General features: G+C 64.7%; 56 protein-coding genes and 2 tRNA genes (2 of these 58 running past the window's edge). 29 read left to right on the top strand and 29 right to left on the bottom strand.

Annotated features, from left to right (window positions below):
- Positions 1-1,587 carry the 3' portion of a bifunctional proline dehydrogenase/L-glutamate gamma-semialdehyde dehydrogenase PutA gene (gene putA, locus HMP06_RS08010; protein ID WP_176496620.1) on the top strand. Its footprint begins 1,422 nt before the window's first position, so only the last 1,587 of its 3,009 coding nucleotides appear in the window; the start codon falls outside the window, past its left edge; its stop codon occupies positions 1,585-1,587.
- A 38-nt stretch (positions 1,588-1,625) separates the two neighbouring features.
- Entirely contained in the window at positions 1,626-2,276 is a 651-nt protein-coding gene (locus HMP06_RS08005) for a hypothetical protein (RefSeq protein WP_176496619.1), read from the top strand.
- A 61-nt stretch (positions 2,277-2,337) separates the two neighbouring features.
- Here the strand turns inward: HMP06_RS08005 and HMP06_RS08000 are convergent, their stop codons facing one another.
- Positions 2,338-3,582, bottom strand: coding sequence for a mechanosensitive ion channel family protein (locus tag HMP06_RS08000; protein ID WP_176496618.1), 1,245 nt, complete (start codon positions 3,580-3,582; stop codon positions 2,338-2,340).
- A gap of 10 nt (positions 3,583-3,592) precedes the next feature.
- A complete protein-coding gene (locus tag HMP06_RS07995; protein WP_232089917.1) occupies positions 3,593-4,597 on the bottom strand; it encodes a DNA topoisomerase IB in 1,005 nt (334 codons plus the stop codon).
- A gap of 108 nt (positions 4,598-4,705) precedes the next feature.
- Between HMP06_RS07995 and HMP06_RS07990 the strand changes: the two genes are divergently transcribed.
- On the top strand, positions 4,706-5,257 hold the full coding sequence (locus tag HMP06_RS07990) for a type 1 glutamine amidotransferase domain-containing protein (RefSeq protein ID WP_176496617.1): 552 nt from the start codon (positions 4,706-4,708) through the stop codon (positions 5,255-5,257).
- Here the strand turns inward: HMP06_RS07990 and HMP06_RS07985 are convergent.
- From HMP06_RS07985 to HMP06_RS07975, 3 genes are read right to left on the bottom strand one after another with little or no spacing between them, the layout of a single operon-like run.
- A complete protein-coding gene (locus HMP06_RS07985; protein WP_232089916.1) occupies positions 5,233-6,330 on the bottom strand; it encodes an acyltransferase family protein in 1,098 nt (365 codons plus the stop codon). The two genes, HMP06_RS07990 and HMP06_RS07985, sit on opposite strands and share 25 nt — an antisense overlap.
- A complete protein-coding gene (locus HMP06_RS07980; protein ID WP_176496616.1) occupies positions 6,327-7,694 on the bottom strand; it encodes a putative O-glycosylation ligase, exosortase A system-associated in 1,368 nt (455 codons plus the stop codon). Before HMP06_RS07980 ends, HMP06_RS07985 begins: the two co-directional genes overlap by 4 nt.
- Positions 7,687-7,830, bottom strand: a complete 144-nt coding sequence (locus HMP06_RS07975; protein WP_176496615.1) for a hypothetical protein — start codon at positions 7,828-7,830, stop codon at positions 7,687-7,689. Before HMP06_RS07975 ends, HMP06_RS07980 begins: the two co-directional genes overlap by 8 nt.
- A gap of 83 nt (positions 7,831-7,913) precedes the next feature.
- Between HMP06_RS07975 and HMP06_RS07970 the strand changes: the two genes are divergently transcribed.
- The 3 genes from HMP06_RS07970 to HMP06_RS07960 all read left to right on the top strand — a co-directional run bounded on the left by HMP06_RS07970 (position 7,914) and on the right by HMP06_RS07960 (position 11,598).
- Positions 7,914-9,155: a TIGR04063 family PEP-CTERM/XrtA system glycosyltransferase gene (locus tag HMP06_RS07970; RefSeq protein WP_176496614.1), complete on the top strand. Its 1,242-nt coding sequence runs from the start codon at positions 7,914-7,916 to the stop codon at positions 9,153-9,155.
- The gene (locus tag HMP06_RS07965) at positions 9,125-10,003 is read left to right on the top strand and encodes a hypothetical protein (RefSeq protein ID WP_176496613.1); all 879 of its coding nucleotides are present in this window, start codon (positions 9,125-9,127) and stop codon (positions 10,001-10,003) included. The genes HMP06_RS07970 and HMP06_RS07965 overlap by 31 nt, the downstream gene beginning before the upstream one ends.
- Positions 10,004-10,092: 89 nt before the next feature.
- Positions 10,093-11,598: a replicative DNA helicase gene (locus HMP06_RS07960; RefSeq protein WP_176496612.1), complete on the top strand. Its 1,506-nt coding sequence runs from the start codon at positions 10,093-10,095 to the stop codon at positions 11,596-11,598.
- Between the two features lie 159 nt (positions 11,599-11,757).
- On the opposite strand, the gene HMP06_RS07955 is transcribed toward HMP06_RS07960, so the two are convergent.
- The 3 genes from HMP06_RS07955 to rplU all read right to left on the bottom strand — a co-directional run bounded on the left by HMP06_RS07955 (position 11,758) and on the right by rplU (position 13,122).
- On the bottom strand, positions 11,758-12,300 hold the full coding sequence (locus HMP06_RS07955; RefSeq protein ID WP_176496611.1) for a GNAT family N-acetyltransferase: 543 nt from the start codon (positions 12,298-12,300) through the stop codon (positions 11,758-11,760).
- 167 nt (positions 12,301-12,467) lie between these two features.
- Positions 12,468-12,740, bottom strand: coding sequence for a 50S ribosomal protein L27 (gene rpmA, locus HMP06_RS07950; RefSeq protein ID WP_176496610.1), 273 nt, complete (start codon positions 12,738-12,740; stop codon positions 12,468-12,470).
- A gap of 13 nt (positions 12,741-12,753) precedes the next feature.
- Positions 12,754-13,122 (bottom strand): 50S ribosomal protein L21, encoded by a 369-nt coding sequence (gene rplU, locus HMP06_RS07945; RefSeq protein ID WP_176496609.1) that lies wholly within the window; start codon positions 13,120-13,122, stop codon positions 12,754-12,756.
- Positions 13,123-13,673: 551 nt separating this feature from the next.
- Between rplU and HMP06_RS07940 the strand changes: the two genes are divergently transcribed.
- Positions 13,674-16,460, top strand: coding sequence for a TonB-dependent receptor plug domain-containing protein (locus tag HMP06_RS07940; RefSeq protein ID WP_232089915.1), 2,787 nt, complete (start codon positions 13,674-13,676; stop codon positions 16,458-16,460).
- A gap of 119 nt (positions 16,461-16,579) precedes the next feature.
- Here the strand turns inward: HMP06_RS07940 and hspQ are convergent, their stop codons facing one another.
- On the bottom strand, positions 16,580-16,960 hold the full coding sequence (hspQ, locus tag HMP06_RS07935) for a heat shock protein HspQ (RefSeq protein ID WP_176496608.1): 381 nt from the start codon (positions 16,958-16,960) through the stop codon (positions 16,580-16,582).
- A 175-nt stretch (positions 16,961-17,135) separates the two neighbouring features.
- On the bottom strand, positions 17,136-18,488 hold the full coding sequence (locus tag HMP06_RS07930) for an IS1380 family transposase (protein ID WP_176495742.1): 1,353 nt from the start codon (positions 18,486-18,488) through the stop codon (positions 17,136-17,138).
- 260 nt (positions 18,489-18,748) lie between these two features.
- Between HMP06_RS07930 and HMP06_RS07925 the strand changes: the two genes are divergently transcribed.
- Positions 18,749-18,838, top strand: a tRNA-Ser gene (locus HMP06_RS07925).
- A 36-nt stretch (positions 18,839-18,874) separates the two neighbouring features.
- Entirely contained in the window at positions 18,875-19,207 is a 333-nt protein-coding gene (locus tag HMP06_RS07920; RefSeq protein ID WP_176496607.1) for a DUF6481 family protein, read from the top strand.
- A gap of 99 nt (positions 19,208-19,306) precedes the next feature.
- Here the strand turns inward: HMP06_RS07920 and HMP06_RS07915 are convergent, their stop codons facing one another.
- A complete protein-coding gene (locus HMP06_RS07915; RefSeq protein ID WP_176496606.1) occupies positions 19,307-21,358 on the bottom strand; it encodes an NAD(+) synthase in 2,052 nt (683 codons plus the stop codon).
- A 66-nt stretch (positions 21,359-21,424) separates the two neighbouring features.
- Here HMP06_RS07915 and HMP06_RS07910 point away from each other — a divergent pair, with 66 nt between their 5' ends.
- Positions 21,425-21,820 (top strand): winged helix-turn-helix domain-containing protein, encoded by a 396-nt coding sequence (locus HMP06_RS07910; protein ID WP_176496605.1) that lies wholly within the window; start codon positions 21,425-21,427, stop codon positions 21,818-21,820.
- Positions 21,821-21,943: 123 nt separating this feature from the next.
- Here HMP06_RS07910 and HMP06_RS07905 read toward each other — a convergent pair whose 3' ends face one another.
- The 5 genes from HMP06_RS07905 to hpnI are packed head-to-tail and all read right to left on the bottom strand — an operon-like array spanning position 21,944 to position 26,545.
- On the bottom strand, positions 21,944-22,918 hold the full coding sequence (locus HMP06_RS07905) for a lysylphosphatidylglycerol synthase domain-containing protein (protein ID WP_176496604.1): 975 nt from the start codon (positions 22,916-22,918) through the stop codon (positions 21,944-21,946).
- Positions 22,915-23,733, bottom strand: coding sequence for a hopanoid biosynthesis-associated protein HpnK (gene hpnK / locus HMP06_RS07900; RefSeq protein WP_176496603.1), 819 nt, complete (start codon positions 23,731-23,733; stop codon positions 22,915-22,917). Before hpnK ends, HMP06_RS07905 begins: the two co-directional genes overlap by 4 nt.
- Positions 23,730-23,927: a hypothetical protein gene (locus tag HMP06_RS07895; RefSeq protein WP_176496602.1), complete on the bottom strand. Its 198-nt coding sequence runs from the start codon at positions 23,925-23,927 to the stop codon at positions 23,730-23,732. Before HMP06_RS07895 ends, hpnK begins: the two co-directional genes overlap by 4 nt.
- 12 nt (positions 23,928-23,939) lie before the next feature.
- Positions 23,940-25,385 (bottom strand): hopanoid biosynthesis associated radical SAM protein HpnJ, encoded by a 1,446-nt coding sequence (gene hpnJ / locus HMP06_RS07890; RefSeq protein ID WP_176496601.1) that lies wholly within the window; start codon positions 25,383-25,385, stop codon positions 23,940-23,942.
- Entirely contained in the window at positions 25,382-26,545 is a 1,164-nt protein-coding gene (hpnI, locus tag HMP06_RS07885) for a bacteriohopanetetrol glucosamine biosynthesis glycosyltransferase HpnI (protein ID WP_176496600.1), read from the bottom strand. The genes hpnJ and hpnI overlap by 4 nt, the downstream gene beginning before the upstream one ends.
- A gap of 46 nt (positions 26,546-26,591) precedes the next feature.
- Between hpnI and hpnA the strand changes: the two genes are divergently transcribed.
- From hpnA to HMP06_RS07850, 7 genes are read left to right on the top strand one after another with little or no spacing between them, the layout of a single operon-like run.
- Positions 26,592-27,599, top strand: a complete 1,008-nt coding sequence (hpnA, locus tag HMP06_RS07880; RefSeq protein WP_176496599.1) for a hopanoid-associated sugar epimerase — start codon at positions 26,592-26,594, stop codon at positions 27,597-27,599.
- Positions 27,569-28,750: a glycosyltransferase gene (locus HMP06_RS07875; RefSeq protein ID WP_176496598.1), complete on the top strand. Its 1,182-nt coding sequence runs from the start codon at positions 27,569-27,571 to the stop codon at positions 28,748-28,750. Before hpnA ends, HMP06_RS07875 begins: the two co-directional genes overlap by 31 nt.
- Positions 28,747-29,589, top strand: coding sequence for a squalene synthase HpnC (gene hpnC / locus HMP06_RS07870; protein ID WP_176496597.1), 843 nt, complete (start codon positions 28,747-28,749; stop codon positions 29,587-29,589). The genes HMP06_RS07875 and hpnC overlap by 4 nt, the downstream gene beginning before the upstream one ends.
- Entirely contained in the window at positions 29,586-30,425 is an 840-nt protein-coding gene (hpnD, locus tag HMP06_RS07865; RefSeq protein ID WP_176496596.1) for a presqualene diphosphate synthase HpnD, read from the top strand. The genes hpnC and hpnD overlap by 4 nt, the downstream gene beginning before the upstream one ends.
- Positions 30,422-31,675 (top strand): hydroxysqualene dehydroxylase HpnE, encoded by a 1,254-nt coding sequence (gene hpnE / locus HMP06_RS07860; RefSeq protein WP_269473410.1) that lies wholly within the window; start codon positions 30,422-30,424, stop codon positions 31,673-31,675. Before hpnD ends, hpnE begins: the two co-directional genes overlap by 4 nt.
- 9 nt (positions 31,676-31,684) lie before the next feature.
- The gene (shc, locus tag HMP06_RS07855; protein WP_176496595.1) at positions 31,685-33,634 is read left to right on the top strand and encodes a squalene--hopene cyclase; all 1,950 of its coding nucleotides are present in this window, start codon (positions 31,685-31,687) and stop codon (positions 33,632-33,634) included.
- Positions 33,631-34,365, top strand: coding sequence for a phosphorylase family protein (locus HMP06_RS07850; RefSeq protein ID WP_176496594.1), 735 nt, complete (start codon positions 33,631-33,633; stop codon positions 34,363-34,365). Before shc ends, HMP06_RS07850 begins: the two co-directional genes overlap by 4 nt.
- 42 nt (positions 34,366-34,407) lie before the next feature.
- Here the strand turns inward: HMP06_RS07850 and hpnH are convergent, their stop codons facing one another.
- Positions 34,408-35,553, bottom strand: coding sequence for an adenosyl-hopene transferase HpnH (hpnH, locus tag HMP06_RS07845; protein ID WP_176496593.1), 1,146 nt, complete (start codon positions 35,551-35,553; stop codon positions 34,408-34,410).
- Between the two features lie 8 nt (positions 35,554-35,561).
- Positions 35,562-36,530, bottom strand: coding sequence for a 4-hydroxy-3-methylbut-2-enyl diphosphate reductase (ispH, locus tag HMP06_RS07840; protein ID WP_176496592.1), 969 nt, complete (start codon positions 36,528-36,530; stop codon positions 35,562-35,564).
- Positions 36,531-36,815: 285 nt separating this feature from the next.
- On the opposite strand from ispH, the gene HMP06_RS07835 reads away from it, so the two are divergent.
- Both HMP06_RS07835 and HMP06_RS07830 read left to right on the top strand, forming a co-directional pair.
- Positions 36,816-37,430: an ABC transporter substrate-binding protein gene (locus tag HMP06_RS07835; RefSeq protein WP_176496591.1), complete on the top strand. Its 615-nt coding sequence runs from the start codon at positions 36,816-36,818 to the stop codon at positions 37,428-37,430.
- 5 nt (positions 37,431-37,435) lie between these two features.
- The gene (locus tag HMP06_RS07830; protein WP_176496590.1) at positions 37,436-38,368 is read left to right on the top strand and encodes an MlaA family lipoprotein; all 933 of its coding nucleotides are present in this window, start codon (positions 37,436-37,438) and stop codon (positions 38,366-38,368) included.
- On the opposite strand, the gene HMP06_RS07825 is transcribed toward HMP06_RS07830, so the two are convergent.
- The 3 genes from HMP06_RS07825 to HMP06_RS07815 all read right to left on the bottom strand — a co-directional run bounded on the left by HMP06_RS07825 (position 38,365) and on the right by HMP06_RS07815 (position 42,343).
- Positions 38,365-40,959 carry an MMPL family transporter gene (locus HMP06_RS07825; RefSeq protein ID WP_176496589.1) on the bottom strand — a complete coding sequence of 865 codons (2,595 nt, stop codon included), beginning with the start codon at positions 40,957-40,959 and terminating at the stop codon, positions 38,365-38,367. The genes HMP06_RS07830 and HMP06_RS07825 overlap by 4 nt on opposite strands.
- Positions 40,956-41,444: a DUF2141 domain-containing protein gene (locus HMP06_RS07820; RefSeq protein ID WP_176496588.1), complete on the bottom strand. Its 489-nt coding sequence runs from the start codon at positions 41,442-41,444 to the stop codon at positions 40,956-40,958. Before HMP06_RS07820 ends, HMP06_RS07825 begins: the two co-directional genes overlap by 4 nt.
- A 101-nt stretch (positions 41,445-41,545) precedes the next feature.
- Positions 41,546-42,343, bottom strand: a complete 798-nt coding sequence (locus tag HMP06_RS07815) for a hypothetical protein (RefSeq protein ID WP_176496587.1) — start codon at positions 42,341-42,343, stop codon at positions 41,546-41,548.
- 135 nt (positions 42,344-42,478) lie between these two features.
- On the opposite strand from HMP06_RS07815, the gene HMP06_RS07810 reads away from it, so the two are divergent.
- The 8 genes from HMP06_RS07810 to HMP06_RS07775 are packed head-to-tail and all read left to right on the top strand — an operon-like array spanning position 42,479 to position 49,272.
- The gene (locus tag HMP06_RS07810) at positions 42,479-43,186 is read left to right on the top strand and encodes a DUF4129 domain-containing protein (RefSeq protein ID WP_176496586.1); all 708 of its coding nucleotides are present in this window, start codon (positions 42,479-42,481) and stop codon (positions 43,184-43,186) included.
- A complete protein-coding gene (locus HMP06_RS07805; protein WP_232089914.1) occupies positions 43,183-44,424 on the top strand; it encodes a DUF4350 domain-containing protein in 1,242 nt (413 codons plus the stop codon). Before HMP06_RS07810 ends, HMP06_RS07805 begins: the two co-directional genes overlap by 4 nt.
- Entirely contained in the window at positions 44,421-45,377 is a 957-nt protein-coding gene (locus tag HMP06_RS07800; protein ID WP_176496585.1) for an AAA family ATPase, read from the top strand. The genes HMP06_RS07805 and HMP06_RS07800 overlap by 4 nt, the downstream gene beginning before the upstream one ends.
- Before the next feature lie 10 nt (positions 45,378-45,387).
- The gene (locus HMP06_RS07795) at positions 45,388-46,698 is read left to right on the top strand and encodes a DUF58 domain-containing protein (RefSeq protein WP_176496584.1); all 1,311 of its coding nucleotides are present in this window, start codon (positions 45,388-45,390) and stop codon (positions 46,696-46,698) included.
- Positions 46,698-47,747, top strand: a complete 1,050-nt coding sequence (locus tag HMP06_RS07790; RefSeq protein WP_176496583.1) for a stage II sporulation protein M — start codon at positions 46,698-46,700, stop codon at positions 47,745-47,747. Before HMP06_RS07795 ends, HMP06_RS07790 begins: the two co-directional genes overlap by 1 nt.
- Complete coding sequence (locus HMP06_RS07785) at positions 47,728-48,597, top strand: RDD family protein (protein ID WP_176496582.1); 870 nt, start codon at positions 47,728-47,730, stop codon at positions 48,595-48,597. Before HMP06_RS07790 ends, HMP06_RS07785 begins: the two co-directional genes overlap by 20 nt.
- A 31-nt stretch (positions 48,598-48,628) precedes the next feature.
- Complete coding sequence (locus HMP06_RS07780; protein ID WP_176496581.1) at positions 48,629-48,979, top strand: ArsC family reductase; 351 nt, start codon at positions 48,629-48,631, stop codon at positions 48,977-48,979.
- Positions 48,980-48,990: 11 nt separating this feature from the next.
- On the top strand, positions 48,991-49,272 hold the full coding sequence (locus HMP06_RS07775; protein ID WP_176496580.1) for a DUF427 domain-containing protein: 282 nt from the start codon (positions 48,991-48,993) through the stop codon (positions 49,270-49,272).
- 21 nt (positions 49,273-49,293) lie between these two features.
- On the opposite strand, the gene HMP06_RS07770 is transcribed toward HMP06_RS07775, so the two are convergent.
- A tRNA-Arg gene (locus HMP06_RS07770) sits at positions 49,294-49,370 on the bottom strand.
- Between the two features lie 82 nt (positions 49,371-49,452).
- Here HMP06_RS07770 and HMP06_RS07765 point away from each other — a divergent pair.
- Positions 49,453-50,217, top strand: a complete 765-nt coding sequence (locus HMP06_RS07765) for a queuosine precursor transporter (protein WP_176496579.1) — start codon at positions 49,453-49,455, stop codon at positions 50,215-50,217.
- Here HMP06_RS07765 and purQ read toward each other — a convergent pair.
- Together purQ and purS are read right to left on the bottom strand one after the other, a co-directional pair.
- Positions 50,214-50,885, bottom strand: coding sequence for a phosphoribosylformylglycinamidine synthase subunit PurQ (gene purQ / locus HMP06_RS07760; RefSeq protein WP_176496578.1), 672 nt, complete (start codon positions 50,883-50,885; stop codon positions 50,214-50,216). The genes HMP06_RS07765 and purQ overlap by 4 nt on opposite strands.
- Positions 50,882-51,112 (bottom strand): phosphoribosylformylglycinamidine synthase subunit PurS, encoded by a 231-nt coding sequence (gene purS, locus HMP06_RS07755; protein ID WP_176496577.1) that lies wholly within the window; start codon positions 51,110-51,112, stop codon positions 50,882-50,884. Before purS ends, purQ begins: the two co-directional genes overlap by 4 nt.
- Before the next feature lie 143 nt (positions 51,113-51,255).
- Between purS and HMP06_RS07750 the strand changes: the two genes are divergently transcribed.
- Complete coding sequence (locus HMP06_RS07750; protein WP_176496576.1) at positions 51,256-51,405, top strand: hypothetical protein; 150 nt, start codon at positions 51,256-51,258, stop codon at positions 51,403-51,405.
- Between the two features lie 43 nt (positions 51,406-51,448).
- On the opposite strand, the gene purC is transcribed toward HMP06_RS07750, so the two are convergent.
- The 5 genes from purC to HMP06_RS07725 all read right to left on the bottom strand — a co-directional run.
- Entirely contained in the window at positions 51,449-52,228 is a 780-nt protein-coding gene (purC, locus tag HMP06_RS07745; protein WP_176496575.1) for a phosphoribosylaminoimidazolesuccinocarboxamide synthase, read from the bottom strand.
- 103 nt (positions 52,229-52,331) lie between these two features.
- Complete coding sequence (locus HMP06_RS07740; RefSeq protein ID WP_176496574.1) at positions 52,332-53,228, bottom strand: DUF4349 domain-containing protein; 897 nt, start codon at positions 53,226-53,228, stop codon at positions 52,332-52,334.
- Between the two features lie 61 nt (positions 53,229-53,289).
- Positions 53,290-54,504: a kynureninase gene (kynU, locus tag HMP06_RS07735; RefSeq protein WP_176496573.1), complete on the bottom strand. Its 1,215-nt coding sequence runs from the start codon at positions 54,502-54,504 to the stop codon at positions 53,290-53,292.
- A 118-nt stretch (positions 54,505-54,622) separates the two neighbouring features.
- The gene (locus tag HMP06_RS07730) at positions 54,623-55,549 is read right to left on the bottom strand and encodes an alpha/beta hydrolase (protein WP_332103027.1); all 927 of its coding nucleotides are present in this window, start codon (positions 55,547-55,549) and stop codon (positions 54,623-54,625) included.
- 69 nt (positions 55,550-55,618) lie between these two features.
- A protein-coding gene (locus tag HMP06_RS07725; RefSeq protein WP_176496572.1) for a UrcA family protein crosses the window boundary here: on the bottom strand, positions 55,619-55,697 show its 3' portion. 275 nt of this gene lie beyond the right edge of the window; 79 of the gene's 354 nt are visible here — the last part of the coding sequence; its start codon lies off the right edge, out of view — the gene reads right to left on this strand; it ends in the stop codon at positions 55,619-55,621.

Below are 55,697 nucleotides of genomic sequence, written 5' to 3'. Positions count from 1 at the left end.
GCGGACCCGGTGGCGAAGATCGCTGCGGTGGGTGGCGCGCGGCATCCGAGCATTCCGTTGCCGGTGGATTTGTTTGGGGCGGAGCGGCGGAATTCGGCTGGGCTGGATTTGGCGGATCGGGCGGTGCTGGAGGCGACGGTAAAGTCCGTCTCGTTCTCCGGCGAAGGCCGGAGCCCAGGGCCTCAAGCGATGTCTCCTGCAACCCTGCTCCCCGGCCTTCGCCGGGGAGCAGAAGAGGCGATCGGTAGAGCAGCGCTAGCCTTCCCCGCCTGGTCCGCCACCCCGGTCGAACACCGCGCCGCGTGTCTTGATCGCCTCGCCGATCTGCTGGAGGCGCATCGCGACGAACTGATGGCGATCTGCGTGCAGGAAGCGTTCAAGACCATTCCCGATGCGCTCGGCGAAGTGCGCGAGGCGGTCGATTTTTGTCGGTATTACGCCCAGCAAGCGCGCGACGGGTTGCAGCCGGTCGAACTCCCCGGGCCCACCGGCGAGCGCAACGTGCTGCGCTTCGACGGGCGCGGGGTTTGGGCGACGATCGCGCCGTGGAACTTCCCGCTGGCGATCTTCCTCGGCCAGACCGTCGCGGCCCTCGTCGCGGGTAATGCGGTGCTTGCCAAGCCAGCGCCGCAGACGCCGATGATTGCGGCGCGCGCGGTTGAACTGGCGCACGAAGCGGGCGTGCCGCGCGATGCATTGGTTCTGCTTCCCGGCGGCCCGGAGGTTGGCGCGGCGCTGACCGCTGATCCGCGCATTGCGGGGGTCGCCTTTACCGGATCGACCGCCACCGCGCGGAAGATCGCGCGCTCGCTGCTGGAGGACGACAGCCGCCCGATCGTCCCGCTGATCGCCGAGACCGGCGGGATCAACGCGATGATCGTCGATTCGACCGCGCTGCCCGAGCAAGTCGTCGCCGACGTCATCACCTCGGCGTTCCGTTCGGCCGGGCAGCGCTGTTCGGCGTTGCGGTTGCTGCTGTTGCAGGAGGAGATCGCCGAGGCGACGATCGAGATGCTGAAGGGCGCGATGGATACGCTGCGGCTTGGCGATCCGGCTGATCCGGCGACCGATGTCGGGCCGGTGATCGATCAGGCGGCGTATGATCGGCTGATGGCGTACCGTGCGGGCGCAAAGATCGAAAAGACGCTCGATGCTCCGGCGGATGGCCTGTTCGTGCCGCCGACGCTGATCCGGATCGACCGGATCGATGCGCTTACGCAGGAATGGTTCGGGCCGATCCTCCACGTCGCGACCTGGCCTGCGGGCAAACTCGCCGACACGATCCGCGCGGTGAATGCCAAGGGCTACGGCCTGACGATGGGCCTGCACAGCCGCATCGCGCGCGCCGCCGAGGAGACCGAGGCGCTCGCTGCCGTCGGCAATCTCTACGTCAACCGGTCGATGATCGGCGCGGTGGTGGGGTCGCAGCCGTTCGGCGGCGAGGGGCTATCGGGCACCGGGCCGAAGGCGGGCGGACCGCATTATCTGCACCGCTTCGTGGTCGAGCGCGCGGTTTCTGTGGATACGACCAGTGCGGGCGGGAATGCGACGTTGTTGAGTTTGGACGAGGGATTGACAACAATATAGCATCGTGATTTACCCCTATAAAACGCAGGAGAACAACCATGTTTCGTTATGTGTTTTGTATTCTTTTGTCCCTTTTATTTGCGATATCCTCATCTTCTTCTCAAATTCCAGAAAAAGCGCATGGAAAGTTATACTATGTGACCCTTAATCTCTATGAAGGCGATCGGATAATCGGCAAGCCAAAATTTGTAATCGAAGATGGAAGTGCGGCAACGATTATGCGAGCGACTCAAGATGGGTACTCGTTAAAAACGCAAATAAGGATGGCCGGTACTGAACAGCGAAAGACTGTCACTCTATCTAACTTACTTTACCTAGCAAAATCTGATGCTTGGCTTAAGGCGGCGGAGCCAGTTTTAACTTTATCTCTGGAGAATATGGTATCCACGACCTTTCCTGGAATCGGCCGTGGTCAAATCCGAATTGAAGCGACCGTAAGTGATAACTTTACAGGTAAATTTGCATCAACTCAAAGTTTCGGTAAAAACAAATGCACAGCCAAAAAATTGGCGTCTTGGAGTCGCGCTACAACGATGCCGGTCAACGCTAGCATGATAAAAGTGCAAAGCGATACAACGGAAACTGGCGGTTGCTGCTCGCCCTGCTCCGGTATGACCTGCTGCTCAAGCGGTCCGATGTGCTGTTCAGATTCCCATGTTTGTCCTAGAGGCGGGAGCTGCTGCAATTAGTCGATATAGAAGCAAGGTAAAAAAGATACCGCGCAGCAACTAATCGTTACTCTACTTCCGTTCACCCCTCCGGCTCGCTCGCGCTGCCGAGCGTCGATTGGTCGGGCGTCAAGCGCGCCGTGTCGGACGACGACGTCACCGCCCGCACGGGCGCCTCGGGATAGGGCAGGATCAGCCCGCCATCGGGCGCAGCGGTGAAGGCGGTTTGCGTCGGATAGGCGAGGCTGATCTCCTCGATATTCATCCGCTCGATGATCGCGACGCCGACCGCGTGGCGGGCGTCGAAGAATTCCTTGAAACCGGAATGCTCGGAATCGAATTCGAGGTCGAAATCGTAGCTGCTGTCGCCGAATTTAATGAAGCCGGCGCGGACGAATTTCAGGTCGCAGCTCTCGACCACCTCCTTGAGCATCGCCGGAAAGCGCTTGATCGTTTCGATTGGCGTCCATTGCACCAGGCCGAGCGTGAACACGATGCGGCGGTAATCGCGCTGCGTGATGTTCTGGATCTCTTTCTCCAGCAATTGCTTGTTGGCGATGATCCGCTCTTCGCCGGTTGCCGCCCGGACGCGGGTCGATTTCAGGCCGATGCTTTCGACCGTCCCGGTGGTCGTGTCGTAGGAGATGGTATCGCCGCGCCGGAACGGGCGATCGAAGATGATCGCCAGCGCCGCGAACAGATCGGCGAAGATGCCTTGCGCCGCCAGACCGATCGCGATGCCGCCGACGCCGAGACCCGCCACCAGACCGGTGACGTTGACGCCGAGATTGTCGAGGATGACGATTCCGGCAATCGCGAACACCGCGAAGCCGACGAGCAGGCGGATGATGCCCATCGCGCTGCCGATCGCCTCCCCGGCATAATGTTCGCCAGCGGTGCGATGTTCGATCGTCCCGATGATGATTTCACGCGCCCAGACTGCCGCCTGATAGCCGGCGGCGAGAATCCACAGGAAATCGATCGTGCCGCGCACCTCGACCGGGGTGCCGGCGAAATTTGCGGCGGAGACGATCTTGGCCGCGGCGACGACCATGAAGACGTTGCCGGTCTGCACCACCGCACGTGCGGCCACCGACCCCCAGCGCACGCGACCGCCGGTCTGCCGTGCGCAATATCCCCGCGCAAAGCGACGGATCGCATGGAGCGCGATCACGATCACGCTCGCCACGCCGATCGCGATGAGGATTTGAAGCCAGTGCGTGCCGACCCATTGATAGGTCACGCCGACGAGGCCGCGCAATTGCTGATCGACATCCTGGACCTTGATCGGCGGCAGGATGGCAGTGCTGGTGTTACTGGTCGTCATGTCATAACTTTCAGGCGACGTGGCGTACCGCCGCTGGCGCGCCGGGTTCGAGGAACGCGATAAGCCCGCGTTCGGCGCGCGATAGATAGTGGGTGCTGCGCGGCAAGCGCAATTGGGCACGGAATTCCGCTTGGCCCGTCTTCACCAGCGCTAACAAGGCGGGGTGAACGTAGGATTTACGCGCGATGGCGGGCGTATTGCCGAGCGCCTCGGACACCGGCAGCAACAGGGTTTTCAGGCCGATATCGGCTTTCGCGCTCGCCAGCGTTTCGAACGCCATCACGCTTGCTGCCCAGGTGCGGAAATGTTTCGCGGTGAAATCGCCGCCGGTCGCCTCCCGGATATATTCGTTGACGTCGGAGGAGGACACCGGGTGCGGCTCGCCTTCGCTGTCGAGCCATTGGAAGAGGTGCTGGCCGGGCAGATCCTGACATTTCTTTACAAAGCGACTGAGCGTCTTGTCGGTGATCGTCATCACCCGCTCTTTGCCCGATTTTGCGCGGAATTTGAGTTTCAACGCATTGCCCGCGACCTTGACGTGGCGGTTGCGCAGCGTGGTGGCGCCGAAACTGTTGTTGGCCTTGGCATAGCCTTCGTTCCCGACGCGGATATGCCCGAGATCGAGCAAGCGAACGACCGCCGCGACCGCCTTCTCGCGGCTGACGCCGGGGAGCGCCATGTCGGCATCGATCCGCGCGCGCAATTTGGGCAGGCTTTGGCCGAAGCTCGCACAGCCCTCATATTTTGCGGCTTCCTGTGTTTCGCGAAAACCGGTGTGATAGCGATATTGCTTGCGGCCTTTCGCATCCCAGCCGACCGCCTGAATATGGCCATGCGGTTTGGGGCAGAACCATGCGTCACGATAGGCGGGGGGCAGGCCGATCGCGTTCAGCCGGTCGATCTCGTCACGGTCTGCGATACGCGCGCCGCTCGCATCGAAATAACCCCAGCCGTGGCGCATCTTCTTGCGCGTGATGCCGGGTGCGCTGTCATCGTGATACGTGATCTTGGCCATGGCCGATGAGAATGCACGGGCCGTCGCATCGTTCCGGAACGACCGGGGCGGCTCATCGGTTGAGCGGCGTGAACCCCAACCGCTTTACCCCAAGCCGGAGACCCCCCAATGGCCGATCTTTCCAATGCGCACGTCCTGATCCTCGCGACCGATGGTTTCGAGCAGGACGAACTGTTCAAGCCGCGTCAGGCGCTGCTCGATGCCGGTGTCAAGGTGACGCTCGCCTCGATCAAGACCGACCCGATCCAGGGGATGCAGCATGACGTGAAGGGCGACACGATCACGCCCGACATGGTGCTCGATGACGTCGACACCGAGGATTACACCGCGCTGCTGCTGCCGGGCGGCGTCGCCAATCCCGATACGCTGCGAATGGAAGACCGGGCGATCGAGATCATCGAGGAATTCGCCGATGACGAAAAGCTGATTGCCGCCATTTGCCATGCACCGTGGTTGTTGATCGAGGCCGATGTGGTGGACGGAAAGCGCATGACGAGTTGGCCGTCGCTGCGGACCGATCTCGCGAATGCCGGGGCAGATGTGGTGGACGAGGAAGTCGTGCGCGACGGCCAGTTCATCACCAGCCGCAAGCCGGACGACATTCCGGCATTCAACGCGGCGATCCTTGCAGCACTTCAGGAAGAGCTGGCGGACGCCTGAGCTTTCGGACCGGCTCTCCGCAATATTGCGGGGAGCCGGTTCATCCAATCCTGCGCTGGCCGCTCGACAAGGTGGTAGAGCGCGACCGAGCTGCCCAGCACGAGCGTGAGATACAGCGCGATCAGGATCGGTGGAATTGCGTGCGCGTCGTCGACGAAGGCGAGCTTGAACAGCACGAACAGCAGGAAATGGCCGAGATAGGTCGCGTAGCTGATCTCGCCGAGATAATGGATCGCCTGGAATTCGAGCGGGTTGCCGCGTCGTCCCGAGATGAGCGCCAGGATCAGCAGCAGCGCGGCGAAGGCGGCAGGGATGGTGAGTGTCTCGGGTGCCCCGGCGGTTCGCGCGGACAGCATTGACACTGCGACCGCCAACATCGCCAAGGAAGGTAGGGTGGGCGCGTCGCGCCACCGGAGCCACAGCGCGCAGAGCGCCGAGCCGACCGTGAATTCGATCAGGCAGCGGCGCAGTCCGAAGATTGCAATGTCGGTGCCGAGCGTTGGCGCGTCGGCCATCAGTGCGTGGAGCAGCACCAACGATGCAGCGATCGCGGCTATCACCGCCCAGCTCGGCACGCGCCGCCAATCCATGCCGAACGCCAGCAGCGGGAACAGCAGATACGCCGCCCATTCGGTGCTGATCGACCAGCTCGGATCGTTCCAGGCGAGGTGATCGGTAAAGCCCCAATTCTGCAGCAACAGAAGGTGCAGCGGCAGTTCGGCGAAGGGGTAGACCGCAGGATCGTGCCGCCCGACGCTTGCGAGCAACAGCGCGAGCGCGACGGCGCAGCCGAGCATGAACAAGTGGAGCGGCCAGATTCGCGCGATCCGGCGCCACAGGAACCCCGAGACGGCGGACAAACCCCCGCTCCGCAGTCGGTCACCCCAGCTCAGCCAGATGACGAAGCCCGAGAGCAAGAAGAAGAAATCGACCGCCAGATAGCCCTTGGCGAAGATGTCGAGCAGGAAGGGCGGCAGGCCGGCGATCGACAGGCGGATATGGTACAGCACAACGAACCACGCCGCGATCCCGCGCATGCCCGTCAGCGCGCGCAATTCGTGGCGCTGCATCACGCCGCTGCCTCGACCGGTAGCGCCGCGCGCGGCTTGCGCATAGGCCGCCACGCCGCCTGGCTCCGCTTGCGCGCGAGATAGGTGTCGAGGCCAATCTGCGCACCGATCAGCATGTAGACGAACGGCTGAAACGCGATCGCGATGAACGCCGCGCCGAGCAGATAGACGATGTGCGCGGATTGCAGCGCGCCGGCCAGCGGCGCGACCCACGCCTGATCGGGCGGGGCTTTGCGATAGCGTTGCCGCAGCACCTCCATCCGAACGATGCCGATCAGGTTGATCAACAACCATATGACGAGGCCGGGAAAGCCCTGTTCGCCGATCATTTCGAAATAGGCGCTGTGGAAGGCGCGCGCCTTGTCCACAGTCAGTTTCTTGTCGATCGTCGCATTCTGCGCGTTGCCCTCGACCTTTTCGGTGTCGTAGCGAATCTGATTCTGGCGGTACATTTCGAAGCCGCCGCCCATCGGGTTGTCCTTCGCGTACTGCCAAGTCCAGCCCCACACGGCGAGCCGGGTCGAGGCCGATTCGTCGGCCTTATAGGTCTTGATCGTGCTCATCCGGTCCGTGAACGAAGACGGCAGGAACGGCACCGCCATAAGCCCTGCGGCACCCAGCAGGCAAAGATACAGGACCTTGCGCTTGGTATCGCGCAGCATCAGCACCGCGACGAGGCCGATGCACAGCAGCCCGGTACGCGTCGAGGTGCCGACCGGGATCAGCAGGCAGGCGAAGACCAACGCGTAGCAAAACACCTTCACCTTCCAATCTGGCGGGAAGATCGTGCCGAATTTGGTGAACCACAGGATCAGCGGGATGATCGCGACCGCGACGGTCGAAATGGTCGACCCTTCGTATAGCCCCGAATTGTTCGACACCATCAGGTTGAGCGTGCCGTATCCACCGCCGCCGCTGGCGATCGTCTTGATCCCGCCGATGATGATGATCGACGCGGCGGACGCGATCATCACGAGCAGCAGCGCTTCGATCCGCAATTTCGTGCGCAGCGTCAGCGGCAGGAAGGCGGCGAAGGCCAGGCACTTCCACACCCAATCCCATTTGCCGAGCGCATCGATCGGGAAATCCGCAGTGCGCGTGGTGATGCCGCAATAAATAAGCAGCAGGACGATCAGCGCCTGACGCTGAGCGACGCGGGTGTCGGTCTTGTCGTCCGCCAGCATCCATCCGCCGACCGTCAGCGCCACGGCCATTAGCGAGATCGGGATTGCGTTGAGCAGAATGTAGGTCAGCCGCTGCGGGCTGACGATGTCGATATAGACGTACGCCAGCACAAAAATGAACGGCTTGCGAAAGCCGGCCGCGAAGAAGGCCCCAAGAAAGGCGACAAAGACGAGATCACGCACGCGGGCGGCCTTTCGGCTTGCGTTCGGTCTGCTCGGGCGGCGCATCCTCCCGGTCGAGATCGGGACGGCGCAGCAGCACCCACACCGTCAGCGCGATCAACCCGTGGCTGATCGCAAGTGCGAGATTGTCGATCATGGCTGCGGCACGCCTTGCATGACCCCGCCCTACGCGCGGGCGGGTTGAGGCTCCGTTAAGCAGTCGCGGATTAGGGAAGTGCCATGCGCATTCTCCACATATTGGACCACGGGCTGCCCTTGCAGAGCGGCTACACCTTCCGCACGCGCGCGATCCTGAAGAGCCAGCAGCGGCGTGGATGGGAGGTCGCGGCAGTGACCGGCCCGCGCAACGGCGCGCGCGATCTGGCGCAGGAGAGCGTCGACGGGATCGATTTCTACCGGACCGAACCGGTCCCGGAAACGATCAGCCCGTTCGGTGAGTTGCGCGAAATCCGCGCCTTCGCGCGACGGATCGATCAGGTGGTGGCTGAGTTCAAGCCCGACGTGCTGCACGCGCATTCGCCCGTGCTCGATGCGCTGGCGGGATTGCGCGTCGCGAAGCGGCGCAAGCTGCCGATCGTCTACGAAATCCGCGCATTCTGGGAGGATGCAGCGGTCGGCAATGGCACGGGGACCGAAGGATCGCTGCGCTATCGCGCGACGCGTGCGCTGGAAACCTGGGCAGTGAAGCGCGTGGATGCGGTCGCGGTGATTTGTGACGGGCTGCGGCGCGATCTGTTGGCGCGCGGGGTCGATCCGGCGAAGCTGATCGTCTCCCCCAATGGCGTCGACATGTCGGTGTTCGGGGCACCCTTGCCCTTTGATCAGGCGCTGGCCGACTCGCTTGGGTTGAAGGGCGCCGAAGTGATCGGCTTCATCGGCAGCTTCTATGATTATGAGGGGCTCGACGATCTGATCGCGGCGATGCCGTTGCTGGTAGCGGCGCGCCCGCAGGCGCGGCTCGTGCTCGTCGGCGGCGGGCCGATGGAAGCCGCGCTTCGTGCGCAAGCGGCGGCCTCCCCGGTGGCGGCGCATATCCATTTCATCGGGCGCGTGCCGCATACCGAGGTCGAGCGCTATTACAGCATCGTCGATGTGCTCGCTTACCCGCGCAAGCACATGCGGCTGACCGACCTCGTCACGCCGCTCAAACCGCTGGAGGCGATGGCGCAGCGCCGCCTGGTCGCCGCATCCGATGTGGGGGGGCATCGCGAGCTGATTCGCGACGGTGACACCGGGACGCTGTTCCCGCCCGACGATCCTGCCGGAATGGCGCGCGCGTTGGCGGCATTGCTGGCGGATCGGGATAGCTGGGCGGGTCGGCGCGCGCGCGGTCGCGCGTTTGTGGAGGCGGAGCGCAACTGGGCGACCAACATTGAGCGTTACGCGCCCGTTTACCAGAAACTTACCGGTGCTATGCCATCCCCTACATCATGGCCGAGTCCCCCCGTTCCAAACCTCTGATCCTGCCGATCGCACCGCTTGCCGCGGGCGTGATCGGCGTGCTGACCGCCGCGATGTTCGCGCTGATCCCGACCGATCTGCTCGAATCGATGGTGGTCGACAGCGGGATCGCCGCGGTCCTCTCCGCCGCCGAACCGCCGCTTGGGCTGACCGCGCGGCTGGTGCTGGTGCTGCTGTGCGGCGGCGGCGTCGGGTTGATCGCGTGGTTCGGCATGTTTTTGATGTTTGGGACGCGGACCATCGTCGTGCAGCGCCCGGGTCGCGGGTCCGAGCAGGGTTCGGTGTCCGCACCCGTGCTGCGTCGCGCCGATTCGCACCCCGATGCCCCGGCGCGTCGGCCGTTGTTCGCCAATACCGATCTCGGCACGCCCTTCCTCGAAGTGCGCGCCAAGCCGGTGCATGTCGATGCGTCGGAAGTGACGCCGGTGGTGATCGAGATGGCGCCGCCAGCGCCGATCGAACAACCGTTGCCGACCGACCTCGATCAACCGCTCGCCGCGTTCGACCCAGCCGCAGTGCCCGAAGCGCCCCTCGAATGGTTTCCGGCACCGGTCGAAGCGACGCCTGAGCGCCCGCAGACGTTCGAGCCAAGCGAACGCTTCGAAACCTTCCCGCTGACCCCGATGGTGCGACCAGCACCAGCGAAGGCCGATCCTTCGGAGACCGTGCAAGCGTTGCTCGATCGCCTGGAACGGGTGGCCGCCGCGCGACGGCCGGTGCAGCCTGCGATTGACCCGACGGTAGCAGGAGCGCCCGCAGCCGGAGAACCCCCGCAGATGCCGCCGCCCCCGCCGCGCGAAACGATCCAGGACACCTTGTCCGCGCTGCGCCAGATGGCGACGCGCTAAACGCCGGGTCGGTCGAACCCCCGAGACTTATCCCCGTTATTTTTGCCGCGCGCGTTTGACCCGAATCGGGGCGTCTGTGAGAAGGCGCGATGGCCACAGCATTCGCATCTCCACCCGTCTCCGCAACCGTGCCCGAGGCTGTCTCGTTGCCGCAAAATGTCGAGGCCGAGGCCGCGATGCTCGGCGCGATGATGATCGACAATCGCCTCGCCGACGATCTGATCGACGCGCTCGATCCCGACCATTTTTTCGAGCCGTTGCACGGCCGCATCTTCGCCGCGATCCGCACCCTGCGGGGCAACGACATGCTGGCGAGCCCGGTCACGCTGCGCCCGATGTTCGAGGCCGATGTCGGGATGCGCGAACTCGGCGGGCCGGCGTACCTCGCGCAATTGACCGGATCGGGCGCGGGCCTGCTCGGCGCGCGCGAATTTGCCAAGCAGATTTACGATCTGGCGATGTTGCGTACGCTGGTGACGGTAGGCCGTGGTCTCGTTGAGCGGGCGATGGATACCTCCGAAGAGGTCAATCCGCGCGCGCAGATCGAGGCGGCGGAGGAGGAACTTTACAAGGTCGCGGCGGACGGTGGCAGCGATTCGCAGATCAAGACCTTCGTCCAGGCATCGACGATGACGATCAAGATGGCCGAGATCGCGCTCAATTCGGGCGGGCATATCTCGGGCATTACCACGGGCCTGGACAGTCTGAACGCGAAGATCGGCGGCATGCACCGATCCGATCTTATGATCCTCGCCGGGCGTCCGGGCATGGGCAAGACGTCGCTCGCCACCAACATTGCGTACAACGCCGCGCAACGTTGGATGCGCGATATGGCCGACGGGATCGAGCCGGATCGCTCGCTGGGGGCGAAGGTCGCGTTTTTCAGCCTCGAAATGTCGGCCGATCAGCTCGCCGGGCGTATTCTGGCCGAGCAATCGGGGATCAATTCCGAAGTGCTGCGATCGGGCAAGATCAGCCATCAGGAATTCCACAAGCTCGCCGCCGCGGCCGCTAGCCTGGAGAGCCTGCCGCTGTTCATCGATGATAGCGCAGGGTTGTCGATCGGCGCGCTGCACACCCGCGCGCGGCGGTTGCAGCGCAAGCTCAACAACCAGCTTGGGCTGATCGTGGTCGATTACCTTCAATTGCTGTCGGGCAGCGCCAAGAGTTCGGGTGATGGGCGCGTGCAGGAGATTTCCGAAATCAGCCGCGGTCTCAAGAACATCGCGAAGGATTTGAACGTGCCGGTGATGGCGCTGTCGCAGCTCAGCCGCGCGGTCGAAAGCCGCGAGGACAAACGGCCGCTTCTGTCGGATCTGCGCGAATCGGGGTCGATCGAGCAGGACGCCGACATGGTGATGTTCGTGTATCGCGAGGATTATTACCTCAATATGAGCCAGCCCGAGATCCCGAATTCGAGCAGCCCGGCCGATGTGCAGGACAAGCATGCGAAATGGTCCGAACATCTCTCGCGCGTCGATGGCTTGGCCGAGCTGATCGTCGCCAAGCAACGCCACGGCTCGACCGGCAAGGTGACGCTGAAGTTCGAACCGAGCATCACGAAATTCTCGGACTTTGTGGGGCCGTCGTATTGAGGGGGGGCTTCCACCCCGGCGGAAGCCGGGGCCCAGTTGCGCGCGTTGTGTTGGCGAACGCTGTGCCCGTTACATCGGCAACCGCGACTGGGCCCCGGCCTTCGCCGGGGTGGTGTGATCGATTAACGTCCGCAGCCCGAACGCGAACGCTACGCGCGCTCAGGCCGCCAGTCTAAAATCCGTGGCTGCGCCATCGGCCAAGTCGAGCGCCATCGTAATGCACCGTGTTGCATGGCCGCGTGCGACACTCTCGCGCATTTCCTCGCCTGTTTCGTAAAAGCCAAGCTTGCGCAGCACGTTACCCGATCCGGGATTGTCCGCGAAATAGCCCGAGGCGACCTGTTTCAGCCCCAGGGCGTGACGCGCCATGCCAAGCATCGCTTTCCCGGCCTCTGTGGCATAGCCACGCCCCCATGCGGCGGGCGTCAGCCAATAGCCAAGCTCCGGCGCGCCCTCCCGCATTTCGATGCTGATGCAGCCGATCAACTGCGGATAATCATGGTCGTGGCTGAGAATGAGGCACGTTGCGTCGGTCGCGCCGCGTGGAAGTGAAAGCCACTCTTGCGCATGTGCCTCGGCATAGGGCCATGGCAGGCGGGCAAGCTTCATCGCCACAGCCTCATGCCCGATCGCGGCGGCGAGGGCAGGGGCGTCCTCCGGCCAGCCGGGCCGCAGCGTCAATCTCCGGGTACGAGCGAACATTCTACTCTCCTCGTCGCTGCCGCATGCCCGTGTCTCGTGACGGGAAAGCGACAATGGGTGGGGAGGGAGCAAGAAAAAAGGGAGACCGGGGTGACCCGATCTCCCTGTTCGATGGTCGGTTAAGACCTCGGGTCGCCCTGGTGGGCAACCCGTCCGGTTACCCGATGTTATTCAGCCGCAATCGCGATCGGCATCTCGACCGAACAGAATTTGCGGCCAAGCTTACCTTGATGGAACGCGACTCGACCCTCGGTCAGCGCGAACAAGGTGTGGTCCTTGCCGATGCCGACATTGGTGCCGGGATAGAATTTGGTGCCGCGCTGACGCACGAGGATGTTGCCCGGGATGACGGCTTCGCCACCGAACTTCTTGACGCCAAGGCGACGACCGGCCGAATCACGACCGTTGCGCGAGGAACCGCCTGCTTTCTTATGTGCCATCTCGAATTACTCCTTACGCCTGAGCGGCCGGGGCTTCGGCTTCCGCCGGAGCTGCAGTTTTGGCCTTCACGGCCTTCTTCTCTTCGCCACCGATCGCGGTGATGCGCAGGATCGTGTGCTGCTGGCGATGACCGTTCTTGCGGCGATAGTTGTGACGACGACGCTTCTTGAAGACGATGATCTTGTCGGCCTTCGCCTGCGCGATGATCTCAGCCGAGACGGTGAGGCCCTCGACTGAATGCAGCTCCGAGCCTTCGCCCGCCAGCAGGATATCGCCGAGCGTGATCGACGCCCCAGCTTCGCCTTCGAGCTTCTCGACGACGATCTTGTCTCCGGCGGCAACGCGGTACTGCTTGCCGCCCGTGCGCACGATTGCGAACATGGGCCTAAGTCACTTTCAAAAAATGCCGTGCCCCGGTGGGGCAAAATACCTGTACCCCACGCACGGCAAGCCGAGCGCGGGAAAGAAGCGCCAGCTATGCGAGGAGCGCGCCGCTGTCAACCGTCACAACGCGATACAGCACCGGGCCAGCTCCACGAAAGCGTTGCCGAAACGCCATAGTTAGGGCCGAAAATGCCCTAATTCGGACGACTCCACCCAAATCGATGAACTTTATGTTGCAATGGATATGCCGATATGGCGTCATCCGTAACGGGACAGACGAGGCGATCAGAATTGGAGCAACAAAGTTGCTTTCGGTAAGATTAGCCCCGCGTAAAATCCCCAATCAAAGTCCGGTTGCACCGATTTTATCTGGATGGTGCAGCGGGATACAAGAAGTTCGCAGGTCTACCGGCTGTCGCCTTTGCGGCAGGGGAACGTGTGTTTGCTGATGTCGACTAAGTTGGTCGGCACGGAGCGTGTCTTCGTGCCGTCTGAGCAAAATTGTGTCGATCGACTGCAACGTGATTTCATCTTTGGGGGATTTGACCGTGATCTACAGAAACGCGATTTCACTGCTCGCGCTGGCGGTTGCCAGCGCCGCCACGCCTGCGCTGGCCGAGGAGCGCCGTGAGGCCGAGGCTGCTACAGCCGGGCTGCAATCGAGCGAACCGGCGGCACAAGCGCCCGCCGACGGGGATATCGTCGTCATCGGCACCCGCCGCACCGATCGGTCGGTCACCGATTCGGCATCCCCGATCGATGTGATCAGCTCGGCCGAACTGGCTTCGCAGCCGGCCGTGAACATGCTCGATGCGATCAGGAACCTCGTTCCGTCGTTTTTCGTTCCGCAGAACACCATCTCCGACGCATCGACCTTCGTGCGCGCGCCATCGCTGCGCGGTCTGGGTGCGGACCAGATCCTGGTCATGATCAACGGCAAGCGGTACAATCGTTCGGCGCTCGTCAACGTCTACACCGGCGCTGACACGGCGCTGTCGTTCGGGTCGCAGGGCGCCGACATCGGCAACATCCCCGCGATTGCGATCGGCAATTTGCAGGTGCTGCGGGACGGCGCGACCGCGCAATATGGCGCCGACGCTTTGGCGGGCGTGCTCAACTATTCGATCCGCCGCGACGTCGGCATCGAGGCGCAGGCCCTTTACGGAAAGACCTATCGCGGTGACGGCATCAGCAAGATCTTTTCGGGATATGGCGGGCTGAAGATCGGCGACCGCGGCTTCGTCAGCCTTGCGGGTGAATATTACGACCAGGGGCAGACCAGCCGCGGCGTGACGCGCGCCAGCGCGATCACGATCCAGGCGAACAACCCCTCGGTCGCCGTGCCGAACCCGGCGCAGATCTGGGGAACGTCGCCCGGCCATGGCTACAAGCTGTTCCTCAATGCGGCGCTCGACATAGGCGCACAGAGCCAAGTCTATTTTACGGGAAACCTGGCGCACAGCGAAACCAACCAGAGTTTCAACTATCGTCCGTCGCAGACGAATGGTGGGTTCGTCCGCAGCGACGGCACGACCAACACAACGGTGACATTGGGCCGCAACGGATCATTCAACCCCATTTTCACGACCGCATGCCCGGCAGGTAATGCGACGTGTTCGCCGGTGAACGGAGCACCTGGCTTCGTAAGCGCCCCCAGTGCTCTGTTCCCACTGAACAACGGCACCACGGTCAGCTTTACGAGCATCTATCCCGGTGGCTTCACGCCGCGCTTCATCGGTAAGGTCGATCAGATCTATGGGACGCTGGGCTTCAAGGGCAAAGCCGGCAGCGGCTTTACATACGACCTGTCGGGGACGTTGAGCCGCAACTCGCTCGACTTGTCGATGACCAACTCGCTGTCGGCGTCCTACGGCCCGCAGCAGAGCCAGACGAGCTTCCAGTTCGGCAAGCTGATCCAGAGCGAAATCACGCTGAACGCCGATTTCACCTATCCGGTCGAAGTCGGCTTCGACAGCCCGATCGTGCTGTCGGCAGGCTCGGAGTATCGCCGTGAGCGTTACGAGAAGACGACCGGTGATTTGCAATCCTATGGAGCAGGGCCGTTCGCCTCGCAGCCGCTCTATGACCAGATCGCGCCGGGCGTGTATCAGCGCACCATCGTGCGCGACGCGGCAGGCGCGCCAATCCTGCTCAACGGCGCCGTACAGCCTGTCACTGCGACCCAGTCGCCGGCCGCGAGCGGCTATGGCGGCACCAGCCCGAACTTTGCGGGCGTGTCGACCCAGAAAAGCTACGCCATCTACGTCGGTGCCGAAACCGACATCACCAAAGCGCTGACGGTGGGGCTCGCCGGACGGTACGAGAACTACAACACCTTTGGCGGGGTCTTCGTGGGCAAGGCGAACGCGCTGTTCCGCGTGACAGACGCGGTCTCGCTGCGCGCAACGGTCGGCACCGGCTTCCACGCCCCGTCGCCAGGCCAGAACAACACGCAGGTCGTGACGACGAACTTCCTTGGCGGCAATCAGGTCCAGACCGGCACCTATCCGACGTCGAGCGCGATCGCGCAATTCTATGGCGCCGGGTTGCTCAACCCCGAGCGGTCGACGAACTATGGTGCGGGTATCGTTCTGAAACCGACCAGCGCGCTATCGCTGACGGTCGATGGCTACATCATCCAGATCAAGAACCGTATCGGCATTTCGCAGAACTTCACGGTGTCCGCGGCGAACATCGCGGCGCTGCCGTCGCTCGCGTCGGTGGGTCTCGGCGGCGTGGTGAACTATTTCACCAACGGCTTCGATGTCTCGTCAAAGGGTGTCGAGGCGGTGGCGAACTATCGCACCGAGTTGCTGGGCGGGCCGCTCAACTTTACGCTGGCCTATAGCTACAACAATCTGAAGGCGAAGAACATTAAGCTGACGACCGCCGGACAACCGCTGGTCAGCCTGCAGCAGCAATATAATATCGCCAACCTTGCCCCGCGAAACCGCATTACCGCCTCGGCGGGGTGGCAGGTCGACAACTTCACGATCAACGCCCGCGCTAACTATTTCGGCGAATGGTCGAACGCGCTCGAGTACAACCTCGTCGCACCGGTCGCCGGCGCGACATCGGCACCGCCGTCACAGATCTTCAGCGGAAAGACTTTGTTCGACCTCGACGTCAGCTTCACCGTTGCCAAGCATTACACGTTGACCTTGGGCGCGAACAATTTGTTCAACACCTTCCCCGACAAGGTCCAGGCATCGCCGGTCAACCCGATCTACGCGCTGTCGGGCGGCCTGAACGACGGGCAGGTCTACCCGCGCTCGGGCGGGCCGTTCGGCATGAACGGCGGGTTCTACTACGCCCGCCTTCGCGTCAAATATTGAGGATCGCATGGTCCGGGGGCAGGAATGCTCCCGGACGCTTGGGTTCCGATACGACGGACGAAAAGGGGCGGTGGATCAGATGATCCGCCGCCCCTTTTCAAATCCTGCGTCGCGCGCGATCAGTGCCGGTGTTCGCGCCGCAGCGGGTATTTGCCGTCTTCATATTCGCCGAACATGCCCGCGATGGCGGGATGGTCGACCGGTTCGTCGGTATCGTCGGGAACCAGATTCTGCTGGCTGACATAAGCGACGTAGCTCGACTCCATATTCTCGGCGAGCAGATGGTAGAACGGCTGGTCCTTTGCCGGACGCATATTCTCCGGGATCGCATCATACCATTCGTCGCTATTGGCGAAGATCGGATCGACGTCGAAAATCACCCCGCGGAAATCGAACATGCGGTGACGCACGACGTCACCAATTGCAAAGCGCGCATGGCTGACGGGCGGCAGGGGAATGTCGGCAGAGAAGGGCGGTGTTGTAATCGGGGAACGGTGCATGGCCTCAATCTAGCCTGATCTATTCACCGGCAGCGTTTCTCAGCCGATGGGTCAGCGCAGGCGTCGTGTAGCCGCAGGCAGGGCGCATGGGTCCCAAGCGCCTGTCTCATCGCGGGTTCACAGTTTGGGGCGGAGTTGATGGGCGGGGTTCGTTTGGCGGCCACTGCCGCATCGATCATGGTCCCGTGGTGCGCAAGTTGAGCGCGATGGATCGGAACAGCGCGGCATCGGGACAGGCGCTTGCGAAGGCGATGCGGATGCGGCTGGTGGTTTCGACGACGCGCGCGGCGACCTTGAGCAGCCGCAGGCGGATGGTCGCGAACTCGGCGGTGCGGAGCGTGGCGGTTGCGGGCATAGCGTGCCGCACGGCCCACATCAGCCAGTAGGCGGCGGTGTGAAGGATGAGCCGCATCTGATTGGCGTTGGCCGAGCAGCAGGAGGTTCGGTCGCTCTTCAGCTGCGTTTTATGCAGCTTGATCAAGTTTTCCGCCTGGCCGCGGGCGCAGTAAAGCGTGTCATAGATCCGTTCAGCGCTGCCCTCGGCAAGCGAGGTGACAACGAGGCGGATGTCGAGGCCGAGGCTGCTCGCCTCGATGCGAGCAACGACGCGACGTTCGGTATTCCCCCAGGTTTTCGCAGCGTAGCGCGTCTCTGCGTAACGCCTTAGTTCGACCAGTCCCTGCAATGCCCGGTCGGTCGCGCAGGCATCGCCTTCCCGAACGATGACGGGATCGGCGTGGAGCGTGCGGTTGCCGGGCAGCCCGAAGATGTAGTCGATTCCGTTCGCCTCGCACCAGGCCATCGGCTCTGGCCGACCGTAATGACCATCGCCGCGCAGCGTGATCCGGGTATCGGGCCAGTGGCGACGGATACGTCGCACGAGCCGGCGAACATGGCCGGCGACTTCCTTGCCCGACGGCGTTTTGCCGGTGCGCAGCAGCATCGCAACCGGCCGCCCGGTAGCGGTGTCGTAGACATGGATCGGCAGGAAGCAGCGCTCGCCGTAGTGGCCGTTCCAGAAAGAGAGCTGCTGCGCGCCGTGTACGACGTCGACGGTATCATCGATGTCGAGCGTCACCGCCGCAGGTGGCACGGGGTAGCTCGCGCAATAAAGGTCGACCAGCGTACCGGTCAGACGGATCAACTCGCGCGTAGTCGGCGCGTTTTCCCACCGGCTCATCGTCGGCTGGCTGGCCAGCCCGAACGGATCACCCGGCAGTTTGCCGAGCGCCAGCTTGAACCCTGGATCATGCCGCAGGGCGTCGAGATCATTGGCGTCTTCATACCCACACGAGATCGCGAGCATGCGGGCGCGCAAGATGTCGGCGACCCGGTGGATCACCCGACCCTGATCGCGCGGATCAGCGATGCAGGCGGCGAGCCGATCCGCGATCCCCAACCGCCGCTCGGCCTGTGCGAGCAGTAGCACGCCGCCGTCCGACGTCAGCCGACCGCCGTCGAACGCGGCGGTGATTTTTCGACCACGAATGGCTGGGAAGGTGAAGGAGAACCCACTATCGTCGGCCATGGCGGTCGTGGCACTTTCTGTCTGGAGCAGAGGGATGGCGTAAGCACCCTTTCTCTACTCCAAACCAAAGACTTAGACCACGATCGCCACCACCGATTATCGCTCCCGATGAATAATCCGGGCTAGGCCTTGTTCGCCGCCGCACAAGAGAATGCTGCGCCAAACGCTTGCTAGACGGGAAACAGTGCGTTAGAGGCCCGCGCTCACCGACCGGTGTCGTTTGGCTGGACCCCCAAAAAAGCGGCATCTTAAGACCTCGCGGAGAGGTGGCAGAGTGGTCGAATGTACCGCACTCGAAATGCGGCGTGCCCTCACGGGTACCGTGGGTTCGAATCCCACCCTCTCCGCCATTTCCTTCTCCGGACGATAAGGCTAAAGCGCGCCGCATGGCATCTTACAAAGAACCCACCTTCCAGGACCGCGCGGCTCTGTCGGCCGACGCAAAGCAGCGCGCGCTCGCGAAACTGAAGGCAAAGCCGCCGGTCGATCCTGCGGTTGTCGCCGCCCGTGCGGCTGCGCGCGAAGCCAAGGAAGCTGCCGAAGCGAAGAAGCGCGAGGAAAAGAAGCTCGCGATCGAGCAAGCGCGACTCGACAAGCTGGCGAAGGCAGAGGCCGCCGAACAGGCGATCAAGGATGCCGAGCAAGCCGCGATTCAGGCCGAGATCGACAAGAAGGCGGCGCGCGACGCGCGCTACGCTGCGCGTAAGGCGAAGCGGTAACCACCTTTAGCGAGGTGCTTTTACCTCCGTTCGTTTCGAGCGGAGTCGAGAAACCTGTCCATGTGGCGGTTTCTCGACTCCGCTCGAAACGAACGGCGGTTAGGGCAACCCGCGCGCCAGTTCCTCCAGCCAAACCCGCGCCGTGCCGTCCGATGGTGCCCGCCAGTCGCCGCGTGGGCTGAGCGCCCCGCCGCTCGACACTTTCGGGCCGTTGGGGATCGCCGAGCGCTTGAACTGGCTCGTCGCGAAGAAGCGGACGAGGAATTTCTCGAGCCAGCCAGCGATCGTCGCCAGATCATATTCAGCGCGCCCCGCCACCGGGAAATCGCGCGGCCAGCGCCCGGCGCTCGCGTCGCGCCAGGCGTGGAGCGCGAGGAAGGCGATCTTCGACGGCGCCATGCCGTGGCGCACGACATAATGCAGGAAGAAATCGTTGAGCGCGTAGGGCCCGATGCGGGCCTCGGTGCTTTGGATCGCGCCGTCCGCCCCCGCAGGAACCAGCTCGGGTGAAATCTCCGTCGCCAAGATCGCTTCCAGAATCGCGTCGGTATCGCGGTCGTACTGATCGGTCCGGATGCACCAGCGAATCAGGAACTGGATCAGCGTCTTGGGCACGCCTGCGTTGACCGCATAATGGCTCATCTGATCGCCGACGCCGTAGGTGCACCAGCCCAGCGCCAGCTCCGACAGATCGCCCGTGCCGACCACCAGCCCGCCGCGCTGATTCGCCAGGCGGAAGAGGTAATCGGTGCGCAGGCCGGCCTGCACATTTTCGAAGGTCACGTCGTACGCCGGTTCGCCTTGCGCGAAGGGGTGGCCCATGTCGCCGAGCATCTGGCGCGCGGCAGGGCGGATGTCGATCTCGTCGCCATCGATGCCCAATGCGCGCATCAGCGCCCAGGCATTGTCTTTGGTGTGCTCGCTGGTCGCGAAACCGGGCATGGTGAAGCCAAGGATGCGGCTCCGCGGTAACCCGAGCCGGTCCATCGCCTTGGCGGCGACGATCAGCGCGTGGGTCGAATCGAGCCCGCCCGATACGCCGATGACGAGGCGCTCGGCGCGCGCCGCCTCGAAGCGTTTTGAGATGCCTTCGACCTGAATGTTGAACGCCTCGTAGCAATCCTGATCGAGCTTTTCGGGCGTGTTGGGGACGAACGGGAAGCGGCGGGTTTCGCGGCGGAGGCCGGTGTCCTTGAAATCGGGCTTGTGATCGAACGCGATGCGGCGGAACGCCAGTTCGGGGTTTCCGGCCAGCCGCGCGGCATCGTTGAACGTGCCGACGCGCATCCGTTCCTGCGCGATCCGTTCGGCATCGACGTCGGCAAAGATGATTTCCGAGGCGCGGTTGAAGCGGTTCGATTCGGCGAGCAGATCGCCGAGTTCGTGGATCATCGCCTGGCCGTCCCACGCCAGATCGGTGGTGCTCTCGCCCGGCCCGGCGGCGGAGAAGACATAGGCGCACATCGCGCGCGCGCTTTGCGCCGCGCACAGCATCGCGCGTTCACGTGCCTTGCCGACCACGATGTTTGATGCGGACAGGTTGCAGCAGATCAGCGCGCCCGCCAGCGCGCCCATCGTGGAGGGCGGCGTGGGGGCCCAGAAATCTTCGCATGTCTCGGCGTGGAAGATGAAATGCGGGAGGTCGCTGGCAGCGAAGATCAGGTCCGTGCCGAACGGGGCGGTCTGTCCGGCGAGCGTGATCTCGCAATCGGTCAGCCCCACGCCGCTGGCAAACCAGCGCTTCTCATAATATTCGCGGTAATTGGGCAGGAAGATTTTTGGCACGACGCCGAGGATCCGCCCGCGCGCGATGATCACCGCGCAATTGTAGAGCCGCCCGTTGCGGGGGAGCGCGGCGCCCACGATCAGCACCGGGCGCAGTTTGGCGCTTGCCGCCACCACCGCTGCGATCGCCGCCTCGGTCGCGCGGTGTTGCGCGGTCTGCAGGTGCAGATCGTCGATCGCGTAGGAGGTGATGTTGAGCTCGGGGAAGACCAGCAAGTCGGCGCCTTGCGCGTGGCCGTCCTTGGCCAGTGCGATCGTGGCGTCCGCATTGGCGGCGCAATCGCCGACGCTCGCGCGCGGGGTACAGGCACCTACCCGGACGAAGCCGTGGGTGTGGATCGAGTGGAACGGGTGCGGCTTCGCCATGTCTGCGACCTAACGCGGTTTGCGGCGCTTTGCCACCTGCCAGGGTTTTGGGCTAGAAACCCGGGCATGCGGGTCGGCAAGCTCAAGATCAAGGCGCAGCTCTATTGCGGCGATGAACTGGCGATGGGGCCGGGCAAGGCCGATCTGCTCGAGGCGATCGACCGCGAGGGATCAATCTCGGGCGCAGGGCGCGCGATGGGCATGAGCTACCGTCGAAGCTGGCTGCTGGTCGACAGCATGAACCGCTGCTGGCAGGAGAAATTGGTCGAGACCGTTGCGGGCGGCGGGCATGGGCGTGGTGCGAGCCTGACGCCAATGGGGCAGACGGTGCTGGCGGCGTATCGGCGGCTTGAGGCTGGGCTGGCCGATGCGGCGAGCGGGGCGGTGTTGGGCGAGTTCGATGCGATGCTGCGCGCGGTTCCGTTGCCGCCGACATCTGCTGGCGTCAGCGAGGCCGCGTAGGTCGAGTTCGGACTGGCTTCCCAAGCGTTCTTCCTGAGCTTGTCGAAGGGCTGCCTTCCGCGAAGACCGACGTGCGTGGGGCGATTAGTGCTTCGACAAGCTCAGCACGAACGGAGGGAGGGCCTAAGCCACCACCCGCCGCGCTTCGCCGACTTGCCACGCCAGCAGCGCCGGGACTGCGATGATTACGTCGCGGGCGCGTTTGAGGAGCGAGAGCGCCAGTGCGGTGGCAGGCGGCATCCCGACGAGCGGGCCGATCAGGACATAGGCCGCTTCCTGCACCCCGATTGCGCCGGGGATGGCGAAGGCGACGCTGCGCAGCGTGAAGATCAGCGCCTCGATCATCAGCACTGCCCAGAGCGGCGTGCCGACGCCCATGAAGCGCAGCGCGATCCACGCGCCCGCGGCACTTGCTAGCCAGGCGGCGAGGTTGAACAGGAAGGCGGCGATGACGCGTTTCGGCTCGCGGTAGATGAGGTCGAGTTGTTCGCGGATCGCATCGGTCATCGCGACCGAGCCGGGCAGGATTCGGGCGCCGAGTTTCCCCGCCAGCGCCAGCACGGGTTTTTGCGCGAAGACGAACAGCGCCATCAAGGCGACCATTGCCGCCACGCCGCCAAGAGCTAGCGGGACGAGGCCGTTCTGCACCGATTGATCTGTCAGCACCATCAGCAGCACCGCGACACCGCCAAGCGTGAAGAGCAATTGCGCGGCCATTTCGGTGGTGAGATCGGCGATCATCGACGCGTAGATCACCGGCTGTGGCACGCCAAACGCCGCCAGCGTCCTCGCGCCTACGACGAGCCCCCCGAGCTGCGAAAAGGGCAGGATGTCGGTCGCTGCTTCGCGCGTGGTGCGGGCCCAGACGAAGCGCGCGGCGTGGGTGACGGGTTCGCCGGGCGCGACGGAGACCCAAGCCATGCCCAGCAACCCGAGCACGCCGCCCGACCAGAGAACGAAGCTTGCCATGCCGAGCCAACCGATCGTCGCCATCGCGGTGGTGACCTGGCTGAGCCCGACGCTGCCGACGGTTGCTGCTGCAACGGCGAGGCCGATGACGGTTGCGAGCAGCAGCCCGATTTGCGCGGATTTGTTCACAGGTCGCCGAAGCGTGCGAGGGTGATGCCGCGCTCCGCCACGATCGCGAGCACCCCGGGGTCGGTGAGTGCGGCGAGTTCGGCCTCGTATTGGTAGCCGGGTGCGGAGAGCGGATAGGGGCCGGTCGCGGGGTGGAGGTAGATTTCGCTCACCCCGCCCGGCAGCGTTTCGAGGATGCCGCGCACCCGCTCTGCGCGCATCTCACCGGACCAGGCGAGGCCGAAGGTGCGATCGGGAACTTGCACTCCGGCCCTGCGCGCGGACCGCTGGACGCGGCGCGCGAAGGGCTTGGCGATGTCCAGGCCGCCGACTGGCTCGGCCAGCAGCGCGCGGTCCTCGATTGGCGCGCGCAGGGCTTTCATGCCGTGGCGCAGGCCAACCTTGAGCAGGATCGCGCCGATCACCGGGTGGAGATGCATGTGCTTGTGGGAATTGACATGGTCGAGCGGCAGGTCGGTCGCGGCGAATAAAGCGAATTGCGCGTCGATTTCCGCCTCTAGCTGACGCCGCACGGCCGGCCGCGCGACGAGCGCGAGCGCGACCGGGAGCGATTCGATGCGGAAAGCGCCGTGTTTGTCGACCAGATCGGGGATCTGTGAAGCGGGCAGCGCAGGGGGTGTCTCTGCCAGAGCGACGTGCAGGCCGACGCCGAGCGTCGGGTTGGCGCGCGCTCGCGCCACCGCGTCGGCCGCCGCAGCGCCCGTCACCATCAGGCTGGTGACCGTCAGGATGCCCGCGCGGTGTGCTTGTTCGACCGCTTCGTTGACTTGGCGCGAAACGCCGAAATCGTCAGCGGTGATGATCGCAGTCCTCATGTCGCCGGAAAGCCGTAGAAGACGGGGTCGGCGAGCACCGCGTCGGCCACGCGCCGTGGATCGGGCACTGCAATGCGGCGGAGCAACGCGACCATCGCGTCGCGATCACGCGCGCGAACCGCGACGTCCCACAATTCCAACCGGCCCGTCGCGGCAAGCCGCTCATTGACCGTCATTCCGGCAAGTGTCGTCATGACCCCAGAGGCTTACGCCGCCTCTTTCCGCCGCCGCAGGAAGTCGAAGAACTCGACGCCCTCGCGCAGGCGGCGCTTCATCATTTGCCAGTCGGTCAGCATTTCGCGGACGATTTCCCAGATCTTGGACGGGCGGAAATAGAAGCGCTTGTAGAATTCCTCGACCTTGTCGAAAATCACCGCCGAGGACAGGTGTGGATAGGACAATTGCGCAATCTGGCCGCCATCATCGGTCAGCAGATCGTGCGACTTGTCGAACCAGCCATTCTCGATCGCCTGCTTGTATAGGAACGTGCCAGGATAAGGAGCGGCGAGCGACACCTGGATGGTGTGCGGATCGATTTCCTTGGCGTACTGAATCGTCTCCTCGATCGTCTCGAGCGTCTCGCCGGGCAGGCCGAGAATGAAGGTGCCGTGGATCGTCAGGCCGAGCGAATGCGCGTCCTTGGTGAATTGCCGTGCGACATCGACGCGCAGGCCCTTCTTGATGTTGTGCAGAATCTGCTGGTTGCCGCTTTCGTAACCGACGAGCAGCACGCGGCAGCCGCCCTCCTTCATCGCCTTGAGCACCGGATAGGGCACATTGGCCTTGGCATTGCAGCCCCAGGTGACGCGGAAGCCGGGCGTGCCGAAACCCAATTTGCGTAGCTCGCCCGACAACTCGACCACGAAATCATGCGCGTCGGCGAGCGTATCGTCGTCGAAGAAGATTTCGTTCACCTCGGGCATTTCGCGGAGGATGTACTTCACCTCCTCGATCACCTTGCCCGCGCTTTGGTGGCGATAGCGATGTCCGCTAATCGTCTGCGGCCAGAGGCAGAAGGTGCAGCGGCTCTTGCAGCCGCGCCCGGTGTAGAAGCTGACGTACGGATGGCGCTGATAGCCGCCATAATATTTGGAGGTGTCGAGGTCGCGCTTGTAGATCGGCGAGACCATCGGGAGGATGTCCATATTCTCGATCTGCGCGCGATCCTTGTTGCGGACGATGCTGCCGTCGGGCGCGCGCCAGGTGATGCCGTCGATCTCGGCGAAGGGGCGTCCTTCGGCCAGTTCGACGCAAGTGAAATCATATTCCTCGCGGCAGACGAGATCGATCGCCTCGCAGGCTTCCAAGCTCGCCTTGTCCTCGATCATCACTTTCGCGCCGACGAACGCGACGATGATCTTGGGATTGCGCTCCTTGATCAGGCGGGCGGTGCGGATGTCCTGGTTGAAGCTGGGCGTCGAGGTGTGGAGGATGACGAGATCGCGCGTGTCGAATTCGTGCGCGATATCCTCCCACGACTGGTCATGCGCGGGGGCGTCGATCAGTTTCGATCCTTCGACCATCGCGGCGGGCTGCGCGATCCAGGTCGGGTACCAGAAGGACTTTACCTCACGTTTCATCTGGTAGCGCGCACCGGCACCGCCATCATAGCCGTCGAACGACGGTGCCTGCAGGAAAAGGGTGCGCATCATGCCCGTTGCTCCGTAGCGGCCGAGATCCGACCGTCGTCCTTCATTTTAAGCGTCGCCCCGCGCCACGCAACCGAGCGCACGAAGAAGCTGGCGATATAGACCGCGAAGCTGAAAAAATCATGCGTCGGTGCCATCCAAAACGGTGCGACCGGCTCTCCTACCGCCGCATCCACGCTCCGCACAACCACCAACCGCGCGATCAGCGCGCCTATGACGAGCGCAAGGCCGATGCCCGGCGCGTAGAGACACGCGAGGCACGCGACCGGGAGCGGAATGCCGATGATGACGCCGACATAGGGCCAGAACGCGACGTCGCGCACCGTCGCTGCCCACCGCACCTCGTGCGACCACAGCGCAGCCGCGCGCGTCTCGTCAAAGGCGTGGGTGACGAACATCGGGGGCACCGCAAGCTTGTGGCCGAGCCCGATGACCGCCTGGCCGAGCGCATGGTCATCCGCAAGCGTGTCGGCAAAACGCTCGAACCCGCCCACGCGCGCCAACGTTTCCCGTTTGAGTGCGATGGTCGATCCCATGCACGGCGCGGCAAGATCATAGGCCACCGCGACGACGACGCCGATGATGAATTGGTAGGTCAGCCCCGCCGCCCCGAAACGCGACCAGAAACCGCCATCGCCGCGACCGCGATACAGGCAGGATACGATCTCGACATTGGGGCGGTCGAGCGTGTCGAGCAGCCGAGACAGATAGTCTGGCATAACCGCAATGTCGCTGTCGCTCAGCACCAGCACGGGGTGCCGTGCAGCCTGAAGCATGTTGATGAGATTGGAGACCTTGCCGCTTGCGCCATGAACGGTCGAGTCGATCACAAGATCGATGGTGGCCGCCGGATAGGCCGCGCGCAGGGCTTCGACCACCGCGATGGCGGGGTCATCGGATCGTTGGATGCCGCACACCATTTGCACCGGGCCAGCATGGTCGAGCGTCAGGAAGGTCTCGAGATTTTCGAACAGCCGCGGTTCCGCGCCGTACAGCGGCTTGAGCAGCGTTACCGCATCCGTACGGGGCGCCACCGGAGGCGCGTTCGCGATAAATCGCCGCAAAACGATCGCGGCAATCGCTTGATAGACGATACCGCACGCGGCGAGGGCAATCGTCAACCAGCCGAGCATCGCGCCGAGAATGTCGAGGATGTGCCCCACGATCCTGCCCGTAGCGCGATGTTGCACTGCACGCTAGAGCGCCGACATGGATGCAGGAATTGTGCTGGTAACCGGGGTTTCCGGTTTCGTTGGTTCGGCGGTCGCGCGGCGGCTGGCGGCGTCGGGCGCCACGGTTCGCGGACTGGTGCGAGCGAGCAGCGCGCGGACCAATCTGGACGGTTTTCCGGGTGAATTGGTCGAAGGTGACGCGCGCGACCCCGCCGCGATGGCACGGGCGTTGAAAGGCGTGCGATATCTGTATCACGTAGCGGCGGATTATCGGATCTGGGCCCCCGATCCGGAAGACATCGTTCGTAACAATCGGCTGAGTACGCAAACGGTGATGGAAGCGGCGCTGGCGGCGCGCGTGGAGCGCATCGTTTATACCAGCAGCGTCGCCACGTTGCGGCCCGGCGACAGCGCGTCGGGGGGCCGCCCTGCTGATGAAACGCGCCCGGCAACGCCCGAACAGGCGGTCGGCGCGTATAAGCGTAGCAAAGTGGTGGCGGAGCGGCTGGTCGAGGAAATGGTCCTGCAGCGGGGTTTGCCCGCAGTCATCGTCAATCCCTCAACCCCGATCGGCCCGCGCGATGCGCGCCCGACGCCGACCGGGCGGATCATTGTCGAGGCGGCGTCGGGGCGGATGCCGGCGTTTGTCGAAAGTGGCCTCAACCTGGTTCATGTCGATGACGTCGCCGACGGACATCTGGCGGCGATGGCGCGCGGGCAGACCGGCGAACGCTATATACTGGGCGGGCAGGACGTGAGCTTGCGCGAGATGCTGACGGTGGTGGCAGAGCTGGTCGGGCGCAAAGCCCCGACGATCCGTATCCCCACCGCGCCACTGTTTCCGCTGGCCTGGGTCAATGAACAGATCGCGCGGGTGACGGGCAAAGAGCCGTTCCTGACGCTCGATTCGCTGCGCATGGCGGCACATGACATGTATTATTCGAGCGCGCGGGCGGAGGCCGAGCTCGGCTATCGCGCGCGGCCGTATCGGGAGGCGTTGGGCGATGCGATCGCATGGTTCCGGCAAGCGGGCATGATCGCGTGATCGTCGTCGGGCTGGCGTTGCTGTCTTTGGCGATCTGGGTCGTGCTGGTGTTTGCGCGTGACGGGTTCTGGCTGACGCGCGAGCGCGACTCGCTCCCCTCTCTTCCAGAGAGCGAAGGAAATGGGCGCTGGCCCGCCGTCACCGCGATCGTCCCCGCGCGCGATGAGGCGGAGGTGATCGCCCGATCGATCGGCAGTCTTGTCGCGCAGGATTACCCTGGCAACTTCCGCATCCTGCTGGTCGACGATTCAAGCAGCGATGGCACCGCCGACATCGCGCGCGGGCTGGGCTCGGACCGGGTTCGCGTCGTGACCGGCGCACCGCTCGCGGCGGGGTGGACCGGGAAGTTATGGGCGGTTTCGCAAGGCGTCGTCGCTGCCGGGGATGCGCCCGAATACTTGCTGCTGACCGACGCCGACATTGCACACGCGCCCGATACGCTGCGCAGCCTTGTCGCGCGCGCGGTCGATGACGATCGCGTGCTGGTGTCGCTGATGGCGCGGTTGCGCTGTGAAAGCTTGGCGGAGCGCACGCTGATCCCCGCTTTCGTGTGGTTTTTCCAGATGCTGTATCCGTTCGCCAAGGTAAATCGGCGCGGCAATGGTTTCGGTGCGGCGGCGGGCGGGGTGATGCTGGTCGAGCGCAAGGCGCTGGAGGCTGCGGGCGGCATCGCGGCGGTGCGATCCGCGCTGATCGACGATTGCGCGTTCGGCGCACTGATGAAGTCGCAAGGCGCGGTTTGGCTCGGGCTCACGGATCGCGCCATCAGCATTCGGCGGTACGACACATGGCGCTCGGTCGCGGCGATGATTTCGCGCTCGGCTTATGCGCAGCTTGGCTATTCGCCGCTGCTGCTGGCGGGGACGACGCTTGGACTCGCGCTGACCTACCTCGTGCCGCCGACGTTCGGGATCTTCGCGCACGGGGTGGCGCAATTTGCCGCGATCGGTGCCTGGGCGTTGATGGCGCTGGCGTTTCAGCCGATGTTGCGCTTTTACGGTCGCTCGCCACTTTGGGGACCAGCCTTGCCGTTGATCGCGACCTTCTATGCAGGATGCACCTTGCTATCGGCATGGCAGCATGTGCGCGGGCGCGGCGGGATGTGGAAGGGCCGCGTCCAGGCGGCCTTGAACGAGGATGTGGCCGCATGAGCGCCGCCGCCCAACTCGCCTCGGGCAAGGGGCATAAGGACGAGAATTTCCCGGTCGCCTCGGCGCTATTGAAGCGCGAACACCGTGCGCCGGTGATGGCCTTCTATCGCTTTGCCCGCGCGGCGGACGATGTGGCGGATAGTGAAACGGCCTCGGCGGCTGAGAAGCTGGCGCTGCTCGGCGCGATGCGCGCGACAATCGCGGGCAGCGTGGATACCGATGCGCCCTCGGCTGCGCTGCGCGAGACGATGGCGGCGCACGCGATCAGCGCGCAGCACGCGCTCGATTTGCTGACCGCGTTCGAGCGCGATTGCAGCATAGATCGGTATGCCGACTGGCCTGCTTTGGTCGACTATTGCCGCTATTCGGCGATGCCGGTCGGGCGTTACGTGCTCGACGTGCATGGCGAGGACCGCGCAACCTGGGCTGCCAACGATGCGCTATGCGCGGCGTTGCAGGTGATCAATCATTTGCAGGATTGCGGGAAGGATTATCGCGCGATCGGGCGCGTCTATTTGCCGCTCGACGTGCTGGCGGCGCATGGCGCGGAGGTGAGCGACCTCGGCAAGGACGAGGCGACGCCGCAGTTGCGCGCGGCGTTGCGTGATCTGGTCGCGCGGACCGAAATCTTGCTGGTGCGATCAGCGGGGTTCTCGCGCGCGATTTGTGACCGGCGGCTGGCGGTGGAGGTCGCGATCATTCATCGCCTCGCGTCCGATCTGACGCGGCGCTTGAAGACCCACGATCCGCTGTCCGAGCGGGTTCATCACGGCAAGGCGGAGATGCTCGGCCTGGCGACATTGGCGGCAGCCGCACAACTGGTTAAGGGCCGGGGATGAACCCGAATTCCACTCCCGCCGCGTTGCAGGCACAGGTCTCGGGCAGTTCCTTTTATGCCGGGATGCGCGTCCTGCCCAAGCCGCGACGCGAGGCGATGTACGCGGTCTATGCCTTTTGCCGCGCGGTCGATGACATCGCCGACGACGAAATCGGCGACCGAGCAGAGCGTGCCGCGCAACTCCGGGCGTGGCGTGCCGATATTGAATCGCTTTATGCTGGCGGCGATCCGGGTCAGGCCGCGCTCGTCGCACAGGCGGTGCGGGAATTTGCGCTCGAGAAGGCCGATTTTCTCGCGGTGATCGACGGCATGGCAACCGATGTTGCGCGCGACGTGCGCTGGCCGACTTTCGAGGAGCTCGATCTGTATTGCGATCGCGTCGCCTCCGCGGTCGGCCGTTTGTCGGTCAAGATCTTCGGGATGGACGATGCGGTCGGGATCGAGCTCGCTTATCATCTCGGCCGTGCGCTGCAATTCACCAACATCCTGCGCGATGTCGACGAGGATGCCGATATCGGCCGCGTCTATCTCCCGTCCGAACCGCTGCTCGCGGCGGGGGTCGAATTACTTGATCCCATAACCGTCGTCGGCGATCCACGCGTCGATGCCGCGTGCCGGTTCCTCGCCGATAAGGCGCATGAGCATTTCCGGGCGGCGGAGGCGATTTTGGCGCAGCGTCCGCGCGGTCATTTGATCGCGCCGCGCCTGATGGCGGCGGTCTACGCGCCGATCCTGGTGCGGATGGAGGCAGTCGGTTGGGCGCCGCCGCGCACGCGTATCAAGACGAACAAGCCCGCGTTGCTGTTCACGGCCTTGAGGCTGTGGCTGTTCCAGTGACCCCATCGGTCCGGATTGTTGGTGCCGGCATGGCCGGGCTGTCGGCCGCAGTGGAGCTCGCGCGGCGCGGGATCGCCGCAGAGCTGAGCGACGGGGCGGCGCAGGCCGGGGGGCGGTGCCGCAGCTATCACGATCCGCAACTTGGCCGCACGATCGACAATGGCAATCACCTCGTGCTGTCGGGGAATCGCGCAGTGGCCGAGTATCTCGCCACGATCGGCGCGAGCGACCGGTTGAGCGGGCCGCTCCATGCCGACTTTGCCTTTGTCGACCGCGGGACCGGCGCGCGCTGGTCGGTGCGCGCCAATGACGGGCCTGTTCCGTGGTGGATTTTCCGCGATGGCAGGCGTGTGCCCGGCACCCGGATGTGGGATTATCTGCGCCTTGCAGCCTTGCTGTCGGGCAGGCCGGGCCAGACCGTTGGCGAGCGGATCGCGCCGCGCGGGGCGGTTTGGGACAAATTGATGGAGCCGGTGTTGCTCGCCGCGCTGAATACGGCTGCTGCGGATGGATCGGCGGTGCTGGCGGCGGCGGTGATCCGCGAATCCTTGGGCCGAGGCGGTCACGCTAGCCGCCCGCGCATCGCCGAGCCGACGCTAGCGGCGGCGTTCGTCGATCCCGCCGTCGATTGGCTGGCGGGGCAGGGGACGGCGCTGACGCTCGGGCGGCGTTTGCGGGCGCTGCGGTTTGAAGGGGACCGGGTCGTTGCGCTCGATTTCGGCGGTGGCGACGAGCCGGTTGCGGCGCGCGAGACCATTATCCTGGCGGTGCCACCGTGGGTCGCGACGGCGCTGGTGCCCGGCCTTAACGCGCCCGATGACTTCCGTGCGATCGTCAACGCGCATTTCGCCTTCGCGCCGCCACCAGGGACGGCACCGATGATCGGTGTGCTCGGCGGCGCGGCAGAGTGGATTTTTGCTTTTCCCGATCGGCTGTCGGTGACGGTGAGTGCGGCTGATCATCTGGTCGATGTCGATCGCGCCGAGCTGGCCGCGCGCTTTTGGGCGGATATCGCCGCGATCCATCAACTACCGGCGACGCTGCCGCCATGGCAGATCGTCAAGGAAAAGCGCGCGACCTTCGCCGCGACGCCCGCACAGGATGCGAGGCGCCCACCGGCTGAGACGCGTTGGCGGAACCTGTTTTTGGCCGGGGATTGGACGCAGACCGGGCTTCCCGCGACGATCGAGGGCGCGATCCGGTCGGGTGAGCGCGCGGCATGCTTGGCGGCGGGCGCCCTGCTCGGCTAAGGGCGAGCGATGGGGACCGATACGATCGACCGCGCACGTTTGCTGGACGAAGCCGATGCCGCTGCCATCCGCGCCGCCGCGGCGCTGGGCAAGCTGCAACGCGACGATGGGCATTGGGTATTCGAGCTCGAAGCCGACGCCACGATTCCAGCGGAATATGTGCTGCTGCGCCATTATCTTGGCGAACCGCGCGATGAGGAAATCGAGTGGAAGATCGGCGTGTACCTGCGCCGGATCCAATCCGACGCGCATCATGGTTGGGGTCTGTTTCACGGCGGCGCGTTCGATGTGAGCGCGAGCGTGAAGGCGTATTTCGCGCTCAAGATGATCGGCGACGATATAGGTGCGCCGCACATGGCGCGCGCGCGTGCCGCGATCCACAAGGCGGGCGGCGCGGCGGCGGTGAACGTGTTCACACGCATTCAACTGGCGTTGTTCGATGCCGGGCCGTGGTCGGTGGTGCCGACCTTGCCGGTCGAGTTGATCCTGCTGCCGCGCTGGTTTCCGGTGCATCTCTCCAAGATGTCCTATTGGGCGCGCACCGTGATCGTGCCGCTGCTGGTGCTGGCGGCGAAGAAGCCCGTCGCGCGGAACGAAGCGGGCGTGAAGGTTGACGAGCTCTACACCGCCAAGCGCGCCAAGCTGGAGAGCCGCGCAGCGGGGACGCAGCGGGCGTGGACCGCTTTTTTCGGCGCGGTCGACGTCATATTGAAGGCGGCTGAACCTTTGTGGCCAAAGGGCACGCGCGAGCGCGCGATCGCCGCGTGCGTCGATTTCGTCACCGAGCGTCTCAACGGTGAGGACGGCCTCGGCGCGATCTATCCGGCGATGGCGAACAGCGTGATGATGTTCGATTGCCTGGGCTATCCGGCGGACCATCCGGCGCGGCGGGTGGCGCGGACCTCGGTCGAGAAGCTGCTCGTGGTGAAAGACCACGAGGCTTATTGTCAGCCGTGCGTCTCGCCGGTGTGGGATACCGCGCTTGCCGCGCACGCGATGCTGGAGGCGGGCGGTGACGAAGCCGAGGCGCGCGCTGCTGCGGGGCTCGCGTGGCTGGAGCCGTTGCAAGTGCTCGACGTGAAGGGCGATTGGGCCGACGAAAAGCCCGATGTTCGCCCTGGCGGCTGGGCGTTCCAGTATAACAACGCGCATTACCCGGATCTGGACGATACCGCCGTGGTGGTGATGGCGATGGACCGGGTAAAGGAGCGTGTCGGCCCGACCTATGACGAGGCGGTTGCGCGCGGGGTGGAATGGACCGTGGGCTTGCAATCGAAGGACGGCGGTTGGGGCGCGTTTGATGCCGACAATTCGTACCATTATCTCAACAACATCCCTTTTGCCGATCATGGCGCGTTGCTCGATCCGCCGACCAGCGACGTGACCGCGCGGTGCGTCTCGATGCTCGCGCAATTGGGCGAGACCGACAGCCCGCGGATGCAGGCGGCGCTCGCCTTCCTCGAACAGGAGCAGATGCCCGACGGATCGTGGTTCGGGCGTTGGGGCGTAAACTATATCTACGGCACCTGGTCGGTGCTGTGCGCGCTCAATGCCGCTGGCCTCGGCGACAAACATCCGATGGTGCGCAAGGGGGTCGACTGGCTGATCCACATCCAGAATCTCGACGGCGGCTGGGGTGAGGATTGCGAGAGCTATGCGCTCGATTACAAGGGCTATACGCCTGCCCCCTCGACCGCGTCGCAGACCGGCTGGGCCCTGCTGGCGCTGATGGCGGCGGGTCGGGTCGATCACCCCGCGGTCGAACGCGGCGTGCGCCATCTGATCGCGACGCAGGAGCAGGACGGGCTGTGGGGGCAGGAGAAATACACCGGCGGCGGTTTTCCGCGCGTGTTCTACCTGCGCTATCACGGCTATCCGGCGTATTTTCCGCTGTGGGCGGTGGCACGATTCCGCAATCTGAAGCGCTCGAATAGCGCACATGTGGCGTTCGGGATGTGACGCTGCTGGTAGCGTGCGGGCTGCAGCGCGAGGCGGCGATCATCGCGCGGCCGGGCTGGGTAGTGGTGGCGGGCGGCGGCGATGCGGCGCGGCTGGAGCGCGAGCTGGAGGCTGCGGTTGAGCGTGGCGGCGTGCGCGCGGTGCTGTCGTGCGGGGTGGCGGGGGCGCTGGATCCGGCGTTGCGGGCGGGGGATGTCGTGGTTGGCGAGCTTTCCCCTACGCTCCACCCCGGCGAAGGCCGGGGGCCAGCTGAGACGTGCGAGGTTTTTGAGCACAGCGCTCCATTACCTCCACCTTCGCAACTGGGCCCCGGCAGTCGCCGGGGTGGAGCTTTGGTCGAATGGCTGGCGGACCACCTTCCCGACGCGCACCGCGGCACTGTGGTTGGAGCGGACGCGATCATCGCCTCCGCCGCCGAAAAGGCCGCGCTCTACGCGAGCACCCGTGCCATCGCCGTCGACATGGAATCGCACATCGCCGCCCGCGTGGCGGAGCGTCACAGCCTCCCTTTCGCAATCCTCAGGACGATCTCGGACACCGCCGATCATGCGCTGCCCCCCGCCGCGCTGGTTGGGATGAAACCCGATGGCGGCGTGGCACTCGGCGCGGTGCTGACGTCGTTGGCGCGCAACCCTGCGCAACTTCCCGCGCTAATCCGGACCGGACGCGACGCCGGCACCGCGTTCGCCGCGCTTCGTCGGGCGGTCGAGGGCCTGCCGCAGGATTTTTGATCAATCGCCGGGTGGTGGATGCCCGCCACCACGACGGCCGCGTCAAGCCGCGCGCTGCGTGCGCTTATACCCCTCGGGATCGGCCGCCTTGATCTTGGCAAGCTCGGCCTCGACATGCGTTGAGTGGACGTCCTCGGCAGGGCGCGCATGGCTCAGGTCGATGTCGGGTGCCATCGGGCCTTCGGTGCGGATGCCGCGGCGGCCGACGGTGAACATCTTGAGCGGATTGCGCACGGCATCCGCCGCCGCCGTGCCTTCGAAACCGCAATGCACCATGCAGTTCGAGCATTTCTCATATTTGCCGACGCCGTATTGGTCCCAATCGGTCCCCTCCATCAGCTCGGAGAAGGTTTCGACATAACCTTCGCCGACCAGATAGCACGGCTTCTGCCAGCCGAAGACGGTGCGCAGCGGCATCGACCAAGGGGTGCATTCATAGGTCTGGTTGCCGGCGAGGAAATCGAGGAACAGCGGCGAGTTGGTGAAGGTCCAGGCGCGCGCGCCATCGCCCTTGCGGAACACGTCGCGGAAGAAATTCTTGGTCCGCTCCCGCGTGAGGAAATGCTCCTGATCGGCGGCGCGCTCGTAGGAATAGCCGGGCGAGATCGTAATCTCGACGCCGCGCTTTTCCATTTCGTCGAAGAAACCCGCCAGCCGATCGGACGAGGCACCGTCGAACACGGTGCAATTGACCTGCACGCGGAAGCCCTTGGACTTCGCCAGTTCGATCGCCTCGATCGCGACCTCGTACGTGCCGTCCTGATCGACCGCATGATCGTGCATCCCCTTGTCGCCATCAAGGTGGATCGACCAGGTGAAGAAGGGCGACGGCTTGTAATCGTCGATCTTCTTCTTGAGCAGCAGCGCGTTGGTGCAGAAGATCACGAACTTCTTCTTCGCGAGATACCCCTCGACGATGCGCGGCATGTCGCGGTGAAGCAGCGGCTCGCCGCCCGCGATCGAGACGGCGGGCGCTCCGCATTCGTCGATCGCTTCCATGCATTGCTCATAGCTCAAGCGCTGGTTGAGGATCGCATCGGGATAATCGATCTTGCCGCAGCCGGGGCAGGCGAGATTGCAGCGCAGCAGCGGCTCGAGCATCAGAACGAGCGGGTATTTGCCGCCCTTGATCTGGTTCTTGAGCGTGTAGGCGCCGATGCGCATGAGCGGGGCGAGGGGGAGCGTCATGGCTGTTCCTATGCGCCGATCGTGGCGAATTTGGTAGAGGCGGCTTTCGCAGGTGGCCCACGCAATTCGCGCGGGAGGCCGAATTCAAGCGATTCCTCGACGCCGGAAAGCTGCGTCACCTCGACCGGACCGATTTTGCGCAGGGCATCGATCACGCTGTCGACCAACTCATCGGGGGCGGACGCGCCTGCGGTCAGCCCGACGCGCTCGATCCCGACAAACCACGCCGGATCGATCGCGCTGCCATCGGCGACGAGGTAGCTGGGCAAGCCCTCGTCCGCGCCAAGATCGCGCAACCGGCTGGAGTTCGAGCTGTTTTCCGAGCCGACGACGAGCAGCAGATCGGCGACCTTGCACAGATCGCGCACCGCAGTCTGGCGGTTTTGCGTGGCGTAGCAAATCTCCGACACGTCCGGCCCGACCAGATTGGGAAAGCGTTTGCCAAGCGCTGCGATGACGTTTTTGGTGTCATCAACGCTCAACGTCGTCTGCGTGATATAGGCGACCGGTGCATTTTCGGGCAGGTCGAGCGCGGCGACGTCCGCCTCTGTCGAAACTAGCAGCACCGGCGCATCGACCTGGCCGCGCGTGCCGATGACTTCGGCATGTCCCTCATGCCCGATCATCACCAGCGTGCGACCGGCCTTGGCATAGCGGCGGCCCTGGAGGTGGACCTTGGTAACGAGCGGGCAGGTGGCGTCGAACACGGGAAGCTTGCGCGCCTTGGCCTCTTCCTCGACGGTGCGCGCCACGCCGTGGGCGCTGAACACCGTCATCGCGCCATCGGGCACGTCGGACAATTCCTCGACGAACACCGCACCCTTGGCGCGCAGCGTATCGACAACATGGCGGTTGTGGACGATTTCGTGCCGGACATAGACCGGTGCGCCATAGCGATCGATCGCGCGCTCGACGATTTCGATCGCCCGCACGACCCCGGCGCAGAAACCGCGCGGGTTAGCCAGAATTACTTGCAAGCAAAGTCCCTTCCGTCCGCTCGGATGCCATTGCCACCGCCTCGCGCTATACAGCGCGGACGTGAAAACGTCACCTATGCCTCCCGGGTCGATATTCTAGCCGCGTCGCACCATAAAGGAAGCGCGAAAACGTGTGCCCGCGACGCGCGGATTCGTCGTCTCGGCTCTCAACGGCGGGCTACGCGTGGTTCATCGGAGCGACAGCGGTTTGTGCTATCGCGCCCGCGATGATACCGCCCCGAAAAAGCAAAAGGGGCATCGCCGAATATCCCGAAGGAGCTTTCGATGACGTTTTCCAGCCGTATTCCCGTGCGTGCGAGCCTGTCGGCAGCGGCGCTGTTGGTCGCCGCTCCGGCGCTCGCGCAGGCCGATCCGGCACGGGCGCCGGTGCAGGCGCTCGACGACGGCTTGCTTGCGATCATGAAGGGTGGAAGCGGCCTCGGCGCGGCGGGGCGCGCGTCGAAGATCGGCCCGGTGGTCGATCAGACCTTCGACGTCGGCCTGATCACGCGGCTGTCGGTCGGGCCGGATTGGGTGAAGGTCGCGCCTGCCGATCAGGCGGCACTCGTGGCGGGGATGCGGCGGCTGACGGTCGCGCAATATGCCGCGAACTTCAGCAGCTATTCGGGTCAGAGCTTCACGATCGACCCCAAGGTCGAGGCGCGCGGGGCGGACAAGCTCGTGCGCACGAGTCTGACCACGCCCAAAAACGATAGCGTCGCGATCGGCTACCGTTTGCGCCAGAGCGGCGGGAAGTGGCGGATCGTCGATGTCTATTATCGAAACGCGATCAGCCAGTTGGCGACGCGCCGCGCCGATTTCGAGAGCATTTTCGCCAAGGGCGGTGCCAAGGCGCTGATCAGCCACCTCGACGCGCTCGCCGCAAAAAGCGGGCGCTAAGCAGCGTGCGCACCCGGGGGGGCAGCGTTGCACTGGCGCTGACGATCGCGCTGACAAGCGTTCTGGCGGTTGGGCAGGAGGCGGCATCTGCACCCGCTGCGATTGCCGCGCAGGTACAGCCGTCCGCCACGGCGGATGCCGAACAGACGGCCAGGCCGAAGCGCCGTCATGCCAAGGGCGATTCGCTCGAAGGCTTCAACCGGGCGATGTTCTCGGTCCATCAAGTGCTCGACCGGATTTTCTTCCGGCCGGTGTCGATGGCGTACAAGAAGATCGTGCCCAAGGTGGTGCGCAAGGGCATCCGGCATTTCTTCTCCAATATCGGGGAGCCGTTGGTGTTCGCCAACGACGTGCTGCAGTTGAAGCCGAAGCGCGCGGTGAAGACGTTCGGGCGGTTCCTGGTCAATTCGACCGTGGGGATCGGCGGGGTGCTCGATGTCGCCAAGACGCGCGATTTCCGGCTGCCGCATCGCGACAACAGTTTAGGGGATACGCTCGGCCGCTACGGCGTGGGACCGGGGCCATATATCTTCCTGCCACTGGTCGGGCCGAGCACGCTGCGTGATTTCAGCGCGGGGTTGGCGCAAGGGCAAGTGCTGCCCTCGGTGGTCGACGTGCCCTTCGGCCGGGCGGAATACCGCGTGTCGCAAGGCGTGCTGACCGGCCTCGATTTGCGCGCCGAATCGGATGAGTCGCTCAAGGCGTTGCTGGGCAGCGCGATCGATCCCTACGCCACGCTCAGATCGGCCTATCTGCAGGACCGCGCGGCGACGATCAACGACGCGCGGCCGAGCGCCAAGCCGACGGACGACCCGCTCGACGATCCGTTGACCGATCCCGCTGGTGCGGCGTCCGAGGCGTCCCCTGCGCCCGCCGATGATTTTCCCCTCGACCCAGCACCACCGGCTGAACCTGCACCGGCACCGCGCGCGCCCTAAGCTTTCTTCGCCCGTGGCGGGCCGAGCAAGGCGGGCTCGAAGATCAACGCGCAGACCAGCGTCCAGGCGAGCGAGATCATCAGGATCTTGCCCATGCTCGCGGTGCCGGGATGTTGCGACAGCCACAGGCTGCCGAACGCGCCGCCGGTCGCGAGCGCGCTGAACAGCACCGCGCGCGCCAGGCTCGATTGCAGCAGGTCGGTCGCACCGCCACGCCACGCCATCACGAAATAGATGTGGAAGGCGACGCCGACGCCGAACAGCAGCGGAAAGGCGATGATGTTGGCGAAGTTGATCGGTTGCCCGATCAGCACGCAACTCCCCAGCGTCAGGAAGCCCGACAGCACGACGGGGGCGAGCGTGAACGCCACTTCCTTCACATCGCGCAGCACCAGGAACAGCAGGCCGCTGACCAAAGCCAGCGCGATGATACCGGCTTGTACGAACGCCCAGGCGACGGTGCCAGCGGCTTCCTGCGTTGCAACGGGCAGGCCACTCGCATTCGGTGCGACGGCGCGGACCGCCTTGGTAAAGCGGCGCAGTACGGCATTGTCGTTGCTGTCGCCCTTCGGGAACACCTGCACCAACGCGCGACCGTCCTTGGCGACCCAGTTTCCGGCGATTTCGGGCGGCAGCGTTTCGCGCGTAACCGTTTCGGCCTGCAACGCCGCGCGGATCTGGTCGAGCATCGTGCCGAGCGGGGTGACGAGTAACGCGGAGGCCCGTTCGCGAGCTGTTGGGCTTCCCTTGGCGAGCCGATCGAAGGCGGTCGCCAGACGCACCGCGTTGCGTGCCGCCGCGTCGTTGCGAGATCCGGCCGCGCTGCGAAGCTGCTGCGCGACACCGGCGAGGACGGTTGCCGTCTCTGCATCGCTAGGGGGCGGGGTCAGGTCGAAGGGGTTGACCGTCGCGTCGAGCAGGAGTGCGGCGTCCTGCACGACCGCCAGCTTGGCTTCCTGATCCGCGGGAACGAAGCTGTCGACCGACACCGCTTCGGCAACCTCGGGCAGTGCCGAGAGCTTCGCCGCCAGCGCGCGCGCGGCTTGCGGGCTCGCGGTCAGCACGTTGATCGTGTTGGGGGTGCGGAGCGGATCGCGCATCAAATCCATCAGCGTAAGCATCGCCGGGCCGCTCTTCGCGCGCAAATGCAGCGGGTTGAAATCGAACTGGACGAGCGGGAGCAACGCGATGCTGCCTGCCATCGATAGGCCGAATGCCCACAGCACCGCTTTGCGATGCGTGCCGAGCCAACGATCGAGCGGGGCGGCTTCGCGGAAGCCCACTTCGCGGCGCGGCGTGCCGGGTTTGAGGAGCATCAGCATGGCCGGAAGCACGGTCACGCTCGCGACCAGCGCCACGATCATGCCGAGTCCGGCGATGATGCCGAGTTCAGCGATGCCGATATAGTCGGTCGGCAGGAATGCCCCGAAGCCCAGAAACACCGCCCCCGCCGCCAGCGCCAGCGGTGCCCCGAGCGCGACCGCCGCGCGTTCCAGCGCGGCGCCGGTTGCTGCCCCCTCAAGCCGCTCGGCATTGAAGCGCACCGCGATCTGAATCCCGAAATCGACGCCGAGCCCGACGAACAGCGGAATGAAGGCGACCGAAATGAGGTTGAGCGCGCCGACCGCCGCCAGCCCGAGTGCGGTCGTCACGACGAGGCCCGCGATGATCGTCACCACGATTGCCGCGACGATCTTCGCCGATCGCGTCGCGAACCACAATGTCACCAGCATCGCCGCCGCCATCACCAGCCCGACAAAGCCGATATTCTCCTCCAGTGTCGCGAACTCCTCGTCGGCGAGCGGGACTTCGCCGGTGGTGCGCACGGTGATGCCGTGGGTGGCATCGAGGCCGAGCGCCTTGGCTTGCGCGGTGATCGCGGCAACCGCATCCTCACCCGGTTGCAATGCGCCGTAATCGAGCTTGGGCTGCGCCAAGATCAGGCGGCGGCGCGGCGCGGTGGCGCCGGCACCGGGTTCGGCGAACAGCTCCTGCCACGAGAAATAGGCGGGTTTGCCCTGAGCCGAAGCCTCCAGCGCATCGGCCATCGTGCGCATCGGGAGGTCGATCCGCGAGAGCGGAATTTCGCCGCGCTCGACCCCGGTCAGCATCGTCGCAAAGGCATTCGCGACGCCGCGCAGCGACGGGTCGCTCGCCAGCGGGCCGAGCAGCGGCTGCGCGTCGATCAGCGCCTTGGTCGAGGCGCGGACTCCTGTGGTCGAGCCGAACAATAGGCCCTCACGATCGAAGAACGCACCGCCATCCGGGCGCTGGACACTGCGGAAATGCGCGGTGTCGGCGGCGAGCGCGGCGGAGAGCTTTACGGTCGCAGCCTCGGCCAATTCTGGGGTTTTGCCATCGACCACCACCAGCAGCACGTCGCGAAGCTGCGGAAAAGCGGTTTCGATCGCTTTCTCATTCTTGCGCCACTCGATCTCCGGAGAGATCAAGGCGGCGGTATCGGTGGTCATCGCGAAATGGCTGGCGGCGAACAGCGTCGCGCCCGCGACCAGCGCAAGGCACGCTGCCAGCACCGCGAAGGGCCGCCGCACGCCCAGCGCGACGAGCTGTTGGAGCGTCCGGGCGATCACTTGGCCGTGGTCGCCGTCGGCGCGTCCGGCCCGATAAAGTAGCGCAGCCGCAAGCGGATCGTGCGCTCGCGCCCGTCATAGTCGAAGAACGCTTCTTCCCATTTCGGCGGGCCGAGCCGGATCTTGGCATCGTTGGAGAAGCCGACGCCCTCCTTGGGCACGCCGAACAGTGCGCGATCGACCTTGCCATTGCCGTTCTGGTCGTAAAACACCTGCGCGGCATAGCGGCCGGGCTTGAGGCCGGTCAGCGTCACGGTCGATTGTCCGACCCGTGCGGGGCCATCGGCGGCGATCGGGCAATCCTTCAGGAACTGCTTTTGCGTGCAGATATCGACGTGCACGCGCCCGGTGCGATCGCGCACGTTGTCGACCGCGACGTGGAGCACACCGTCCGACGATTGCCCCGCCGCCACTGCGAACAGGGGTAGCGTGGCGAACAGAAGCTTGAATACGCGGCTGCGCGAACGGGGAGCGAGACGAATCATTCGGGGCCTCTAGACCGGATTAGGGCCGGGATGGAACAACCGGCCGCAGGACCGAGTGCTTTCGCGCACGGCCGCTGAACCGCGGGTGAAGACGCTGTGCTTTAGCCGAAAATGTCGCCCAGTGCGGCCGTTGCCGGGCCGTCCTTCCAATCGCGTAGCTCGACATAGAGTGCCGTCTGGATCGCCGCGGCAAAGGTGATCGACACCGTGTTGAACACGGTCGACAGGAGGATCGGGATCACTGACGGGCCGGCCGTCTGCGCCGCGGCAAAGTTCTGGATACCGCCAGCCGCGAAGATCGCGACGATGCCGGCAACAGCGATGATCGTGTACATCACGAGCAACAAGATGAGCTGGAGTCCGAAAATGCTCCAGCGCGCGCCCTTGGTGAGCTGCGCACTCCGCCTCATTGCGCCGAAGATGCCGCTATTCTCTGCCACCAGCACGGGTGCTGCGACTGACCACATCACGTAGAGGATGATGCCCGGCACGATCAGCAGCAGCGATGCGAAGCCAATTGCAACGGCCATCAACAAGACAAGCACGAATAGCGGAACGATCTTGCGCAGGCCCGCCAGCGCCGCATCGCCGAATGCCACGGGTTCGCCATCGCTATGCGCCACCGTTACGCGCACCAACGCGCCCTGTGCGATGATTGAAAAGCCGATTGCCGCGATCCCGACGGCGAGTGAGAGCACAATGTTTGCCGCGTTGAATTCGGCCACCTGCGTGCGCTGGTTGCTTGGCAGGAGAAGGTTCAGCAGCACGCCGGGCAGTGCGCCGAACAGAAACGATATCCCGAACATCAGCGCCGGATGCGCGCCGATCGTCCCGAAGGCGCGACTGAATACGCGTCCGATCGACATGCGGCGATCCGCCATCTCTGCACTGCTGGCCATGATAGTCCCCCCGGTCCCTGATACGGGGGTCTGCCGGTGCGGTTTGCCGCTGTCCAGCGCATTTTGGCGATTGCGTGGGCGCGGAGTTGGTTTAATCTCAGTCGGGTAGCGATATCTGCTGCGGGGGAATTTCAGGTGAGCGGGGGGACAGCGCAGCAGGTGGCGACCGCCACCGACCGGTTTTCCGCTGCCCATGCCGTGTTGAAGGCCGATCCCAGCGTACAGTTCACGCTGTCGCGCGCGCCGCCGCCGCCGCAGCCACCAGCGTGGCTCAAAGCCTTCGTGAAGTGGCTGGGGCAGGTGTTCGAGCCGGTCGGGCGCTTCTTTGCGTGGATCGACAGCTTTTTCCCGAACTGGCCCTACGCGCGCATTTTCCTGTGGGTCGTGCTGGCGGTGGTCGTCGCGCTGATTGCGTGGGGTGTGTATCAGCGCATTCGGCATGGCGAATGGCGCTTGCCGGGCAAGCTCCGGTTTCGCGCGACAGTAGTCGCGGTAGAGGAAGACCAAGCGTGGGCGCCCGACGCTGCGCCGGTGCGGGAATGGCTGCGCGAGGCCGATGCGATGGCCGCGGCGGGGCGCTATGCCGAGGCGGTGCATCATTTGCTGTTCCGCTCGATCGAGGACATTGCGCGGCGGCGGCCAAAGCTGGTGCGCCCGGCGCTGACCAGCCGTGAACTCAGCGCGTCCGACGCGCTCCCGCTGCCGGCGCGCGACCTGTTCGCCGGGATCGCGCGGCTGGTCGAGCGCAGCCTGTTCGGTGGGCGTCCGGTCGATGCCACCGATTGGACCGGCGCGCGGGCAGCCTATAGCGATTTCGCGCTGCCGGGGACGTGGCGCGCATGAGCGACCTCGCAATTGGTGCCCCGGCGGGGGCGATCGGCGCGCCAGCCGGGGCAAGCGGCGGCGGCGCTTTCACGACCCGCACCGTTGCGATCCTGATCGCGGTCGGCATCTTGACGTTCGTCGGCATGCTCGTGCTCGGGGCCTATGCGCCCGATTTGCGATCGGGCCGCAACGGCGGCGCGCACGCGCTGTCGAACGCGGCGATCGGCTATAGCGGCATCGTGCGTCTGGCTGAGGCGACCGGGCGCAACCCGGAAATCGTCCGCGACCCGCGCAAGCTCGATACCGAGGATCTGGTCGTACTGACGCCCGAGGCCGCCGCGACCGACATGAGCAAGGTGATCGAGGTTCGCCAAGGCAAGCCGACGCTGGTCATCCTGCCGAAATGGGAGACCGTCGCAGACCAGACGCATCCCGGCTGGGTGCGTTTCGTCGATCTGAAGAGCACGTCCGAACCGGACGGCGTGCTGGCACCGAAGACCGTGTTGAAGACCCGCCGTTATGCGAGCGGCGGGCGTCCGCTGCTATCTTTGACGTGGATGCCGCAAAGCCTGCGCTTTCGCGGGCCAAAGCCGGTGCAGGCAATTTCGGGCACCGATCTGAAACCGCTGATCACCGACGACAAAGGCCATGTCGTGCTCGGGCAGATTGGCGAGCAGCCCTTTTATGTGCTGGCTGATCCCGACCTCTTGTCCAACATCGGCATGCGCGATGCGGATCAGGCACGCTCTGCCCTCGAACTGCTTGATTTTCTCAATTCGACGGGGGCGAAAGCGGTTTGGTTCGATGTTACGCTCAACGGGCTTGGTCATGCGCCCAGCCCGTTGAAGCTGGCCTTCGATCCGCCTTTCCTCGCCATGACGCTGGCGATTGCGATTGCCGTGCTGCTGGCGGGGGTACAGGCGACCGCGCGCTTCGGCGCGACGCGGCGGCGCGCGCGGGCGATTGCTTTCGGGAAGACTGCGCTGATCGACAATACGGCGGCGCTGGTGCGCAAGGCCGGGCGGCACGGTGCGCTCGGGCCGCGGTATGCGGATCTTGTGCGCGAGCGGGCGGGGAGTGTGTTCGGCGTGCCGTCGCGGCTGCGCGATCAGGCATATGACGCCTATCTCGACCGTTTTGGCGGGCGGGCGCGCTTTACCGAACTGGCCGAACAGGCGCGGGCCGCCACCGATCCGCGCGCGATGCTGCAAGCGGCGCAAGCGCTGCACCAATGGTTATGGGAGAAGTCACGGTGACCGTAGAAGACGTCAAGGCGCTCGCCGAGGACATTCGCGCCGAGATCGGCAAGGCCGTGGTCGGGCAGGAGGCGACGGTCGACATCCTGCTCGTTGCGCTGTTCGCCGGCGGGCATGTGTTGCTCGAGGGCCCGCCGGGCACCGCCAAGACGCTGCTCGCCCGCAGTTTCGCTCGCGTGATCGGGCTCGATTTCGGGCGGATCCAGTTCACGCCGGATCTGATGCCGGGCGACATTATCGGCGCCAATTGGTTCAACTTCCAGACCAGCACCTTCACGCTCACACGCGGGCCGATCTTCACCGATCTGCTGCTGGCGGATGAAATCAACCGCACTCCGCCCAAGACGCAAGCGGCGCTGCTGGAGGCGATGCAGGAGCGCACCGTGACGATCGACGGCGAAAGCCTCGCGCTCGGCGACCGCTTCATGGTGGTGGCGACGCAGAACCCGATCGAGCAACAGGGCGTCTATCCGCTGCCCGAGGCGCAGCTCGACCGCTTCCTGTTTAAACAGACGGTCGATTATCCAAGCGCCGCCGAGGAACGCCGCATCATCGCCGCGCACGGGTCGCACGGCAATGCGATGGCACCGGAGGATTGGGGCGTCGAGGTCATCGCCAATGCGAGCGTGATCGGTGAGGCGATTGCAGCGGTCGCCCAAGTTCGGCTGGTCGACGAAGTGATCGACTATATCGCCGCGCTGATCCGCGGCACGCGCGATGTCGCCGATCTGGAAAGCGGTGCGAGCCCACGTGCGGGGGCAATGCTGGCGGGGGCGGCGCGCGCGCGCGCGGCGCTCGACGGGCGCGATTTCGTGATTCCCGACGACGTGAAGGCGCTTGCCCCCGCCTTGCTGCGCCACCGCCTGATCCTGTCGCCCGCCGCCGAAATCGACGGCCGCGCGATCGAGGATGTGGTGATCAGCATCATCGAAACGATCGAAGCGCCGCGGTGAGGTCAGCCGCGTGATCTACCCCACGCGCACGGCGGTGCTGGCGGCGGCGGCGGGGGCGCCGGTTGCCTTGCTGGTGGCCGTGGCGCTGCCCGATCGCTGGTTCGTCGGCCTCGCCTGGCCGGTCGCGGTGCTCGCGTTGACGCTGTTCGACGCTTTGAGCGCAATGCGCGCGGGTACGGTGAAGCTGGCGCTGCCTTCGAGTGCCGCTGTCGGTGCGACGATCGACGCGACCTTGAGCGTCGTAATCGAAGGTGTGCGTCCGCCCGCCAGCGCCGAAGTGGCGATCGGTGCGAGTCCGTTACTCGACGTCGAGAATGACGGTCGCGCCTGGGTCGGCCTGTCGGACGGGCGCGGAGCGGTGTTGCTGCCCGTGACGACGCTGCGGCGCGGGACGGCGCGGATCGAGACGCTGTGGCTGCGCTGGCGCGGGAGCCTTGGGCTGGCGTGGCACCAGCGCACGATCACGACCGACGCCGCGCTGCCGATCCTGCCCGATATCCGCGCGGTGCATGAACGCGGCGCGCAGATTTTCCAGCGCCATGCGCTGCAGGGCCTGCTGACGCAGATCGATCGCGGCGACGGCACTGATTTCGATGCGCTCGTTGAATTCCGCTCCGGCATGGACCGGCGTTCGCTCGATTGGAAACAATCGGCACGGCACATGAAGCTCCACGCCAAGGAGTTCCGCACCGAACGCAACAACCAGATCGTCTTCGCGGTCGATGCCGGGCGGCAAATGTCGGAACCGGTCGCGGGGCTGCCGCGCGTTGATCGTGCCGTGTCGGCGATGCTGCTGACGGCGTGGATCGCGCTCAAGCTCGGCGACCGCGTGGCGCTCCACGCCTTCGATTCGCGCCCGCGCATCGCCAGCGGTTTGGTGTCGGGCGTCCCGGCCTTTGCCAGCTTGCAGCGCCTCGCCGCGCAGATCGATTATAGCGGGGAGGAAACCAATTACACTTTCGCGCTGACGACGCTCGCGACGCGGCTGACGCGGCGTTCGATGATCGTCCTGTTCACCGAATTCACCGATCTCACCTCGGCCGATTTCATGGTCCGCGCCGCCGCCCGCATCGTCAACACGCATCTGTTGCTGGTGGTGGTGCTGCGCGATGAAGAGGTCGAGCGCATTGCGGATACCATGCCTGCGACCACCGAGGATGTGACTCGCGCGGTCACCGCCGCCGCGCTGCTGCGCGACCGCAGGCTGGTGTTGACGCGGTTGCAGCATCTTGGCGTGCATGTGATCGAAAGCGAGCATGACCGCGTCGGCGAGCGGCTGGTGCAGGGCTATGTCGATCTCAAGCGGAGGAATTTGCTGTAATGGCGACATCGGCGCTTTCCCCGGCTCAGCCCCCCGCTCAGCCCCCCGCTCAGCCAATGCTGGTCAACGCCAGCCGCTTCCGCGCGGCGCATGCGGCCGAGTGGGAGCGGCTCGAACGGCTCGTCACGCGGATCGAGAAGCGCTCGATCAAGGCGCTCGGCGATGACGATTTGCTGGCCCTGCCGCTCTTGTATCGCTCGGCCCTGTCGTCGCTGTCGGTGGCGCGCGAGACATCGCTCGATCGGTCCTTGGTGGTCTATCTCGAACAGCTCTGCACGCGCGCCTATTTCCAGCTGTACGGCGTGCCGACCTTGGCGCTCAGCCAATTGCGGCGTTTCTTCGTTCATGGCTGGCCCGCCGCGATGCAGGCGCTGTGGCGGGAGACGCTGGCGTCGTTTCTTCTCACGGTCGCTGCCGGAATCGTCGGCTATGTTTTGGTGCGCGGCGATCCGAGCTGGTTTTTCGGCATCGTCGGCGATGGCCTTGCGCAGGGGCGCGATCCCTCAGCCTCGGCCGAGACGCTGCGCCAGACGCTGTACGGCAAGCATAGCGATATGCTCGCGACCTTTGCCGCTTATCTGTTCACGCATAACGCCCAGATCGCGATCTTCGCCTTCGCGCTGGGGTTCGCCTTCGCGGTGCCGACGGTCCTGCTGATCGTGTATAACGGGCTGATGCTCGGCGCGTTCATGGCGGTGTTCGTGCCCAAGGGGCTTGGCTATAATTTCACCGGTTGGATCATGATCCACGGCACGACCGAATTGTTCGCGATCATTATCGCCGGCGCGGCGGGATTCCGGATCGGCACGGCGATCGCGTTCCCGGGTCGCCAGTCCCGCAGCGATTCAGCGGTGCAGGCGGGGCGGACCGGTGCAACCGCGATGGGCGGTGCGGTGGTGATGCTGGCGATCGCCGGCTTGCTTGAGGGAATCGGGCGGCAAATCGTGCTCGACGATCTCAGCCGCTATGGCATCGGGCTGACGATGCTGGTGGCGTGGCTGCTCTATTTCTATTTGCCGAGGAGCCGCAATGGCGTGGTTCAGGCGTAACCGCGAAGCCAAGCGGCCGAAGGGTCCGCTGTCGCTGCGGCGGACCTTCGTCACGCCCGAGGGGGTCGATCTACAGATCGAACTCGGCGGGGCAGGGGTGCGCGCGGCGGCCTTCATGATTGACGCCTTCGCAATGCTGATCCTGCTGATCATCGCGACGATCGTGATCGCCTTGTTGTTCGTCGCGAGCAAGGAGACGTCGCTGGCAATCTTGTGGCTGATCGGATTTTTCGTGCTGCGCAACGGTTGGTTCACGCTGTTCGAAATGGGCGGGCGCGGCGCGACTCCGGGGAAGCGCGTGATGGGCCTGCGCGTGGTCGCGCGCGACGGGGCGCGGCTGACCGGCGGCGCGGTCATCACGCGCAACGCGATGCGCGAGATCGAGGTGTTCCTGCCGCTCAGTTTCCTCGCTGCCCAATCGGCGCAAGGGCTGGCCGACAGTTTTCTCACGATCTTTGCACTGTGCTGGAGCGGGATTTTCCTGTTCTTCCCACTGTTCAACCGCGACCGGTTGCGGATCGGCGATTTGCTGGCGGGCACGTGGGTGGTGCGGACGGTGCGCGGCGAACTCGGGTCGGATTTGGCCGTCCCAATCGAGCGCGAACGCCGGGTGTTCAGCGAAGCCGCGCTCGGCCTGTACGGCGTGTACGAGCTGCAGACGCTCGAAGAGGTGCTGCGCAGCGGGCGCGAGGATGCGATCGCCACCGTTGCCGCCACGATCCGGCGCAAGGCGGGGCTCGCCGATGACCCTGACGACCGCGAATTCCTGAGCGACTATTATGCGGCGTTGTGCGCGCGGTTGGAGCGGGGCCTGATGGTGGGGCGGCGGCGCGCGGACAAATTCGGGTGATCGTACCCGTAATGGCACGATGAGGACTGCAATGGCGACACATCTGTACGGCATCCCCAATTGCGACACGGTGAAAAAGGCGCGGACCTGGCTCTCCGCGCAGGGGATCGACTATGCCTTTCACGATTACAAAAAGGCCGGGGTCGATGCGGTCGCCTTGCGCCGCTGGGTCGATCGGCTCGGGTGGGAGGTGCTGCTCAACCGCGCTGGCACGACGTTTCGCGCGCTGGCCGATGCCGACAAGGCCGATCTCGACGCCGAAAAGGCCATTGCGATCATGCTCGCCAACCCCTCGACGATCAAACGGCCCGTGCTCGAATCGGGCGACGTGCTGCTGGCGGGGTTCAAGCCGGATACCTATCTGTCAGCCCTGAACCCTTAGGAGACACGATCATGGCAACAGCAACCTGGAATGGCACCGTCATCGCCCAGTCCGACGACACCGTGGTGGTCGAGGGCAATCACTATTTCCCCGCCGACAGCATCGTCGCCGAGCATTTCGAGCCGAGCGCGACGCACTCGCACTGCCCGTGGAAGGGCGAGGCGAGCTACAAGACCGTCGTTGTCGATGGTAAACGCAACCCCGATGCCGCCTGGTACTATCCCGACCCCAAGCCCAAGGCTACCGAGATCAAGGACCGCTTTGCGTTCTGGAAGGGTGTGACCGTCGCCTGATCGGGCGGTTGTTGTGAAAATTGGTGCGCCCGGAGGGAGTCGAACCCCCGACCGAGGAGGTAGAAGCTCCTTGCTCTATCCAACTGAGCTACGGGCGCACACCAATACGGCCTTTAGCGCGGATTGCGGAGCGGCGAAACCAGCTTCATAACGTTGCCCGGGTAGGGACATAGGGGCAGCATGGACGGCTTGCAGACGATCGACGCGCGCGAAACCGCGGGCCGGGAATTTCGCTATTTCGATTTCGTGATGGTGGCGTTCGTGGTCATCTTGCTGCTTTCCAACGTGATCGGGGCGGGGAAGCCCGCGGTCGTCGATTTGCCGTTCATCGGCGAATGGCCGTTCGGGGCGGGGATCCTGTTCTTTCCGCTCAGCTATCTGATCGGCGACATTCTAACTGAGGTTTATGGCTATGCCCGCGCGCGCAGGTGCGTCTGGGCGGGGTTTGCCGGGCTGATCTTCATGGCGTTCATGCAGCAAGTCGTCGTGGCGCTGCCGCCCGCGTCGGGGTGGACCGGGCAAGCGTCGTACGAATATGTCTTCGGCAAATCGATCTTCGTAAGCCCCGAGGCGGCGACCGGGCTGCGCATCATCCTTGCCTCCATCACCGCCTTCTGGGTCGGCGAATTCGCCAACAGTTTCGTGCTCGCCAAGCTGAAAATCCTGACCAACGGCCGGATGTTGTGGACGCGCACCGTCGGCAGCACGGTGGTGGCGCAGGGATTCGACAGCCTGATTTTCTACCCGCTCGCCTTTTACGGCATGACCGATTGGCCTGCTGCGCAGATCGGCCCGGTGATGCTGAGCCAGTTCGTGCTGAAAGTGTCGTGGGAGGTGCTGCTAACCCCTGTTACCTATGCCGTGGTCAGTTTCCTGAAGCAGCGCGAGGGCGTCGACGTGTTCGACCGGGGAACCGATTTCTCGCCGTTCAAGGCGCGGGTTTAAGCGGCCACCAGCTCAAACAATCCCTCGAACATCCGTCGCCCGTCATTGCCACCGTGCGCTGCGGTGTCGATCCGGCGTTCGGGGTGGGGCATTAGGCCGAGGACGTTGCCGCTCGCGTTGAGGATTCCCGCGATGTTGCGGGCGGAGCCGTTGACCGAATCGGCGTAGCGAAACGCCACGCGCCCTTCGCCTTCGAGCCGGTCGAGCGTGGCTTCGTCGGCGTTGTAATTGCCGTCGTGGTGCGCGACCGGAATGACGATGCGTTCGCCCGCGGCATAGCGGCTGGTAAAGGCGCTCTGTGCATTCTCCACCGTCAGCGGGACTTCGCGACAGACGAAATCGAGCCCGGCATTGCGCATCAGCGCGCCGGGCAGCAGCCCGGCCTCGGTCAGCACTTGGAAGCCGTTGCAAATGCCCAGCACGGGCACGCCACGCTCGGCCGCTGCGGTCACCGCCGCCATGATCGGCGAACGCGCGCCGATCGCGCCCGAGCGCAGATAATCGCCATAGGAAAACCCGCCGGGCAGCGCGATCAGGCCGACGCCGTCGGGCAGTTCAGTATCGGCGTGCCACACCATCGTCGGCGCGGTGCCGCTCACGTCGCGAAGCGCCACCGCAATGTCGCGGTCGCAATTCGAGCCGGGAAAAACGATGACCGCGGTCTTCACGCTCTTTCCACCCGGTAATTCTCGATCACGGTATTGGCGAGCAGCTTGCGGCACATCTCGTCGATCTGCTCGTCGCCCGTCTCATCGGCCACATCGAGTTCGATCAGCTTGCCCGCACGAACGTCGTTCACGCCAACAAAGCCCAGGCCGCCCAGCGCCTTGTGGATTGCGCGGCCCTGCGGATCGAGCACGCCGGGTTTCAGCGTGACGAAAATGCGGAGCTTCATGGGCGTATCCTGGCTGCTGGCGATTGCGGCTGCCTATGGCGGTCCGCGCGGTCTGTCGCAAGCTTCATACAAAATTTACGCGGACGCGAGACGCTCGCATGTCCACCGCGCGCGGGGCCGGCGGCATTCAAAAGGATATAGCGATGGCCGGACTGGCAATGGTGATGTTCATCGCGCTGTTCGCCTTTGGTGGCGACTATTTTGGCTGGAGCAACAGCGGCGGACACGTCCAGCTCGCGCTGTTCAGTTGCTTCATCTTCGGCATCATCTGCGGGTTCAAGGTCAAAGGCTGACCGCCGCCGCCGCCGCCCGCGTGGTGCGGACGGCGGGGGAGGGTTACTTGCCCTTGCTCAGTCGATGCTTTTCGAGATCGAGCACCGCACCATCGGCGCCCTCGGGAAGCAGCCCCAGGCGGCGCGCGACTTCCTGATAGGCCTCCACTTCGCCGCCGAGATCGCGGCGGAAGCGGTCCTTGTCGAGCTTCTCGTTGGTCTGCATGTCCCACAGGCGGCAGCCATCGGGGCTGATCTCGTCGGCCAGGATGATGCGCGGATAATCATTGTCCCACACGCGCCCGAATTCGAGCTTGAAGTCGATCAGGCGGATGCCGATCCCGGCGAACAGGCCGCACAGGAAATCGTTCACGCGAATGGCGAGGTCGGCGATGTCGTGCATCTCCTCCTGCCCCGCCCAGCCGAATGCGGCGATATGTTCGTCGGTGATCATCGGATCGCCGAGCGCGTCGTCCTTATAGTAATACTCGATGATCGTGCGCGGCAGTTGCGTGCCTTCCTCGATGCCGAGTCGTGTTGAAATCGATCCGGCAGCGACGTTGCGGACGACAACCTCGATCGGGATGATCTCGACCTGGCGGATCAACTGTTCGCGCATGTTGAGGCGGCGGATGAAGTGCGTCGGCACGCCGATGAGGCCGAGCAACGTGAAGATATGCTCGGAAATCCGGTTGTTGAGCACGCCCTTGCCGCTGATCGTGCCCTTTTTCTGGGCGTTGAAGGCGGTCGCGTCATCCTTGAAATACTGGATCAGCGTGCCCGGCTCCGGACCCTCATAGAGGATCTTGGCCTTGCCTTCGTAAATCTGGCGGCGACGTGCCATGTGTGCAGCTACCCTTGAAAAAAGAGTGGCCCCGGCAACGCGGGGAAAACGCGGGCCGGGGCGCTAAGTATTGGGCTATATCGAAAGCGGGAGGGGGGTGCAATCAGCTTGGGGCCTCGTCGCGCGCCATACCGCGCAAGCGGCGGCGGAACGGCCAGCGCCAGCCAATTCGCCGCAGAACCCAGGCCAGGAGCGACAGCATCACGACCCACGGCAGGGCGACGACGACGAACGTCACCAGCGCCGCGATGCTGCCGCCTAACGAATCCCCCACCGCGCCAAGGCTGCGGCGCACCGGCGCCCACATGCTGTTTGATTCGCGTGTCGCGTATCCGATTGTGATGTCCGACATAGCGACACGCTGAAGCAGGCTCGCCTGAAGCGAGCGAGCGGCGTCGAGTTCCTCCTGCGTCGTGGCGAAGGCTTGTTCGGCTGCGACCAGATCGGAGACCTTTCCGTTCGATTCCGCGATGAGCTTCGTCAATCTGTCGGCGAGGATCTGTTTGGCGCGGACGCGCGCGTCGGTGTCGATCACTTGTTTAGTGATATCCTCGGCCGTGGTGCTGCGGTCTGAGAGTTGGCCGCCAACTGCGGTGACCACTTTGTCGAGCTGCTTCTGGAACACGATTGCGATCCGGGCATCTACAAGCAATTTGGTTTCACCGCTCGCGCCCGCACCGCGTCCAGCGTTGCTGATCGAAGTCTTTGCCACCTGGCACTTCGCCGGACCGAGGTCGGTGCATAAAGCGACTTGCTTCGCCTGGACGTCGGCCAGTTGCGCGTCGGCAAGCAGATACGAAAGTTCGTAGCTGTAAGCGATCTGGGGACTTTGCAACGGCGCGGCATTGGCGGCTCCGGCCTCGACAACATCGAACGTATCGAGCTTTTCTACGCGAGCGGAAGGCGCGTAGTGCGAGGCATCACCTCCATCGCTGGATGATTTGCTGCACGCCACCAGTGACAGGCAAAGAAGAAGCGAAGTTCGCAGTGGATACCGCATCATACTCTCCCGATGGAATACGCTATCTCGTGGATGTAGTATTCGGCCAAGCGGCAATGCCCTAGGTAACGGCTTGTCTTTCTGAGAAAACGGGGTCGGCATAGGCCTCGTTCGCCAGAATCTCGCCGAGGATTTCGCCAGCGCGCCACACGTCTTCGAAGCCAAGATACAGCGGCGTGAGGCCGAAGCGGAGGATGTCGGGATCGCGGAAATCGCCGATGACGCCGCGCGCGATCAGCGCCTGGCACAGCGCGTAAGCCTCCGGGTGGCGGAAGGAGATATGGCTGCCGCGCTGCTCCGGATTGGCCGGGGAGACGCATTCGAGACCTAGCCCCGCGCCGATTGCGGCGAACAGGTCGAACAGTGCCGCGCTCTTCGTCGCCACCTGCGCGCGGTCGACGTCAAGCCACAGGTCGACCCCGGCCTCCAGCCCGCTCATCGCCAGCATCGGCGGGGTCCCGGCGAGCCAGCGCGTCATGCCGGGTGCTGGGGCATAGGCATCGGCAAATTCGAAGGGGGCGGCGTGGCCCATCCAGCCCGACAGCGGGCTGGCGAGCCGATCCTGGAGCGCGCGCGAGACGAACAGGAAGGCGGGCGCGCCGGGGCCGCCGTTGAGATATTTATAGCCGCAGCCGACCGCGAGATCGGCCCCCGCACCGTTCAGATCGACCGCGATAGCGCCGACGCTATGGCTCAAATCCCATAGTGCGAGTGCTCCGGCCTCGTGTGCACGAGCGGTCCAGACGCCCATGTCGTAGCGCTCGCCGGTCTTGTAATGGACGTGCGTCAGCAGCGTAACCGCCGTGTTTTGGTCGATTGCGTCGGCAAGATCGCCGCGCCCCACCGCGTTCAGCCGCGCGCCGGGGACGCAGCCGATCGCACCCTCCGCAATGTGCAGGTCGGTCGGGAAATTGCCGGTCTCGCTGACGATCGTGTGGCGTGTGGGATTGTGGCGGAGCGCGGCGACCAGCAGCTTGAACAGATTGACCGAGGTCGAATCGGCTACGATCACTTCGTCGGCGTGCGCACCGATCAGGCGCGCGATCTTGCCGCCGATGCGTTGCGGCGCGTCGATCCAGCCTTCGTTCCAGCTTCGGATCAGCCGTTCGCCCCACTGCCGCTGGGCGATGTCGGCGAGCGCGGGTGCGGTGGTGCGGGGCAGGGGGCCGAGCGAATTGCCGTCGAGGTAGATCACGCCCTCGGGCAGGAGGAAGCGGTCGCGGTATGGGCGCAAAGGATCGGCGGCGTCGCGGGCGCGGGCTTCATCGCGGGTCATCGGACGCTCCACACGACCGTTCGCCCTGAGCCTGTCGAAGGGCTGCTCTCCGCTTGAGACGACGGGGCGTGCGGCACGCTGCCCTTCGACAGGCTCAGGGCGAACGGAGGGGGGACGGTCATCGCCCGGCCAACGCGGTCTGGATGAGCTGTTTGGTCGCGGCCCACGCAGCGCTTTCCGGCGCGATCAGTTCGACGTGGCCGGTACGCTCGATCACGTGCAGCGCGACGCGGTCGCCCTTGGCCTTGGCTTGCGCTTCATAGCCTGTGCCGAGCCGCAGCGGGATGATCTTGTCTTCGCGCCCGTTGACCAGATCCTGTGGGACTTTCAGCGGCAGCAGCCGCGGGACCGAGGTGTCGGAGTAGACATCGGTGCGGCTGCCGGGCTTGCCGACGAGCTGCGCCACCACATCGACGCCGCAGCCATTATCTGGGCTGGCGGCGGTCGCTTCGAGATCGGGAAGGCCGCCGAGGCTGATCACGCGTGCGATCTTCAGTGGCTGCGCGGTGTAGAGCGGGCTGCTGCGCGCGATTCGTGGGCGCGCGGCCAGCCACAAGGCGAGATGCCCGCCCGCAGAGTGGCCGACGGCGACGATACGCTTCGTGTCGAGATGAAACTCGGTCGCGTGCTTGCGCAGCGCATCCGCCGCGGTGCCAGCATCGCGGAACGTGCCGGGATAGCCGCCGCCGGGCCGGTCAACGCCGCGATACTCTATGTTCCACACCGCTATTCCGCTCTTGCGCAGATCGTCGGCGATCCAGTTCATCAGGCTGCGATCGGCGATGCTGGTCGTCCAGCAGCCGCCATGCACCATCAGCACGACCGGGTGCTGACCGGGGCCGGTCGGCAGCCAGACATCGGCCTTCTCCAGGGTGTCGTCACCGTAGGAGATGGTGGCGTCGGGCTTGGGTTGCGGGCGCTTGGTCAGATCGGGCCACTTCAGCGGGGTGAAGCTGGCCGGAGCGGCGGTCGAGGGGGCGGTCATGCCGACAGACAAGGCCAGCAGCGCGATCGAGACATAGCGAAACGAGATGGAACGAAACATCGCACTTGCATAGTCGATCGACGCCGCTGGCCCAAATGCTGATCTACAATGACAAGCTACGCTTTTCGATTAATCAGCGCTGCTTATCGGTTTATGGGTCGGCGAGGCTAGCGCGGTATCGCGCGAAGCCGGGCGTGCAGCGGCGTTT

Source organism: Sphingomonas sp. HMP6, from assembly GCF_013374095.1.
In the GTDB taxonomy this organism is placed as follows: Bacteria; Pseudomonadota; Alphaproteobacteria; order Sphingomonadales; family Sphingomonadaceae; genus Sphingomonas.
The sequence above is the reverse complement of the archived record's forward strand: the minus strand, read 5'-3'. Positions and strand labels throughout refer to the sequence as shown.

Excerpts from the sequence above, each read along its gene's own strand:
- HMP06_RS08005 (WP_176496619.1), top strand. The coding sequence starts at position 1,626 with ATGTTTCGTTATGTGTTTTGTATTCTTTTGTCCCTTTTATTTGCGATA.
- HMP06_RS08000 (WP_176496618.1), bottom strand. The coding sequence starts at position 3,582 with ATGACGACCAGTAACACCAGCACTGCCATCCTGCCGCCGATCAAGGTC.
- HMP06_RS07995 (WP_232089917.1), bottom strand. The coding sequence starts at position 4,597 with ATGGCCAAGATCACGTATCACGATGACAGCGCACCCGGCATCACGCGC.
- HMP06_RS07990 (WP_176496617.1), top strand. The coding sequence starts at position 4,706 with ATGGCCGATCTTTCCAATGCGCACGTCCTGATCCTCGCGACCGATGGT.
- HMP06_RS07975 (WP_176496615.1), bottom strand. The coding sequence starts at position 7,830 with ATGATCGACAATCTCGCACTTGCGATCAGCCACGGGTTGATCGCGCTG.
- HMP06_RS07970 (WP_176496614.1), top strand. The coding sequence starts at position 7,914 with ATGCGCATTCTCCACATATTGGACCACGGGCTGCCCTTGCAGAGCGGC.
- HMP06_RS07965 (WP_176496613.1), top strand. The coding sequence starts at position 9,125 with ATGGCCGAGTCCCCCCGTTCCAAACCTCTGATCCTGCCGATCGCACCG.
- HMP06_RS07960 (WP_176496612.1), top strand. The coding sequence starts at position 10,093 with ATGGCCACAGCATTCGCATCTCCACCCGTCTCCGCAACCGTGCCCGAG.
- HMP06_RS07955 (WP_176496611.1), bottom strand. The coding sequence starts at position 12,300 with ATGTTCGCTCGTACCCGGAGATTGACGCTGCGGCCCGGCTGGCCGGAG.
- rpmA (WP_176496610.1), bottom strand. The coding sequence starts at position 12,740 with ATGGCACATAAGAAAGCAGGCGGTTCCTCGCGCAACGGTCGTGATTCG.
- rplU (WP_176496609.1), bottom strand. The coding sequence starts at position 13,122 with ATGTTCGCAATCGTGCGCACGGGCGGCAAGCAGTACCGCGTTGCCGCC.
- hspQ (WP_176496608.1), bottom strand. The coding sequence starts at position 16,960 with ATGCACCGTTCCCCGATTACAACACCGCCCTTCTCTGCCGACATTCCC.
- HMP06_RS07930 (WP_176495742.1), bottom strand. The coding sequence starts at position 18,488 with ATGGCCGACGATAGTGGGTTCTCCTTCACCTTCCCAGCCATTCGTGGT.
- HMP06_RS07920 (WP_176496607.1), top strand. The coding sequence starts at position 18,875 with ATGGCATCTTACAAAGAACCCACCTTCCAGGACCGCGCGGCTCTGTCG.
- HMP06_RS07915 (WP_176496606.1), bottom strand. The coding sequence starts at position 21,358 with ATGGCGAAGCCGCACCCGTTCCACTCGATCCACACCCACGGCTTCGTC.
- HMP06_RS07910 (WP_176496605.1), top strand. The coding sequence starts at position 21,425 with ATGCGGGTCGGCAAGCTCAAGATCAAGGCGCAGCTCTATTGCGGCGAT.
- hpnK (WP_176496603.1), bottom strand. The coding sequence starts at position 23,733 with ATGAGGACTGCGATCATCACCGCTGACGATTTCGGCGTTTCGCGCCAA.
- HMP06_RS07895 (WP_176496602.1), bottom strand. The coding sequence starts at position 23,927 with ATGACGACACTTGCCGGAATGACGGTCAATGAGCGGCTTGCCGCGACG.
- hpnJ (WP_176496601.1), bottom strand. The coding sequence starts at position 25,385 with ATGATGCGCACCCTTTTCCTGCAGGCACCGTCGTTCGACGGCTATGAT.
- hpnA (WP_176496599.1), top strand. The coding sequence starts at position 26,592 with ATGGATGCAGGAATTGTGCTGGTAACCGGGGTTTCCGGTTTCGTTGGT.
- HMP06_RS07875 (WP_176496598.1), top strand. The coding sequence starts at position 27,569 with ATGGTTCCGGCAAGCGGGCATGATCGCGTGATCGTCGTCGGGCTGGCG.
- hpnC (WP_176496597.1), top strand. The coding sequence starts at position 28,747 with ATGAGCGCCGCCGCCCAACTCGCCTCGGGCAAGGGGCATAAGGACGAG.
- hpnD (WP_176496596.1), top strand. The coding sequence starts at position 29,586 with ATGAACCCGAATTCCACTCCCGCCGCGTTGCAGGCACAGGTCTCGGGC.
- shc (WP_176496595.1), top strand. The coding sequence starts at position 31,685 with ATGGGGACCGATACGATCGACCGCGCACGTTTGCTGGACGAAGCCGAT.
- hpnH (WP_176496593.1), bottom strand. The coding sequence starts at position 35,553 with ATGACGCTCCCCCTCGCCCCGCTCATGCGCATCGGCGCCTACACGCTC.
- HMP06_RS07835 (WP_176496591.1), top strand. The coding sequence starts at position 36,816 with ATGACGTTTTCCAGCCGTATTCCCGTGCGTGCGAGCCTGTCGGCAGCG.
- HMP06_RS07820 (WP_176496588.1), bottom strand. The coding sequence starts at position 41,444 with ATGATTCGTCTCGCTCCCCGTTCGCGCAGCCGCGTATTCAAGCTTCTG.
- HMP06_RS07815 (WP_176496587.1), bottom strand. The coding sequence starts at position 42,343 with ATGGCCAGCAGTGCAGAGATGGCGGATCGCCGCATGTCGATCGGACGC.
- HMP06_RS07805 (WP_232089914.1), top strand. The coding sequence starts at position 43,183 with ATGAGCGACCTCGCAATTGGTGCCCCGGCGGGGGCGATCGGCGCGCCA.
- HMP06_RS07790 (WP_176496583.1), top strand. The coding sequence starts at position 46,698 with ATGGCGACATCGGCGCTTTCCCCGGCTCAGCCCCCCGCTCAGCCCCCC.
- HMP06_RS07785 (WP_176496582.1), top strand. The coding sequence starts at position 47,728 with ATGGCGTGGTTCAGGCGTAACCGCGAAGCCAAGCGGCCGAAGGGTCCG.
- HMP06_RS07780 (WP_176496581.1), top strand. The coding sequence starts at position 48,629 with ATGGCGACACATCTGTACGGCATCCCCAATTGCGACACGGTGAAAAAG.
- HMP06_RS07775 (WP_176496580.1), top strand. The coding sequence starts at position 48,991 with ATGGCAACAGCAACCTGGAATGGCACCGTCATCGCCCAGTCCGACGAC.
- HMP06_RS07765 (WP_176496579.1), top strand. The coding sequence starts at position 49,453 with ATGGACGGCTTGCAGACGATCGACGCGCGCGAAACCGCGGGCCGGGAA.
- purS (WP_176496577.1), bottom strand. The coding sequence starts at position 51,112 with ATGAAGCTCCGCATTTTCGTCACGCTGAAACCCGGCGTGCTCGATCCG.
- HMP06_RS07750 (WP_176496576.1), top strand. The coding sequence starts at position 51,256 with ATGGCCGGACTGGCAATGGTGATGTTCATCGCGCTGTTCGCCTTTGGT.
- purC (WP_176496575.1), bottom strand. The coding sequence starts at position 52,228 with ATGGCACGTCGCCGCCAGATTTACGAAGGCAAGGCCAAGATCCTCTAT.
- HMP06_RS07740 (WP_176496574.1), bottom strand. The coding sequence starts at position 53,228 with ATGCGGTATCCACTGCGAACTTCGCTTCTTCTTTGCCTGTCACTGGTG.
- kynU (WP_176496573.1), bottom strand. The coding sequence starts at position 54,504 with ATGACCCGCGATGAAGCCCGCGCCCGCGACGCCGCCGATCCTTTGCGC.
- HMP06_RS07730 (WP_332103027.1), bottom strand. The coding sequence starts at position 55,549 with ATGTTTCGTTCCATCTCGTTTCGCTATGTCTCGATCGCGCTGCTGGCC.